Here is a 57,671-nt window from a genome sequence, read left to right on the forward strand (position 1 = left end):
TGAGGGTCCTCTTCGCGGGGACGCCCGCCGTCGCCGTGCCATCCCTGGACGCCCTCGTCAATGCCGGCTTCAACGTGGTCGCGGTCCTGACCCGTCCCGATGCCCCGGTAGGACGCAAACGCGTACTGACGCCGTCGCCGGTGGCACAACGGGCCGGGGAACTGGGCATTGATGTCATCCGTGCCGCCCGGGTCGACGCCGACGCCGTCGCCGCCATCGCCGCAGTGCAGCCGGACGTCGCGGCCATCGTTGCCTACGGCGGACTGGTTCCACCTGCGGCCCTGGGCATACCGGCGCACGGCTGGGTCAATCTGCATTTCTCCCTGCTGCCGGCCTGGAGAGGCGCGGCACCGGTCCAGCGGTCCGTCATTGCCGGAGACGATGTCACAGGTGCCGTGACCTTCCAGCTTGAAGAGGGACTCGACACCGGTCCTGTTTTTGGCACCCTCACCGAGGCGGTCAGGCCCCAGGACACGGCAGGAGACCTGCTTGAGCGGCTTTCCCGCAGCGGTGCCGTCCTGCTGGCGCAGACACTGTCCGCCATCGAGGCCGGAAAAGCGTCGCCGCAGCCGCAGGCCGGAGAGGTCTCCCTGGCACCCAAGCTGACCCTGGAGGACGGACACCTTAACTGGTCCCACCCGGCCCTTGCCATCAACAGGCAGGCACGCGGAGTCACCCCTGAGCCCGGCGCCTGGACCCTGCTGGACGGGCAGCGGGTCAAGCTCGAACCTGTCCGGCTCCGGCCGGATATTTCAGGACTTGCCCCTGGCTCAGTGGCATTGCAGGGGAAAGCCGTGTTGGTGGGAACAGGTTCACACGCCGTGGAACTCACCCGGGTCCAGCCCGCTGGGAAAAAGATGATGGCTGCAGCCGACTGGGCACGCGGCATGGCTTCACTGGAGGGTGTGGTGTTCGAATGAGCGTGTCCGGCGGTAATACAGGTGGACGGAACACGGGCGGACCAAACACCGGCGGAGGGGGAAGCGCCGGAGGAGGCGGCCGCGGCAAGGGCGGACCCCGGGATGCCAGCAGAAGGGATGCCAAAGGGCGGGAACGCAACCGCGGGCCGCAGCGGAACTTCACCGGGCAGGCGCCGTCGCAGCGGACCAGGCGCGCCGATCCAGCCCGCCTGGTGGCCTTCGAAGTGCTGCGTGCCGTGGCTGAGGAGGACGCCTACGCCAACCTCGTGCTGCCCGCGCGGATCCGGCACCACCGGCTGGACAAACGCGACGCCGGATTCGCCACGGAACTAAGCTACGGAGCCCTGCGCGGCCAAGGCACCTACGACGCCATCCTGGCGCGGTGCGTGGACCGGCCCCTGGCCCAGCTTGACCCCGCCGTCCTCGACGCCCTCCGTATCGGCGCCCACCAGCTGCTGGCCATGCGGGTCCCCGCGCACGCCGCACTGGACCAGACGGTTGGACTTGCCCGTGCCGTCATCGGGGCGGGACCCTCCGCGCTGATCAATGCCGTCCTCCGCAAGGTCACTGCCCACCCCCTTGAGGAATGGCTGGACCTGCTGGTGGAGGGCGAAACCGACGAGACGAAGATTGCCTCGCTCAGGTACGCCCACCCCGAATGGATTGTCCGGGCAATGCGCCAGTCGCTCGTGGCCCATGGCCGGCCCGCAGCCGAGATCAACGACCTGCTCGAAGCGGACAACGCCGCCCCTGTGGTCAACCTTGTGGCCCTGCCGGGGCTGGGCAGCCTCGACGAAGCGCTGGAAAACGGTGCCACCCCCGGGGAACTGGTGGAAGGCTCCGCGCTCTCCAGCGGCGGTGACCTGGGGCGGCTGGCATCCGTACGCGCCGGTACCCTCCGGGTGCAGGATGTCGGTTCCCAGCTGGTGGCCAGGGCCCTGGCCGCGGTGAACCTCGGCCAGGCGGCCGATGGTGCCGGTGAAGCGTGGCTCGACCTCTGCGCAGGCCCGGGTGGAAAGGCGGCACTCCTTGGTGCCCTTGCGCACCAGCGGGGGGCCACGCTTCTTGCGAACGAGCCCGCCCCGCACCGCGCAAAGCTTGTCAGCCAGGCACTGTCCGCCGTACCGCAGGACAGCTGGCAGGTCCGGACCGGCGACGGCCGGGATGTAGGCGCCGAACAGCCGGGGCAATACTCCCGTGTCCTGGTGGACGTTCCCTGCACCGGCCTGGGGGCACTTCGGCGCAGGCCCGAGTCCCGGTGGCGTCGCTCGCCCAAGGACATTGCAGACCTGGGCCCACTGCAGCGCGAGCTGCTGAACTCTGCCCTGGCCGCGGTTCGGCCCGGGGGAGTGGTGGCCTACGTGACGTGTTCACCGCACCCGGCAGAGACCACAGCTGTTGTGGCCGACGTGCTCCGGAAGCGCGGCGACCTGGAACTCCTCGATGCCGGCGCCGCACTTGACGCAGTCAGCCTCACTGGAAGCCTTGGCGCGGGCCATGAACTGACCGCGCAGCTCTGGCCCCACATCCACCACACCGATGCCATGTTCCTGGCCCTGATACAGAAAAAATCCTGACAGGAGAAGAAACCCTGACAGGCAAAGAAACCTGATCAGGAAGAATTCCCGGCTTCCCGACCTGCGGCTACCAGCCCCGCCCGCTCCCTGCAGCGGGCTGGAACTTCCCTGCGACCAACGCACGTTCATCCGAAAGGCAACCCTGTGACGCAATGCTGCATCAACCCGAGCATCCTCTCCGCCGACTTCGTCAACCTTGAGGCCGAACTGCGGCGGATCAGCAACGCCGACGCCGTGCACGTGGACGTCATGGACAACCACTTCGTCCCCAACCTGACCATCGGGCTGCCGGTGGTGCAGCGGATCCAGGCCGTCAGCCCGGTTCCACTCGACGCCCACCTGATGATTGCCGACGCGGACCGCTGGGCGCCCGGGTTCGCCGACGCAGGCTTGGCATCGGTCACGTTCCACGCCGAGGCATCCATTGCGCCCATCAAGCTGGCGCGGGAACTGCGCAGCAGGGGGGCCAAAGCGGGCATGGCGCTTCGCCCGGCCACCCCCGTGGAGCCGTACCTCGACATGCTGCCGGAACTGGACATGCTGCTCATCATGACAGTGGAACCGGGCTTTGGCGGCCAGGCTTTCCTGGACGTCACGCTCCCCAAAATCCGCCGGGCCCGCGAAGCCGTGGAAGGCTCCGGGCTGGGAGTAGCCATCCAGGTGGACGGCGGGATCACCGAGGAAACCATCACCCGCGCCGCCGAGGCCGGCGCCAACGTCTTTGTGGCGGGCTCTGCCGTCTACGGCGCCGATGACCCCGCCGCAGCCATCGACCTGCTGCGCCACAAGGGCAGCCGGACATTACGCGGGGCGACGGAATAACCGGGTGCCCCTGCCGGTTGTGGCACAATAACAACACACATACGTGCTCCGGGGTCGGTGTAAGTCCGAACCGGCGGTGACAGTCCGCGACCCGCGAGCCGGCTTCCTCCCAGGAGGATTCCGGCGGACGGTTGAACCGGTGGAATTCCGGTACCGACAGTTAAAGTCTGGATGAGAGAAGCACGTACAGCTGTATCAGTGGGCCCGTTGGGTCCGCAACGTTCTGCTGTCGTATCCCCGGAGCCATCGCGGTTCGACAGGGAAGGAACGACACGCATGAACCCCCAGCGATGGCTCTTAACCGCCGAAAATACTGCCGCCTCCAAGGCAGGCACCCCATCCGTCCCGGCCGCCGCATGACGGGCCCGGTGGAACTGAAGCCCGCGGCCGGGGTGGTCACCGCCTTCAGCGCCGACGAAACCCGCGCCATGGAGCACGCCCTGCAGGCAGCCCTGCAGGGTCCGCGCGGAGCGAATCCCCTGGTGGGCGCCGTCGTCGTCGGTCCTGACGGGCGCCAACTTGTCACCGGCTACCACCGCGGCGCCGGCACCGCGCATGCCGAAGCGGACGCAATCGCCCAGGCCGCCGCCGTCGGCCTTGATCTATCCGGCTGCACCATGGTGGTCACGCTGGAGCCCTGCGACCACGTGGGCCGCACCGGGCCGTGCACGCAGGCGATCATCGACGCCGGCATCACGGACGTGGTGTACGCCGTCGACGACCCCCATGACCCGGCGGCCGGTGGCGCAGCAACACTGCGGGCGGCCGGCGTCCGGGTCCGCAGTGGCCTCGGCGCCGACGAATCCCTGGACCTGAACCGCCAGTGGTTTGAGGCAGTCGCCGCCAAGCGCCCGTTCGTCACCCTCCACATCGCCCAGACCCTGGACGCCCGGATAGCAGCCGAAGACGGCACCAGCCAATGGATCTCCAGCCCTGAGTCGCTGGCAGACAACCACGGAATCCGCGGCCGCATCGACGCCATCCTGGTGGGCACCCAGACCGTGCTGGTGGACAACCCCCGCCTGACCGCCCGGGAACCCTCCGGAGACCCCGCACCCAAACAGCCGGTACGGGCTGTCATGGGACTGCGCGGAATTCCGGACGACGCCGCGATCCACGGCGATGACGGCCTGGCTGTCCACCTCCCCACCCGGAACCCCCGCGAAGCGTTGACCCTGCTGTACAAAGCCGGGATCCGGCATGTGATGGTGGAAGGCGGCTCACGGATCCTCAGCTCCTTCCTCTCTGCCGGTCTGGTAGACGAACTCATCGTCTACCTTGCCCCCACCCTGCTGGGATCCGGCACCCCCGCCCTGAACGGGCTGGGCATCACCAGCCTCCCGGACGCCCAGCAATGGGAATGGGACGAGGCCGACGGCGGCGCCGTCCGGACGCTCGGCCGGGACCTCAGGCTTCACCTCAGACCGCAACGGAAAGTTGCACTCGACCACCCACCAACCCGCGGCAGCGCGGAAGAAGCCCAGGGAGGCTACTGATGTTCACCGGAATTATTGCCGAGCAGGGGCAGGTGCTGTCCGTCGAGCGTGACGGTAACACCAGCGCCACCGTGCGGCTGCACGCCCCCGGCTCCACCGAAGGCCTGGCACTTGGCGGCTCCATCGCCGTGAACGGGGTCTGCCTCACGGCAACCGCCATCGACGGCAAGGAGTTCAGCGTGGACGTCATGGGGGAGACCCTGGTCCGGAGCACCATCGGCGAACTCGCAGCCGGCGATTCGGTCAACCTGGAGCGCTGTGTTCCCGCGGGCGGCCGGCTGGACGGACACGTGGTCCAGGGCCACGTGGACGGCGTGGGGGTCCTGCTGGAACGCGAACCCCAGGGCAACTGGGAGCGGCTGCGTTTTGGCGTCCCCGCCAACCTGGCCCGCTACATTGCCGAGAAAGGCTCCATCGCCATCGACGGCGTCTCCCTCACCGTGACGGCCGTCAGCCCGGCTTCGGAGCAGGAACCCTGGTTCGAGGTAGGCCTGATCCCCACCACGCTGGCAGAAACGGGCCTGGGGACCAAAACCACCGGCAGCCGGGTGAACCTGGAGGTCGACGTGCTGGCAAAGTACACCGAGCGGCTGCTGGCCTTCCGCGACGCGGATGCAGCAACCGGTACCGGTGGCGCCGCGGTTGCAGGAGGTGCACGGTGAACGCCGCCGTACGCCTGGAACCCGCCGCATCCGCGGAGGCTGTCACTGTGACCGACGGACGGACGTCCGCGCCTGCCGTGGGACTGGACTCCATTGAGGACGCAGTCCGGGCCATGGCCGCCGGCCGGCCCGTGCTCGTCGTCGACAACGAGGACCGCGAAAACGAAGGCGACATCATCTTCGCCGCCCAGCACGCCACGCCCGCCCTGATGGGCTGGACCATCCGGTACAGCTCCGGCGTCATTTGCGTGCCGCTGACCGGAGACCGCGCGGATGCGCTGGCACTGCCTCCCATGACGGTGATCAACGAGGACGCCAAAGGCACGGCCTACACGGTGTCCTGCGACGCCGCCACCGGCGTCAGCACCGGAATCTCCGCCACGGACCGGGCCCTGACCGCCCGGATTCTGGCCGACCCGCACGCCGGTCCTGCATCCGTGACCCGCCCGGGGCATATTTTCCCGCTCCGCGCGGTTGACGGTGGAGTGCGGGAACGCCAGGGCCACACCGAGGCCGCGGTGGATCTGTGCCGCCTTGCAGGCCTGGAGCCTGTCGGGGTGATCGCGGAAGTGGTGTATGACGACGGTGAAATGATGCGCCTGGACGGGCTCCGTTCGTTCGCAGCTGAACATGGATGCCCCCTGATCTCCATCGAGGACCTGGTGGCGTATCTTGAAGCCGGGGCCGGGGGAACCCAGCGTGAGGATGTCCGGGTAACGCCGGGCGAAGAGAAGGAGAAGCGATGACGGCAGCGGCAGCCAGCGACGACAGCCACCAGAACGGCCACCGGAAACACCACACGGTGTCCGGCGCAGCGCCCCATCCCGTCAGCGGAGGGCCGGTTGTACAGTTGCCCACGGCCTTCGGCGAGTTCGTGGCACAGGCATGGACGGACCTGGTGACGGGTGTGGAACACCTCGCCGTCAGTTCCCCCAACGCTCCCACTGACGGTAAAGCACCACTGGTGCGGCTGCACTCCGAGTGCCTCACCGGCGACGTCTTCGGTTCCTACCGCTGCGACTGCGGCGAACAACTTGCCTTCGCGCTGGAACTGATCCGGGACAACGGCGGCACGCTGCTCTACCTGCGCGGCCAGGAAGGCCGCGGCATTGGCCTGGCCAACAAGATCAAGGCCTACGCCCTGCAGGAGGCCGGCTTCGACACCGTTGAGGCGAACGAGCAGCTGGGCCTCCCCGTTGACGCCCGGTGCTACAAGGCCGCAGCCCAGATCCTGGCCGAAATGGGCCTGCATGAGGTGCGGCTGCTGAGCAACAACCCGGACAAGCAGAACAGGCTGGCCAAGGCGGGCGTAAAGGTCGTGGAAATGGTGCCTACGGAGGTGCCGTCCCGCGAACAGAACATCCGCTACCTGCGCACCAAGAAGGACCGCATGGAACACCGGCTGCTGCTGGACACCGGGGTGGCTCCCGTGCCCGTGCCCGCCCCTGAAACCCCTTTCGACCACGAACAAGACTGAACGGAACAAGAACCCATGAGTGGACACGGCGCCCCCGACATCGACCTCAGCACCCTCAACCCGGCCGAGACGTCGCAGCTGAAACTGGCCATCATCGCAGCAAGCTGGCACACACAGATCATGGACGGGCTCCTGGACGGCGCACTCCGGGCCGCCAAGGACGCCGGCATCGCGGAGCCCACGGTGCTGCGGGTTCCCGGCAGCTTCGAGCTCCCGGTTGCCGCAGCGCGGCTGGCACCGCACTTTGACGCCGTTGTTGCCCTCGGCGTCGTAATCCGCGGCGGAACCCCGCACTTTGACTACGTCTGCCAGGCCGCGACGTCGGGCCTCACCGACGTCAGCGTGTCCACGGGCGTGCCGGTGGGTTTCGGCGTGCTCACCTGCGACAACGAACAGCAGGGGCTGGATCGGGCAGGCCTGCCCGGCTCCAAGGAAGACAAGGGCCATGAGGCCGTGACAGCTGCGCTGGCTACCGCCGTCGTCCTCAAGCAGTACCGGAGCTAGGCGCAGCACCGGACCCGGCGTCAGGTTGTTGCACGGGCGCGGTGTGTGTATTCGCTCACATCGCGCCCGTCATGCAACGGCCCGGGAAGCGCCGCTGCGGCTGCACCAAGTAGGCTGGAGGGCGTGAAGAATTTCGAGACGCTGTTCGCTGAGCTCAGCGAGAAGGCAGCCACCCGCCCGGAAGGCTCCCGCACCGTCGCTGAATTGGAGTCCGGTGTTCACGGCATCGGCAAAAAAGTCGTTGAGGAAGCAGCCGAAGTGTGGATGGCTGCCGAATATGAATCCGATGAAGCCGCGGCCGAGGAAATCTCCCAGCTGCTGTACCACCTGCAGGTTCTGATGCTCGCCAAAGGCCTGACCCTGGAAGACGTCTACAAGCATCTGTAGCCACCGGTCCGGCGCACTGCCGCCGGGCCCGCCGTGGCCTGCACTGCCTGAAAACCCAGACCTTCCACCCCAGAAAGAATTTCCCATGCTGCGAGTAGCCGTCCCCAACAAGGGCTCCCTGTCCGAAGCCGCCTCCGCCATGCTCTCCGAAGCCGGCTACCGCCAGCGCCGCGACACACGCGAACTGGTCATGGTGGACCCTGACAACGAAATCGAGTTCTTCTTCCTCCGCCCCCGCGATATTGCGGTCTATGTCGGCCAGGGAACGCTCGACGTCGGCATCACCGGACGCGACCTGCTCCTGGACGCCGGCGTGGAAGCCGAAGAGCTGCTGCCGCTGGGTTTCGCCGGCTCCACCTTCCGTTTTGCCGGACCCGTCGGCGACTTCAGCAAGGTGGAGGAACTCGAAGGCAAGCGCCTGGCTACCAGCTACGATGGCCTGCTGCGCAACTACCTGGCCGAACGCGGCATCAACGCCAAGGTGGTCCGGCTGGATGGCGCGGTTGAATCCTCGGTCCGCCTGGGCGTTGCCGACGCCATCGCCGACGTCGTGGAAACCGGCAACACCCTCAAGGCCGCCGGCATGGAAATTTTCGGCGACCCCATCCTTAAATCCGAGGCCGTCCTGATCCGCCGCACCGGCAACGGGGGCGCCGCCAACGGCACCGCCAAGGAAATCGACGTCCTCATCCGCCGGCTCCAGGGCGTCCTGGTGGCACGCCAGTACGTGCTGATGGACTACGACATCCGCAAGGAACTCGTGGAGAAGGCGGCCGGCCTGACGCCTGGCCTCGAATCGCCCACGGTCTCGCCGCTGCGCGACTCCGACTGGGTGGCCGTCCGGTCCATGGTTCCCAAGAAGGAAACCAACCGCATCATGGATGAACTGTACGACCTCGGCGCCCGCGCCATCCTGGTCAGCAGCATCCACGCCTGCCGCATCTGAGCCGGCACCGCAGCAACCAACACAGACTCCAGGAGTACCCCATGGCAGTAGCAGTACGCGTCATTCCCTGCCTCGACGTCGACGCCGGACGCGTCGTCAAGGGCGTCAACTTCGAGGGCCTGCGCGATGCCGGCGACCCCGTGGAACTCGCCCACCGCTACGACAACGCCGGCGCCGACGAACTGACCTTCCTTGACGTCACAGCTTCCTCGGGCAACCGCGAGACCACGTTCGACGTTGTCCGCCGCACGGCCGAAGAAGTATTCATCCCGCTGACGGTGGGCGGCGGCGTCCGCGGCGTGGCGGAAGTGGACAAGCTCCTGCGCTACGGCGCCGACAAGGCCTCCATCAACACCGCGGCCGTGGCCCGGCCCGACGTCATCGACGAAATCACCCGGCACTTCGGTTCCCAGGTGCTCGTCCTGTCCGTTGACGCCCGCCGCACCCGCCCGGGGTCCCAGCCCACGCCGTCGGGATTCGAAGTGACCACCCACGGCGGCCGCACCGGCACCGGCATCGACGCCATCGAGTGGGCCAGGGAAGCGGCCGACCGCGGGGTGGGTGAGATCCTGCTGAACTCCATCGACGCCGACGGCACCAAGGACGGGTTCGACCTCGAACTCATCAAGCTGGTCCGGGCTGCCGTCAGGGTCCCGATCATCGCGTCCGGCGGTGCCGGAGAGCCCGCACACTTCCCGCCGGCCGTCGCAGCCGGCGCGGACGCCGTCCTGGCGGCTTCGATTTTCCACTGGGGACCGGACAACATGATGTCCCAGGTCAAGGAAGCGATCCGGGAAGCCGGCTTCGAAGTCCGCTAACCCGACTGACTCGCAGTTGTTGTCGTTATGAACGCTCATAACGACAACAATTGCGACCCAGTTGGGTCAGAGGCCTACTTCGGCTGACTGGAGGAGGGCGACGGCGTCGGGCTGGCCTTCGAAGGTGACCAGCGCGTGGCGTGTCCGGCCGTGGGCGTGCATCAGCAGTTCGCCCGGCTCGCCGACGATCGCCACCGAGACGGGGGCGCGCTTGGCAACATGCCGCGGACCGGACGGACGGACCAGGACAATGCCCAGGTCCACGCCGCGGTAGAGGATGGCGGCACGCTTGACCAGTTCGTCCCACAGTGCGTCAGAGTACGCTTCATCAAGTGCCCTGGGCGCCCACCGGTCCACGGCCCGCCGGACATCCTCGGTGTGCACGAAGTATTCGATCAGGTTGGAACTTTCGTCCAGTGCCTTGATCTTCATCGGCGACAGCGCCGGCGGACCGGCGCGGAAGGTGTTGACCAGCCGGGCGTAGTCCTCGTTGGTGGTCAGCTTGGCTGCCAGCTTGGCGGTTGCCTGGTCCGAGGCCTTGGCCAGGCGCTTGATGATCAAACCGAGCCCGACGGCGGCCTTCCGCTCGCGCAGGTAAAGGTGCGCGGCAAGGTCCCTGGTACGCCAGCCCTTGCACAGTGTGGGCGCATCAGGGCCGGCCGCAAGCAGGGTTTCGGCCAGGACTTCTCGGGACGGTTCGACGAAATGCATCACTTGGAAAACTAGCACGACAGGCGCGGAGTTGGGCAGCAGCGCCGGGGCAGGTGGCGTGCCGTTGTTCACAACAGGAGGACGGGCACGTGAAGGCACTAGACTTGACCCGATGTCTGAGCAGCCAACCCCCGTCCCCACCGCAGGATCCGCCGTGTCCCAGCCTGTGGCATCCGTGCCGCCGTCGTCCGGGGAATCCGTCCCGGCCAGCCCGCTGCCCATGGAGGTAGCCGCGGCACTCAAGCGCGACGCCGCCGGCCTGGTGGCCGCGGTGGTGCAGCAGTACGACACCAACGAAGTCCTCATGCTTGGCTGGATGGACGACGAGGCGCTGCACCGCACCATGACCACCGGCCGGGTGACCTTCTACTCCCGCTCACGGCAGGAGTACTGGCGCAAGGGTGATACCTCTGGGCATGTGCAATGGGTCAAATCCGTGGCCATGGACTGCGACGGCGACGCACTGCTGGTGCGCGTGGACCAGGTGGGCGCGGCCTGCCACACGGGCACCCGCACCTGCTTCGACGGCAGGGACCTCGACGTGGTGGCAGGCCACGCAGGCTAGGCGGACACGCTGCCCGGCCGGGCTTCCTCCACAGCCCCGGCCACTCCAGCAAGCACACCAAGGCGCCCGGCAATGCCGGCCCTTTCGAAGAACAGGCGGACAAGCATAACCATGCAGGACCTTGGAACCATCAGCCCGAGCCTCGAGGAATTCCGGGAACTTGCCGGCCACAGCCGCGTCATTCCCGTCCGGCTCAAGGTCCTTGCCGACGCCGAAACCCCCATCGGGCTGTACCGGAAGCTGGCGCAGGGTCAGCCCGGCACCTTCCTGATGGAATCGGCAGCGGTGGGCGGAGCCTGGTCCCGGTACTCCTTCATCGGCGCCAAGTCCCGTGCCACCCTGACCACCAAGGACGGCCAGGCGCACTGGCTGGGCCAGCCGCCCGCGGGCGTGCCGGTCAGCGGCAGTCCGGTGGACGCCATCCGAGACACCGTGGAGGCGCTGCGCACCGACCGTTTCGAAGGGCTGCCGCCCTTTACCTCCGGGCTGGTGGGCTTCCTCGGCTGGGAAACCGTCCGGCACTGGGAACGGCTGGTCAGCCCGCCCGAGGATGACCTGCAGCTGCCGGAAATGGCCCTGAATCTGGTCACCGCCATGGCCGTGCATGACAACGTGGACGGTACGGTCCTGCTCATCGCCAACGCCATCAACTTCGACAACAGTTCCGAACGCGTTGACGAGGCCTGGCACGACGCCGTGCGCCGGGTCAAGGAACTCCTGGCCAAAATCAGCACCCCGGTGTTGCAGCCGGTCTCCGTCCTGACGCCGGCGGCCCTGGACTTTGCCTCCAGCGTCCAGGAACGCTGGGACGAGGCTGAATACCTTGCGGCGCTGGACCGCGGCAAGGAAGCGATCGTGGACGGCGAGGTCTTCCAGGTGGTGATTTCGCGCCGGTTCGAGATGGAGTGCAAGGCGTCCGCGCTGGACGTCTACAGGGTCCTGCGCAACACCAACCCCAGCCCGTACATGTACATCTTCAGCCTGGCCGACGCCGAGGGCCGCGAGTACTCGATCGTCGGCTCCTCGCCCGAAGCCTTGGTCACGGTCACCGGCGAGGAAGTCATCACCCACCCCATCGCCGGCTCGCGTCCGCGCGGCAAGACGGTCGAGGCGGACAAGGCCCTGGCCGAGGAACTGCTCGCCGACCAAAAGGAACGTGCCGAACACCTGATGCTGGTGGACCTCTCCCGCAACGACCTCTCCAAGGTCTGCGTGGCCGGCACCGTGGACGTCACCCAGTTCATGGAGGTGGAGCGCTTCAGCCACATCATGCACCTGGTGTCCACCGTGGTGGGCCGCTTGGCTCCGCAGGCCAAAGCCTATGACGTGCTGAAGGCCACCTTCCCGGCCGGCACCCTCTCCGGCGCACCCAAGCCCCGTGCCCTGCGGCTGCTGGACGAGCTGGAACCGCACCGCCGCGGCATCTATGGCGGCGTGGTGGGCTACCTCGACTTCGCCGGCGACATGGACATGGCCATCGCCATCAGGTCCGCCCTGATCCGCGAAGGACGCGCCTACGTCCAGGCAGGGGGTGGCATCGTGGCAGACTCCGTGAACCCCACCGAGGCCCTGGAAACGGTCAACAAGGCCGCCGCGCCGTTGCGCGCCGTGCACACGGCCGGATCGCTGCACAACATTTCCGCGGAATCCCTTCCCGACGGGTCGGCTTCCTGATGCCGGACTCCGGCATGGCGGCAGGCCGCCCCGAAGAGGCGGCCAAGGCAGGACAGGCGGATACGGCGGCCAGGGCCGGCAAAGCCGGCAAGGCCCGGGCCGTGCCGGTCTGGGCGCGCAAGTCCACCCTGGTCATGCTGATTACCCTCCTGGCGCTGGCCGCCTTCGGCACCACCACCCAGACCTGGATGACCGCCACCTTGGACCCCAACCAGGTGGGACAGGCCGGAGCCGCCCAAAGCACCATCCAGGTGCAGGGCAGCAAGGCCGCCACCACGGTGACGGCCCTGGCCCTGGTGGCCCTGGCAGGCGGGCTCGCAGCGGCCATCGCCGGCAGGATCGCCCGGTGGGTGATCACGGCCATCATCGTCCTTGCCTCCGCAGGCGTGGTGACGGCAGCGGCCACCGTCCTGGCCGATCCGCTCGCCGCGGCGCAAGGGTCCATCGCGGCAGCCACCGGCGTCTCCGGCAGCCAGGCGCACGTGGACGTTACCCCGTTCCCGCTGCTCGCCGTCGTCGCGGGGTGCCTTCTCGCCCTGTCAGCCCTGCTGATCCTGCCCGCCTCCCGTTACTGGAAGACGCGCACCAAATATGACGCGGCCGGAGCGGCAGCACCCACGGCCGCCGGCGCCACGGCGGTGGCCGGCCCCGTGGACGAGATCGACAGCTGGGACCGGCTTTCCCGGGGCGAGGACCCCACCTAAGACCGGCGGACGGCGGCGCCGGCAGGGGCGGCAGGCTCTGCGGTACGCGGGCGGCAGCCAAAAAATGGCAGAATGTAAGCAGTATCCATCCTGAGGAGATTTCCATGAGCAAAGCACCTGCGTCCGTTTCCAAGTCAGGCACCCGCACCGTTGCCCCCGGCGCCATTGACCACAGCCAGGAACTGGGCCACGGCAACAGCCCGGCCGCGTGGACCTGCGTCATCGTCATGCTCGTCGGCGCGCTCATCGCAGCCATCGCCTTCGTCATCGCCAGCACCCCCATCTTCATCGGCGGCGCCGTTGTCATGGTCGTCGGACTGATCCTCGGATACGTCATGCGCAAGGCAGGCTACGGCGTCGAAGGCAGCAAGCTGAAGAACTCCGGCCACTGATGGCGACTGTTCTCGACGACATCAACGCCGGTGTCAGGGAGGATATGGAGGCCAGGAAACGGCTCGTTTCCCTGGCTGAGCTGAAGGACCTGACCCAGGCCGCGGCACCTGCCCGTGACGCGTGGGTAGCCCTCGGCGGCACCTCCCCAACCCGGGAACAGCTGAAAGTCATTGCCGAAATCAAACGCCGCAGCCCCTCCAAGGGCGATCTCGCCAGCATCGGGGATCCGGCGTCGCTCGCCCGGCAGTACGCCGACGGCGGTGCCTCCGTCATCAGCGTCCTCACCGAACAGCGCCGCTTCAACGGGTCCCTGGCCGACCTCGACGCCGTGCGCGCCGCCGTCGACATCCCGCTGCTGCGGAAGGACTTCACGCTCGACGAGTACCAGATCTGGGAGGCCCGTGCGCACGGCGCCGACCTCATCCTGCTCATCGTGGCTGCCCTCTCGGACGCCCAGCTGGCCGAATTCAGCGGCCTCAGCCGGGACCTGGGCATGAACGTGCTCGTGGAGACCCACACGGAAGAGGAAATCGAGCGGGCCGTGGCCGCCAACGCGCGGATCATCGGCGTCAACGTGCGCAACCTCAAAACGCTCGACGTCGACCGTTCCGTCTTTGCCGCACTGGCGGGGCTGATTCCGGCCGAGGCCGTGGTGGTTGCCGAATCCGGCGTCCGCGACGCCGCCGACGTCACGCACTACGCCGGCAGCGGCGCCAACGCCATACTGGTGGGCGAGGCACTGGTAAGCCACGCCACGCCCCGGGAACGCATCGCAGAGTTCACTGCCGCAGGTGCCGCCGCCATCGCCGCCCGCGGCTGACGAAACGCACCAAACCGTCGTCCTGCGGGCCCGTGGCACGCCGGCCCGCAGGACAGCACACCATTCCGGCCGCCACCGCCGGAACAGCAACTTTTTGACCAACCACCACCGAACAGGACAGGACTGATGGCTGACGCACCCTCAGGAAACGCTGACAACAACACCGCGGAAGCATTCCTGCAGGGCGGATCCCTCCGCCACGCCCCGGGGCCGTACTTCGGAAACTACGGCGGGCGATGGATGCCCGAGTCCCTCATCGCCGCCCTGGACGAACTTGAAGAGACCTTCAACAAGGCCAAGGACGATCCCGACTTCCGTGCGCAGATCGCTGACCTGAACAAGAACTACTCCGGCAGGCCGTCCCTCCTGACCGAAGCCAAGCGGTTCTCCCAGCACGCCGGGGGAGTGCGCATCTTCCTCAAGCGCGAAGACCTCAACCACACGGGTTCGCACAAGATCAACAACGTCCTTGGCCAGGCGCTGCTCGCCAAGCGCATGGGCAAGACGCGCGTCATCGCCGAGACCGGCGCAGGCCAGCACGGCGTGGCAAGCGCTACCGCTGCCGCCCTGATGGGCCTGGAGTGCGTGGTGTACATGGGCGCCGAGGACTGCCGCCGCCAGGCGCTTAACGTCGCCCGCATGGAACTCCTGGGCGCCAAGGTGATTCCCGTCACCAGCGGATCCCAGACCCTCAAGGACGCCATCAACGAGGCCCTCCGGGACTGGGTGGCCAACGTTGGCAACACCCACTACCTGTTGGGCACCGCTGCCGGAGCCCACCCGTTCCCGGCCATGGTCCGTTACTTCCACGAGGTCATCGGCGAGGAAGCCCGCGCCCAGATCCTGGAGCAGGAGGGCCGCCTCCCGGACGCCGTCTGCGCCTGCATCGGCGGCGGCTCGAACGCCATCGGCATCTTCCACGGGTTCCTGGATGATCCCTCCGTGAAGATCTACGGCTTCGAGGCCGGCGGCGACGGCGTCGAAACCGGCCGGCACGCCGCCACCATCACCCTGGGCAAGCCCGGCGTGCTGCACGGCGCACGCTCCTACCTGATGCAGGACGACGACGGCCAGACGATCGAGTCGCACTCCATCTCCGCCGGCCTGGACTACCCCGGCGTGGGACCCGAGCACTCCTACCTGGCCGACATCGGACGGGTCAGCTACGAGCCCATCACGGACAGCGAAGCCATGGAGGCCTTCCGCCTCCTGTGCCGCACCGAGGGCATCATCCCCGCCATCGAGTCCTCGCACGCGCTGGCCGGAGCCATCAAGGTGGGACAGCGGCTTGCTGCCGAAGACCCGGCGGCCGCGGCCGAAAAGATCGTCATCGTCAACCTGTCCGGACGCGGAGACAAGGACGTGGCCACCGCCGCCGAATGGTTTGACCTGTTGGACAAGAATTCCGCCGAATCCGAGATCGGCAAAGAGGGGGAGCAGCTGTGAGCAGTGCAGAAATGGCCAACCGGGCAAAGATGACCAGCAAGTCGGCAGCAGCCATCGACAGGGCGCGCTCCCAGGGACGCTCCGCCCTCATCGGCTACCTCCCCGCCGGCTACCCCAGTGTGGAGGACACCATCGCCGCAGGCATTGCCCTGGCGGAAAACGGCGCGGACCTGATCGAGATCGGCATTCCCTACTCGGACCCCGTCATGGATGGCCAGGTCATCCAGGCCGCCACCACCGAGGCACTGGCCAAGGGCTTCCACGTCAGCCAGGTGTTCGACGTCGTGGCCGGCATCACCAGCAGGACCGACGCCGCCGTCCTGGTCATGACGTACTGGAACCCGGTGGTCCGGATGGGCGTGGATGAGTTCTCGCGCCGGCTGGCCGAGGCCGGGGGTGCCGGGCTGATCACCCCGGACCTGATTCCGGACGAGGCCGCCGAGTGGATGGAAGCCTCGGACAAGTACGGCCTGGACCGTGTGTTCCTCGTGGCGCCGTCCTCCACCGCGGAGCGCATGCAGCGGACCGTGGATGCCAGCCGTGGATTCGTGTACGCCGTCTCCATCATGGGCGTCACCGGTGCCCGCACCTCCGTCAGCACCGCAGCCAAGGACGTTGTGGCGGCAGCGCACGGCGCCGGCGCCGAGCGCGTCTGCGTCGGGTTGGGTGTGTCCACCGCGGACCAGGTCCGCGAAATCGCCGCCTACGCCGAAGGCGTCATCGTGGGCACCGCCCTGGTGGCGGCCCTCCGCGACGGGGGAGTGGATGCCGTCGCCGCCCTCACCAAGGACCTGAGCACCGGCCTGGCGCCTGAACCGGGCCTGGCGCAGGAAGCCGGGGCCTAGGACATGCAGCCACTCCTTCAGGCAGCCGCGCTGGTACCCACGATGGTGCCGGCCAGCATCCCCAGCCCGGACTGGTCCGGGTTCGACATTCCCCTGCCATGGGGCAGCCTCCGGATCCACGCCTACGCGCTGTGCATCCTCGCGGGGATCGTCGCGGGGCTCTGGCTCACATCCGTCCGTTGGGCCAGGCGCGGCGCCCCTGAAGGCAGCGTCTGGGACATCGTCATCTGGGCCATACCCTTCGGCATCATCGGAGGCCGGCTCTACCACGTGGTGTCATCACCGGACGCTTACTTCGGCCCGGGGTTCGACGGCACCGGAGACCTCTCGCTGATCCCGCAGATCCAGCGCGGCGGGCTGGGAATCTGGGGCGCCGTGGTCCTTGGGGCCCTTGGCGCCTGGATCGGCTGCCGCCGCAGCGGAGTGAAGCTGAGCGCATTCGCCGACGCAGCAGCCCCGGGCCTGCTCCTGGCCCAGGCCATAGGCCGGTGGGGCAACTACTTCAACCAGGAACTTTTCGGCGGTCCCACCACGCTGCCGTGGGGCCTGCAGGTGGACGCCGAGAACCCCAACTTCCCCGCCGGCATGCCCGCGGACACCCTCTTCCACCCCACGTTCCTCTACGAGTCCCTGTGGAACCTGGCCGGCGTCCTGATCCTGCTGGCCCTGGACCGGCGCTTCAACTTCCGCCGGAGCCGGCTTTTCTGGCTGTACGCCATGTACTACACCCTGGGCCGGGTCTGGATCGAGGCAATGCGCATCGACGACGCCGAACAGATCACCATCTTCGGCATCACCACCAGGCTCAACGTGTGGACCAGCATCTTCGTGTTCCTGGCGGCCCTGGTCGCCTTCATCCTGTTGGGCCTCAAAAGCCGGACGGACCCGGACACCGTGTACCTTCCGGGGCACGGAGCGGAGAAAACCGTGGAACCGGGAACCGATTCCGTGGCCAGTCATGAAGTCCGTGATCCGGACGATGTTGTCTCAGATAGTGATTCGCGTGGTAATCTCCCTGATAACCACAGCGGTTCCAGGCATGCTTCCGACCCCACGGAAGAAGCCGCGGCGGCACCGGCGGGCTCAAAGCCCGGAACGGATGCAACGGCTGCCGGACACTCCGGCAGCACAGCCACAGGACCCGCACCGGAGGCCGGCACCGGCAAGTAGGGCGCCGGCCAGGCAGGGCAGCAGAGCCACCGCTCGAAGCGCCCGAAAACCACAATGTCGTGGCATGGGGCACCGTCCGCCCAGCATGGATTTGCTGGCTGATGATGCCTCGGGCAGGGGCCTGCGTAACCGTTAGTTCAGCAGGCTGCGCTGACCTACAATTTCCAGTAATCAACACTTTGTTGTGCCCACCGCAGCGGCGCCGACGAGTGGGGCCAACGGTGTCCCTTCCATACGCACGATCAGGAGGAAGGACGTCTCCCATGACCCAAACTCTTCACACTCCCAGCTGGTCCGAACCGGACCAGCCTGAGACTGCAATGTCGCCGTTCAAGCGCTTCGCAGCCATGCCGGAGGCCGCCGGGCTCTACAACCCGGAACAGGAGAAGGACGCCTGCGGACTCGCGATCATCGCGACCCTGCGCGGCGAACCCGGGTATGACATTGTCGACGCCGCCCTGACCGCCCTGCGCAACCTGGAGCACCGCGGTGCCGTGGGTGCTGACGAGGGCACGGGCGACGGCGCGGGCCTGCTCATGCAGATCCCCGACGAGTTCTTCCGTGCGGTCACCGAGTTCGAGCTGCCCGCACCGGGCCAGTACGTCGCCGGTACCGCGTTCCTGCCTGCCGAGCAGCGCGAGGCCGACGCCGCCAAGGCAGGTATCGAGGGCCTGGCCGCCGATGAGGGCCTGAAGGTCCTCGGCTGGCGTGAAGTGCCGGTGGTCGCCGACCTCGTGGGCGCCATGGCCCGCGCCTGCATGCCCTACTTCTCCCAGCCCTTCCTGGCATCCGCCAACGGCGAGGAACTGGACCGCAACGAGCTCGACTCGCGCGCCTGGCGCATCCGCAAGCGTGCCCAGAACAAGTTCGGCGTGTACTTCCCCTCGCTGTCCTCGCGCACCATCGTCTATAAGGGCATGCTCACCACCGCCCAGCTGGAGCCGTTCTACCCGGACCTTTCGGACAAGCGGTTCAAGACCAAGCTGGCGATCGTGCACTCACGCTTCTCCACGAACACCTTCCCGTCCTGGCCGCTCGCCCAGCCGTTCCGGACCATTGCCCACAACGGTGAGATCAACACCGTCAAGGGCAACCGGAACTGGATGCGCGCCCGCCAGTCCCAGCTCGCCAACCCGTTGCTGGGCGACTCGCCGGAAGAGCTGTACCCCATCTGCACCCCCGGCGCCTCCGACTCCGCCTCGTTCGACGAGGTAGCGGAGCTGCTGTGGCTGTCCGGCCGGCCCATCACGCACTCGATCATGATGATGATCCCCGAGGCCTGGGAAAACCACGCCACCATGGATCCGGCCCGTCGCGCCTTCTACGAGTACCACTCCCTGCTGATGGAACCGTGGGACGGCCCCGCCGCCGTGTCCTTTACCGACGGCAACCTGGTGGGCGCAACCCTTGACCGCAACGGCCTGCGCCCCGGACGCTTCTGGATCACCGAAGACGGCCTGATCGTCTTCGCCTCCGAGGTGGGCGTGATCGACGTCGAACCCTCCAAGGTGGTCAAGAAGGGCCGCGTGTCCCCGGGAAAGATGTTCCTGGTGGACACCGAGGCCGGCCGCATCATCGATGACGAAGAGGTCAAAGCCGAAGTTGCCGCGGCCAACCCGTGGGCGGAGTGGGTCAAGGACAACCTGATCGACCTCAACGACCTGCCCGAGCGTGAGCACGTGGTGCACACTGCCGCGTCCGTGAACATCCGCCAGCGCACCTTCGGCTACACCACCGAGGAACTGAAGATCCTGCTCGGCCCGATGGCCCGCACCGGCGCCGAGCCGCTGGGCGCCATGGGTTCCGACACCCCCGTGGCCGTGCTGTCCAAGCGCCCCCGCCTGCTCTTCGACTACTTCGTGCAGTCCTTCGCGCAGGTCACCAACCCGCCGCTGGACGCCATCCGCGAGGAACTGGTCACGTCCCTGACCTGCGCCATCGGACCCAACGGCAACCTGCTGGACACCAAGCAGGTCCGCCAGCCCCAGGTCCAGCTGCCCTTCCCGGTGATCAACAACGACCAGCTCGCCAAGATCGCCAACATCGAGGACGCCGACGGCAACCGCGTGGCCATGAAGGTCCGCGGCCTGTACCGGCCCGAAGGCGGCGAGAACGCGCTCCGCGCCCGGCTCACCGAGATCTGCGAGCAGGTCTCCGGTGCCATCAACCGCGGCGTGCAGTACATCGTGCTGTCCGATCGTGACTCCAACGCCCAGTGGGCACCCATCCCGTCGCTGCTGCTGGTCAGCGCCGTGCACCACCACCTGCTGCGCAGCGCCAACCGCACCAAGACTGCCCTGGTGGTCGAGGCCGGCGATGTCCGCGAGACGCACCACGTGGCCGTGCTCATTGGTTACGGCGCGTCCGCCGTCAACCCGTACCTGGCGATGGAATCCGTGGAGCAGCTGATCGCTGCCGGCGACGTCACCGGTGTGACCCCGCAGGACGGCGTCTACAACCTGATCAAGGGCCTGGGCAAGGGCGTCCTGAAGATCATGTCCAAGATGGGCATCTCCACCGTGGCGTCCTACACCGGCGCCCAGACCTTCGAAGCCCTTGGCCTGGGCCAGGACCTGGTGGACGAGTTCTTTGCCGGCACGCACTCCCAGCTGGGCGGCGTGGGCCTGGACGTGATCGCGGCCGAAGTGTCCGCACGCCACCAGATGGCCTACCCCGAGGGCGGCATCGAGCAGCCGCACCGCCCCCTGCTGGGCGGCGGCGAGTACCAGTGGCGCCGTGACGGCGAACCGCACCTGTTCAACCCGGAGACCGTGTTCCGGCTGCAGCACGCCACGCGTGAGCGCCGCTACGACATCTTCAAGGCCTACACCAAGGGCGTGGACGACCAGTCCACCAACCTGATGACCCTCCGCGGCCTGCTCAAGTTCAAGAACGACCGGCCGTCCGTGCCCCTTGAGGAAGTGGAGCCGGTCTCCAGCATCGTTAAGCGGTTCTCCACGGGAGCGATGAGCTACGGCTCCATCTCGCAGGAGGCCCACGAGACGCTGGCCATCGCCATGAACCAGCTGGGCGGCAAGTCCAACACCGGTGAAGGCGGCGAGGACGTGGATCGCCTGCTCGATCCCAAGCGCCGCTCTGCGGTCAAGCAGATCGCGTCCGGCCGTTTCGGCGTGACCAGCCTCTACCTGACCAACGCGGACGACATCCAGATCAAGATGGCCCAGGGTGCCAAGCCCGGCGAAGGCGGCCAGCTGATGGCGCAGAAGGTCTACCCCTGGGTGGCCCGGACACGGCACTCAACCCCCGGCGTGGGGCTGATCTCCCCGCCTCCGCACCACGACATCTACTCGATCGAGGACCTCGCGCAGCTCATCTACGATGCCAAGCGCGCCAACCCCTCGGCGAGGGTCCACGTGAAGCTGGTCTCGGAAGTCGGGATCGGCACCGTGGCGTCCGGCGTGACCAAGGCCAAGGCCGACGTCGTACTCGTTTCCGGGCACGACGGCGGTACCGGCGCCTCACCGCTGAACTCGCTCAAGCACGCCGGTGTCCCGTGGGAGCTCGGCCTGGCCGAAACCCAGCAGACGCTGATGCTCAACGGACTGCGCGACCGCGTGGTGGTGCAGGTGGATGGCCAGCTCAAGACCGGCCGCGACGTTGTGATCGCCGCGCTGCTGGGCGGCGAGGAGTTCGGCTTCGCCACCGCTCCGCTGGTGGTGGAAGGCTGCATCATGATGCGCGTCTGCCACCTGGACACCTGCCCCGTGGGTGTGGCCACGCAGAACCCCGAGCTGCGCGCCCGCTTCAGCGGCAAGCCGGAGTTCGTGGTCAACTTCTTCGAGTTCCTTGCCGAGGAAGTCCGCGAGATCCTGGCGGAGCTTGGCTTCCGCAGCCTCGAGGAGGCCATTGGCCACGCAGAGGTCCTGGACGCCCGCGAGGCGATCGACCACTGGAAGGCCGACGGCCTGGACCTGGACCCGATCCTGCACGGCCTGGAGTTCGACGACGACGCGCCGCTGCGCAACATGACCGGCCAGAACCATGAGCTGGACAAGCACTTCGACCAGCGGCTGATCACCATGGCCACGGAAGCGCTGACGGACCGCAGCCCGGTGAAGATCACCGTTGACGTCATCAACACCGACCGTTCGGTGGGCACCATGCTGGGCCACGTGGTCACCAAGACCTTCGGCACGGATGTGCTGGCCACGGACACGATCGACATCACGCTGAACGGCACCGCCGGCCAGTCGTTGGGTGCCTTCCTGCCTGCCGGCATCACCCTGCGGCTCTACGGCGACTCCAACGACTACGTGGGCAAGGGCCTCTCCGGCGGCCGGATCGTCGTCCGCCCGGACCGTACCAACGTGTTCAAGGCGGAGACCAACGTCATCGCCGGCAACGTCATCGGCTACGGCGCCACCAGCGGCGAGATGTTCCTGCGCGGCCAGGTGGGCGAACGCTTCCTGGTCCGCAACTCCGGTGCCACCGCCGTCGTCGAAGGCATTGGCGACCATGGCTGCGAGTACATGACCGGCGGCCAGACGCTGATCATCGGGCGCACCGGCCGCAACTTCGGTGCCGGCATGTCCGGCGGAACCGCCTACGTCCTGGACCTGGACACTGCCAAGGTCAACAAGGACGCCCTGCAGTCCGGCGAACTCCAGCTCCGCGAGCTGGACGCCGAAGACCGCGACATCGTCCACGGCCTGCTGGTCAAGCATGTGGAAGAAACTGACTCCCAGCTGGCGGCGCGTCTCCTCGAGAACTTCGATGACACCGCTGCCCGCATTACCAAGGTGCTGCCGCGCGACTACGCGGCTGTGCTGCAAACCCGTCTCGACGCCATCGAAGAGGGCCTTGACCCCGACGGCGAAGAAGTATGGTCTCGAATCCTGGAGGTGACCGGTGGCTGATCCACGCGGATTTCTGAAAGTACGCCAGCGTGAAACCCAGCCACGCCGTCCTGTTCCCGTCCGCATCATGGACTGGAAAGAGGTCTATGAGGCGCAGGAAAAAGGCACGCTGAAGGCCCAGGCCGGACGCTGCATGGACTGCGGCGTCCCGTTCTGCCACCAGGGCTGCCCGCTGGGCAACCTCATTCCCGAGTGGAACGACCTCATGTGGCGGGACAAGGGTGAGGAAGCGATCGAGCGCCTGCACGCCACGAACAACTTCCCCGAGTTCACCGGACGGCTCTGCCCGGCGCCGTGCGAGGCGTCCTGCGTGCTGGGAATCAACCAGCCCGCGGTCACCATCAAGCAGGTGGAAGTCTCGATCATCGACGAGGCCTGGGACAACGGCTGGGTCAACCCGCTGCCGCCCGCACGCCTGACCGGCAAGACCGTTGCGGTGGTTGGCTCCGGCCCGGCAGGACTCGCCGTCGCCCAGCAGCTCACCCGCGTGGGCCACACGGTTGCCGTCTATGAGCGGGACGACAAGATCGGCGGCCTGCTCCGCTACGGCATCCCCGACTTCAAGATGGAAAAGGAGCAGGTGGACCGCCGCGTCGAGCAGATGAAGGCCGAGGGCACCCGCTTCCGTACCGGCGTCTCCGTGGGGACCGACGTCACCTGGGAGCAGCTGCGCAGGCGCTACGACGCCGTCGTGGTCTGCACCGGCGCCACCGTTCCGCGTGACCTGCCCATCCCGGGCCGCGACCTGGACGGCATCCACTTCGCCATGGACTACCTGGTGCCGGCCAACCGTGCAGTCGCCGGGGAAACCATCGAGAACCAGATCAACGCCCACGGCAAGCATGTTGTCATCCTGGGTGGCGGCGACACCGGTGCTGACTGCCTGGGGACCGCGCACCGGCACGGCGCCGCCTCGGTGACCACCCTGGCGATTGGCAAGCAGCCGCCGTCGGAGCGTGCCAGCCACCAGCCGTGGCCGACGTTCCCCACCCTGTTCGAGGTGGCCAGCGCGCACGAGGAAGGCGGCGAACGCACCTACCTCGCGTCCACGGTCGAGTTCGTTGGCGAGAACGGCAAGCTGACCGGCGTGAAGGTGGCGGAGACCGAGTTCGTTGACGGCAAGCGCCTCCCCAAGGCCGGCACCGAGCGGATCATCCCGGCGGACCTGGTGTTCCTGTCCCTCGGCTTCACCGGTGCCGAGCCTGCCGGCATCACCGAACAGGTGCACGCCGAATTCGACGGCCGCGGCAACGTGGCCCGCGACGGCTACTACATGACCAACACCGAGGGCGTGTTTGTTGCCGGTGACGCCGGCCGCGGGCAGTCCCTGATCGTGTGGGCCATCGCCGAGGGACGTGCCGCCGCTGCCGCCGTTGACAAGTACCTGATGGGAAGCACGATCCTTCCCGCTCCCGTAGCACCGACGGACCGGGCCATCGCCGTCCTCTAGCCGCCGTCCTCTGGCCGCAGTCCCGCAGGATGCATCGAGGGTTCACCTCGCAGACAACTTAACCAATGCAAGAGACCAATAGGGTAGGTATATGAGACGCGCAAAAATTGTGGCTACGTTTGGCCCGGCAATTGCCAGCTACGAAAACACCCTCGCGGTGCTGGAAGCCGGCGTTGACGTCGCCCGCATGAACATGAGCCACGGCGACTACTCCGTGCATGACAACACCTACGAGAACGTCCGCAAGGCAGCATCCGACCTTGGCAAGGCCGTGGCCATCATGGCCGACCTGCAGGGCCCCAAGATCCGCCTGGGCCGTTTCGTCGACGGTCCGCACGCCCTGGCCGTGGGTGACGTCTTCACCATCACCACCGAAGACGTTCCCGGTACCCGGGAGATCTGCTCCACCACGCTGAAGAGCCTCACCGAGGACGTCAAGGTGGGCGATGCCCTGCTGATCGACGACGGCAAGGTGGCCCTGCGTGCCACGGCGGTGGACGACGTCAAGGTGGTCACCGAGGTGACCGTTGGCGGCATGGTGTCCAACAACAAGGGCATCAACCTTCCCGGCGTGGCCGTGAACGTGCCCGCGCTGAGCGAGAAGGACGAGGACGATCTCCGCTGGGCGCTGCGCCGCGGCGTTGACCTGGTGGCGCTGTCGTTCGTGCGTGACGCTACGGACATCGCCCGCGTCCACGAGATCATGGACGAGGAAGGCCGCCGCGTACCGGTCATCGCCAAGATCGAAAAGCCGCAGGCCGTTGAGCAGCTGCCCGAGATCATCGACGCCTTCGACGCCATCATGGTGGCCCGTGGCGACCTGGGCGTGGAGCTTCCGCTGGAGGAAGTGCCGATCGTGCAGAAGCGCGCCATTGAACTGGCACGCCGCTGGGCCAAGCCGGTCATCGTGGCCACCCAGGTCCTTGAGTCCATGATCGACAACCCGCGCCCCACCCGTGCAGAGGCTTCCGACTGCGCCAACGCCGTCCTGGACGGTGCTGACGCTGTCATGCTGTCCGGTGAGACCAGCGTGGGCAAGTACCCGATCGAGACGGTCAAGACCATGGCCCGGATCATCGAATCCACCGAGGTCCACGGCCTGGAGCGCGTCCCCCCGCTGGGGACCAAGCCCAGGACCCGTGGTGGCGCCATCACCCGTGCCGCCGTCGAAATCGCCGACCAGCTGGACGCCAAGTACATCTGTGCGTTCACCCAGTCCGGTGACTCGGCCCGCCGGCTCTCCCGTCTGCGGCCCATCAAGCCGGTCTTCGCGTTCACCCCGGTGGAGCAGGTCTGGAACCAGATGGCGCTGACCTGGGGCATCCAGCCGGTGCTTGTCCAGATGGTTGACCACACCGACGCCATGACGGCCCAGGTGGACCGCAGCCTTGAGGAAATGGGACTTGTGGAAGACGGTGACCTGGTGGTCATCGCCGCCGGTTCGCCTCCCGGAAAGGCGGGTTCCACCAACTCGCTGAAGGTGCACAAGGTGGGCGACCTCGCCGACTCCACGCGCGCCGGAGACGTCGCCAGCAACAAGGAAAAGCTCGGCCCGTGGCCGGAAAAGAAGAAGAAGGCCCAGGCCTAGTCTTCAGACACAGCAAAGGACCCCTGCCGGTTGGCAGGGGTCCTTTGCTGTGGTGCTGTGCGCGTTAGGGTACTTTACGCGAAGGGCCGGGCCGCCGTCGGAAACTCTTCGGGCCCGGCCGGCGCGTTAGTTGACCTGGTTGATGATGGTCTCTGCAACCTCGCGCATGCTAAGGCGGCGGTCCATCGAGGTCTTCTGGATCCAGCGGAAGGCTTCGGGTTCGGTCAGGCCCATCTTGGTGGTCAGCAGGCTCTTGGCGCGTTCCACGAGCTTGCGGGTGGCGAACTGCTCCTGCAGGTCGGACACCTCGCTCTCGAGGGCCTTGATTTCCTCGTGCCGGGAGAGTGCGATCTCCAGCGCCGGGATGAGGTCCGCGGGGGTGAAGGGCTTGACGACGTAGGCCATGGCGCCGGCGTCGCGGGCACGCTCCACCAGTTCCTTCTGGCTGAAGGCGGTCAGCAGCACCACGGGGGCGATGCGGGCCTTGACGATTTTTTCGGCCGCAGAAATGCCGTCCATGACGGGCATCTTGACGTCCATGAGGACCAGGTCCGGCTTGAGTTCCTCGGCGAGCTGGACGGCCTTCTCGCCATTGTCTGCCTCACCCACGACGTCGTAACCTTCGCCGCGCAGGATCTCGATGATGTCGAGGCGGATGAGGGTTTCATCCTCTGCCACAATGACGCGGCGCGCCGGCTGGGACGTGGGCTTGGACTCCGTCTGTTCAGTCACGGGATCTCCTTGAAAAGGTACGGCGGGACATCACTATCTTAGGTGCCACCGCTGCTGTACTTGGTTTGCAGGGTTCGTTTGCGGCGACGGCGGCGCGATTCTGGAATTCAGCCTATCTGCATGTAGAGTAATTCCGCGTACGTGAAGCGATCGCGTTGCTCACAGTCAGCTGTGAGCGTACTTTGGCTCCGCGTAATCCGCGCCCGAGTGGCGGAATTGGCAGACGCGCCGCACTCAAAATGCGGTATCGAAAGGTGTGTGGGTTCGAGTCCCACCTCGGGCACAGTATTTTCGCAGGTCAAAGGCTTTTTGTCCTTCTAGTGTTGACAAAGCTTGACCTAGATGAGGTTTGAGGTGTAGCGGGATCGGCATGTCAGGTCTCTGACGGTCGTTATCTAGGCTGCGGTCCTAATTTCGGATCGAGCGGCCTTCTAGTCAATCACCGCATGAACTTCTGGGCGCCGTAGCTGCGGCGAGGTCGCCACGTAGGGTCGCCGTCTTCTTCTCACCAGGAGCGCGATGCATCTTGTTAAGGGGCCAGGATAAACTTGGCTACGGGCCTATGGCATTACAGCCGCAAGGGTCGACGCCTTCCTGCGGCTTCGCGGCCGGCACTCCGCGACGATGCCCAACGCGCTTGTCATGGACATTCTGGAGCTCAGCAACTCAAAGGTCCGCCAAACGCTCAAAGACGAATACCTTCTCGATGCGCTCCTCCATACGTGGAACTCCCTGGCGGATGTCTACGGCAGGGCCGCTACCCCGGCCAACCGCGAAGTGGCCAGACTCCAGCTGATGGTTGAAGCCGGCCACGCGCTCATCATGGCAGAAGGTACGGGATACCCCGGAGAAGAGACATTGCTGAGGAGGTACTGGCTGGAGACCGAGATGTTGGACCTTTCCCGGATTCACAAAGGCACAGCTGATTTCAAAGATGTTGGCAGTGACCTCGAGTACATCAAGCGGCAGAGAAAGGAGCTTCCACAGCGGCCAACTCCTGTGCAGCTCCCACAGCAGCAGCAACCTACAAGCCGACTTCAGCGCACAGGAAGACGCCAAACGGTTCGGCAAACCCGCGCCCTGGCGCCTTCACGCCTGCCCAGGACCCGGATCGACTCCCGCCCCTGCCGACCAGCGGCCGCCATTGGCGTAAGCCCTCTGCAGATCTGAACGATGGACTGTATGGAAACTGGCGCGACCGTTGGGACAACACGTTGCCCGAACGGTAAAGCAGGCGACTATAACACCCGCCGCTTACGGTCACTGAAGGCGGCGTCCGCGATCGACGCGTCACGCAAGTGATTCTCAGGCAGTAGATGTACGTAGGTCGAGGTTGTGGTGGTTGTGCTTGATGACCTAGCTGTTCCGTAGCTTGCGTAGACGTGTGCATTCGCTTTGCGTCCTGAATCTTCGTCGTAGTCTTCACGCCACGATGCAGCCTGGGTTTCCGGTGTCAATGGCCTCCCTTCCGGTCGTATGGCGAGCCGTACTATGCTGGCTTTCCATACAGCGGACGCGGCTGGTGGCGTTAGGCCGGATCTCTAGGGTGTGACTCCGAAAGGGAGGACATGGCTTCTTTCAAAGAACGTATGGCAGCTGCCAAGGATTCGATTGTCAATACCTACAAGGAGGCGGCTGCTGAGGATAAAGCCAAGCGAGAGGAGAAGACAGCCGAGGAGAAAGCCAAGCGAGAGGCGAAGGCAGCCGAGGAAAAAGCCAAACGAGCGACACTTATCTTGGAGTTGACCAGCGTCAAGGGCTTCTTGAGGCTGTACCCCGACTTCATAGAATGGAAGCTAGGCATAGGAGTTGCTGACGACGTGCAAAGGATTCTGTACAGCGAAGTTAACTCTGTAAGCATGCATGGCTCGATCGCCCCACCGGGCGGCGTTACCGCAACTTTCTTGTCCGGTGGGATGAACCTTTTGGCACCGAAACTGAAGTCGATCACGCTGAATGTCGGCGGAGCCGCCCACACGTTTGAGTTCAACTTGGAGACCACCGACAAGGTGCGCGAAGCGGTCGACCTCATCTCCCGGAAATCTTTTGAGGCGAAAAAGAAGCCTACGCAGGCCCTTGCAACGAACGCACCGAGCGCCGCCGACGAGATCGCGAAGTTGGCTGCGCTGCGTCGAGACGGCGTACTTACCGACGGAGAGTTCACAAAAGCTAAGGCCACGCTTCTCGGGGGCGATTAGCCGCCCCTCCAGGGGCCCGAAAGTTGCCCTTGGAAGCGGTTTGCGCGGAAGGCAGAGCACATTTCCTGCCTTGCTTGAGGGTATTAATCTCGTCCTTCTTGACTGCGTATTAGCCAGTCCGCAAAAAGTCCGCAAAAAGTCCGCAACAAGGCATATTCGGACCATCACAGCCGACACGAGTATCTCTGAGAATAAGCCGAAGTCCCGCACCACCGGCATCAGCGTCTGGTTGAAAGACCATGCAGACCACCACATGAGCGTGCTCCTCGACCACGCGAACCGTTCTACGAATGCGACATGCAAAAGCACCGCGACCCCAAACACCTCGAACCAAAGAAGGCCTCAGACGGCTGGGTTCCGGCCCTGCGGACTATTCCCACGTAGAAACGGACAGCTACAGGACGAGGGCAGCTCGATAAAATAAGTCGGGGCGGAAATCTGTTATAGATCCCAGCCCCGACTTTCTTTGTTTCGGCCCTAGTGAGCGGCTTCGTACTTCTCTACGACTTCCGCTTGAATACGACCACGAGTATTTACCTGGATGCCGTTCTCAACCGCCCACATCCGTACGGCTTTCGCATCGGGGCCACCATACAAGGACTTGGTCCGAGCTGAAGGCCGGGCGCGGTTGCCAGCTACTTTGCGCCCAGCGTTGACAAAGCGAGTCAGGGTTTCACGTAGTTCGTTGGCGTGACCATCATTAAGGTCAATCTCATATTCACTTCCGTCGAGGGCGAAAGATAAGGTTTCGGTCGCTTCGGAACCATCGATGTCGTCTTCCAGCAGCACGACTGTCTTTTTTGCCATGAGTTAAGGCTAGCAGTCTACTAACTAACTGGATTCCCTGAGGCCAGATGTTGCCCCGAGTCCTTACCGGAAGCCTCGCAAGAAGGTGCTGAATTTCATAGGCGTGTTACAACAACACGTGAAGCCGACGGGAAACGTGCAGTCCGAAGCTGGTGTCAATCTGGGTATCCAAGGCGGGAAATCGGGAGCCCTTGAGGAAGCTCCCTTAGCTGCAGTAGCGTTCGATAACCGATTAGGATTTCTCCCGACTGTGGGTTGTCGCACTGATTCTCAAAATGGCTGCGCAGTGGCGCAACAGGCCCATTTGGGGCGTGAGGGCCTTCGGTCCTCGGGACTCTATCACCGGGACGTTGCGGTTCTTACGGCGCCGCCAGCTGCCCGTCTTCGATTCGAACCGAGAGTTACCGCTGCCGAAGAGCCTCTAATTGCCGGAGTTTAGGGTCGCTCCATGTCACCTCCTTGCAGCCTATTGTCTTCATATTCCAAAAGAACCGTGTTGCGGAGGGCCGTCTTTAAACAGGTGTTATTTGACTTTCAGTGACGCCCTCTATCATTACCGGGTATCCACCGTTGATGTCTGGGGCCGGCACAAAAACGACAACGTAGGACTTACCCCAGTTACCGTTGGTGGATATGATCACACCTTTGTCTCCCCGGCTGACGACAGACTTGCCGTCCACCTTTATTTCAGAATGGGCGACAACCCTGTCCTTCGTTTTGAGTGGCATCCGGAGCTCCTTTGCGCTGCGCTGAGGGATTGTAGATGGAAGGATACCGGGGTGCCGCCACCTTGGGATAGGCCAGCAGCCAGCCACGCAGGCTACTGGACGCGCGCTACGCAACACTAGCCGCGGAACGCGCGGAACAGGATACAGCGGAAGCAGCGCGGGAAGCTAAGCGCGCCGCTATGGAAGACGCCGCGGCAGAATTGGACGTTAGTGCGGATGAACTACGGGAAGCGATAGCCGCGGAACGTGGTCCCCAATGCCACTTCCGGTGGCGGAAATTTCGTCACAAGGACAGGGGACAAGTAGGGGGCACATCCCTATTGAAAAACTTGGCGACATGACCGAGGCTGTTTTCTATTCGATTAGCGGCGCAAGCAATATGGCCCCAATCCCGAGTCGATGTTGCTGGATGGAGACGGTTCTCATGTCTGCTGAGGGTTACGCGGAGCTAGTGAAGGCCACAACAGGATACTTGGGCGCCTACCCACTCGTGGTCCCCATCAGCGTGGGCGACTATCTCCAACTGAACGCCGAAGGTGTACTGGTGCACCTCGGAAACGTATTCAACTGGCCAGGGTGGACTGATGACGTCCTCGTGGACACAACGCCTATTGGTGGTTCCGAGACGTACTTCGCAGGCTGCACGAGGGAAACGTCGGTAGACAGCAGCGCGGGAGTCAAGTCGCCCTTAGGGCTAGGTGCTGAGGCAACTGTCTCTCTTATTTTTGAGAAGGAAAACGGTTTTGTGCTCGCATACGAGGCAGCAACACGACAAAAAGTACGCGAGGTTCCCGACGTTCAACGAAAAATTATTCAACTCGCACGCGACGGGCAGTGGCAAAAGGAATGGTTCCTAGTCACCGAAGTGATTTCCGCCGAGTCGGCGACTCTGGCAGTGTCCACATCGAGCGGTTCTAAGGTCTCCCTGCACGCCAACGCTCAATTACCTAAGGGCCTCTCAGCAATCCAAATCGCGGATCCCAAACTGGGTTGGACCGCGTCGAGTTGGGGAGGCAGCGGTTTCAGTTCGGTTTGTAAAGCGGGTACGCCCCTTTATCACTGTATAAGAGTGAGAAAGGGCTGGTTTAACAGTCTATTGAGCGACACGCTGGGCCCACAAGACATGGAAGACGCTTTTGCCGTCGATGACCCTTTCTTCGACGTGTAACACCTCGGACTGGCGATGAAAACTGACTCAGAAGAAACCGCGCCTCCAACTAAGTCCTGGCTAGTCGTAGGTTTCGACAATGAGCTACCAATTGTCGCAGAAAAACTTTCTCGTCTCGGCGAAGCCCGAGTCCTACGCTCAGAGGACAAGTTACATGCTGCCGACCTGATCAAATCGGAGCACTTCAATGTCGTCATTATCAACGAGGATAACTGGAAGGAAGCACGAGAACTCGTCGTCTTATCCTCCGATTCAGGAGCGGGCGCCGTAATCGTCCAAGGACCCGACCTGGGAGGGCTGGGCCATCTCAGCGCCCTTCTCGCGGGCGCCGATCTTTACGCTCCCTTAGGCGAGAATGAGTGGATCTTTGATCCGAACCTGCCTTCCTCCGAAAGGCCATCTCGCGCTCTGGCAAGAGTGCTAACGGACGCACTAAAAGGCTATGAAGGCGATTTGGGGCCGAAGATACTCGACCATATCCGGGATCTCGCAGTCGGCGCCTCGAATGAACTCGATGTGCAAGGGGCTATCCAAAAGGCCGCCGCGCAAGTAAACGAAGCCTTGAGCGACAAAATCACTGGATTAATTTATCCTCGGATACAACACTTGCTAAAGGCCACTAGCGTAAAACTTAACGCGCCTAAAAATTCAGAAACTGATTTGCCCCTAGCGGTCGACCCAGCAGAGTATCTTTACTGGAACTCGAGATTTCCAGAACACCCCACTGTCCTGCTAAATGAGCCGCATGAGGTTGAGGTAGGAACAGTTTATCCATTTGAGACGGCTGTGGAGCCTTCGACCGAGCCGGGGGACCTGGGAACTGCCATACCTGCTAATGATCTTATCGGCAAGATCGTAACCTTCATTCTAAAGGCTAGCAATGGGCAGTTTCGTGACGTGACGAAGAATGATGAGTGGCACGCAATGATAAGCTCGGACAATATACCGTGTTCCGCTTCGGGCACCGGGCCGTTCCGAGTAGAGTATCGGGCTTTGACGCCGGGAAAAGCGGAAATCGACGCTGTACTCCTCGTGGACAATGGAAGTATTTCAGAGCAACGCATAGACATGCGGGTCGCCGGAACGGAAAACTCCTTGCAGGTCGGCATCCGCGCGCACGGGATTAGCAAACGCTTGCCCAGCCACTCCTTCGCTCAACCACCAGGAGCAGACCTATTTTTATGGCTCATGCCGGATAGTGCCGTCCTCAGCACGAGGACAGACCAAATAAAGAACCCCTATTGGGTCGGCAGTGATTTAAGAACAACTGCAGAAGTCGCTTCGTTGAAGGCATACAAGGAACTGGCAGCTTTATCACAGCGATTTTCCCCAGGTCAAGGTCTGACGTTGATGGGCGGTGACGGCGAAAGTGTATTACTAAGGCTGGCGGTCATTGGAAGCACCTTGTACCGCACGCTATTTCTGAAGTCTGGTCATAGTGAAGCTCCGGCTATGTGGAAAGACGTAGCACGCCGGCTGCGGGAAAGCGGCGATGCAGCCAATCCGTGCCAGCTTCAAATCATCGCACGAGATATTCCGGTCCCCTGGGGGATCCTCTACGACGGTGAACCGCCGGGGTTGAACGACAGCCCTCAATCTGTCCAGCCTGATCGGTTTTGGGGCATACGTTTCGACATTTATAGGCATGCAAATTCCCCATCCGAACTGGGACCGTACAGGGGTGATCGGTGCTTGGTGAAGCCAATTGTTGGAAGGGAGGTTCCACGAGGTGAACTACAACTGGAATTCTTCGAGAACTTCGCCGGCACTCTGAGCGGCAGCCTGGAGTTTAGGGAGCCTGCACTAACGCCCGAGGATCTTCTTTCCTGGGCAGCGGACGGAGACGATAACGATCTCCTGTACTTCTACTGCCATGCTGTACCCGATGAAAGGGCATTGGTTTTCGGGCCCACCGAGCGGGATGAATCCCGTGTTTCCTTAGAAGAGCTGGGTAACAAATGGGGACGGACGCGAAGCCGAAATCCAGTGGTGGTCCTAAATGGATGCTCTTCTGGCCAGGCTGACGCGATCAACGGGCGACCCTTTGTGGAATTTTTCATGGAAAAGTGGGGCGCGCAAGCCTTCATTGGCACAGATTGGCCGATCCAAGCCGCCTTGGCCGATGAAATCGGAAAGCTGCTACTGGAGGACATTTGCGAGGAGCGGATGTCGCTCCGCCAAGCGCTTCGAGCTGTGATCAAGGCGGGTATGGAAAAAGGGAACTACTTCCCTCTGATGTACGCAGTATACGGGCCAAGCAACGTGCGGTTCGGTGCATAGAAGCCACGCGTGAATTCAGCTCCGCACGTTTAGAGAGACTGTCGCCCTGTAAAGATCACGGCCGATGGCCCATCGATCTTGTTTCACTGGGCTGAGTAAATCTCTGTCAGGGTGATTTCTATGACCCTTGATTCAGCGGAGCAGGTATTTCGATTTCGGTCTATCTAGAGGCGCAACAGCTTGGGACTCCCCGACGGCCCACGGAGCCTTGACGCACCTTCACTGCTGATCGCAGCTCGGCCCTCACCATCCTCCGTACAGAAGGATGAGTGGCTGGGCGGGCATCCGGTCAGGTGGAAATCCCCGGGGGTGACAGGTGTAGGACAGCTAACCAGTCCCTGCACAGATCATACGACTCTTTCCCCCAGCGATGCCTGCACTTTCTCGCGGTCAGCTACGCCTTCCAAACTGGTCGCAAGCTCTGGATTGAGGGCGTCGAGGAGGGGACCTGCATTGTGCGCGTTGTGCTCCTGGATGGCACCGGGCACTCTTTTGCCGCTTGGAACGCCGATAAGAAATATGGTGACGCGGGGCCGGGCTTGCGGTCGTTCGTGCCGTGTAGGTGTCGGTGCTTGCAGTTGTTGGTGGGCGTCGTCCTGGTAGGGGACTCCTTGATGGCTTTGAGGGCCTGGAGTGCAACTTGGGGGAAGGGGGACGGGCTCGAAGGCCTTTATCCACACGCACTGTTTTTACTGCGGGTGTGGGAAGATATCGTTTCCGGGGCTGGCGCGTAGCCCCTGGCGGCGCGGACGACCCCGGCCCTTATTTCGGAAGCGTGTGGTGGTTGAGGAGTTTTATGGGCGCAATTGGTGCGTTGACGATGTCAACACTTTTGGCTTCGTACTGAGCCTTACACCGCCTGAATTGACTCGGATTCCGCATTTCTTCGCGGCTTCCCGGTGTTTTCAAGGGCTGGAATGTAGTTCGAGTCCCACCTCGGGCACAGTGTTTTCGCAGGTCAACAGTCTTTTGTCTTTTTACTGTTGACAAAGCTTGACTTTTCGGATTTCGTTGCTTTTTGACACGCGCTCTAACGATCTTTCGATCGCGCAGCATCCTCTGCACCAAGTAGGACTAGATGTCGCTTCCGGACTTGCCCGAGTACCTGGCCGGGTGAGAGCTGGACAAAGCGGCGGCGCATCTGCCGCCCGTTGGGCCGGTCGCGTTCGGGCGACGAGGGCGACCTGCGGCATAGAGGCAAGTTGATGCGGGGTGCTGTTCCTTGACGGCGGGTCTACCACCTCCGGTGGGGGAGCTAGTGCTATCGAGTCCTGAGATGACTGGCCAATTTGCGAGGCAAGGGCGTGGATATCAGCCTGTAGTGCCGATCGGCAAGGATGCTGCGGCGATTGCAAGTTGCGGAACGCTAGCGACAAGCCCTGCGACCGTTGGATAAGCGAACTTATCTTTGAACTTCGACCAAGCCCCTCCATTTTTCGAAACGGTCATCGCCGTTTGAACAGAAGCAGCCAACCTCTCAACCGCTGCTTGGAGTGCAAAATCGCCTTTGATTTCGTACTCCTCGATGCATTGGCGGGCATGGGACGCAAGCATGTAAATGTGATTTCGCAGCTCGGGTGGCAGAGTGTCGTCTGCCCCTAAAGCGGTAATTATCTCGTTGATGGTGTCCAGGTAGGAGGAACGCTGACGTTCGTCGACCTTGGCAACCTGGCTTTCAAGCAAATGGGCAACCAGGTCCAGCGCATCTAGAGTGTCTTGGTCGTGCAGGTTCGGATAGCCCTTGTCTGGTGCAGATAGCCAGTGGTGAGGATAGGCGAAAACCCATTTGGTCCACTTCGCTAGGTTTCGCTGGATCGAGTCACGGCGGGATTCGGGTAAGGACATTCCGATCACTATCTGATCGATTTCTTCGATCAGCACTATGGCTTGTCGATGTCGCTGCATCAGAGCTTCCTCGTTTGGGATGTCCCGGGTTATGTATATCTGCTTGGACGAGTCTTGCACCCACCCAGTGAGGATTTCATGCAAGAGTTCGGCAGGATTTGCCACGGCGGTTCCCCCCAATGGGTGTCATGTTCGATCTTCGCCGCCACGAGGGCTAATTTACCTAGAGACGTTACCGGATCCTTTCTGCGCCTTGCCTGCGGTCAGTAAAAAGTCCGCTGTAGTCTAGGGATCGAGTGAGCCGCCCGGAAGAGGATCTCAGTGGACAACCACTGACAACAGCCCGTCTGCACAAACCCGGATTTCAGCCGGGAGGTGACGGTCAATGTATGTCGGGTGGGCAATGTGCCGGAGAGGGGGCGACCTGACGTTCACCCCCGGGCAGGAAACGCCGCTCGAGGAAGCGTTCAGCTTGCATCGGTTCCGCAATTGGCAATTGGACGTTCTAGAGTGGTTTTTGGTCTGTTTTTGTATGGGGGTGTTTGGAATGGCACGTAGTCGTGGGTTTCTTGCAGAGATTCAACGTCAGCAGCGGTTGGCTCAGCAGCGGGAGAATGCTGTTCAACGGGCTGCGGCGGCTGCCCAGGTAAGGGCGGAAAAGGCGCGTGCTGCGGCGGTTCGGGCGGCGGCAGCAGCGGAACGGGCGTCTGAGGCTGAGCGCAAGCGGCTCGAGAAGGAAGCCAAGGCCGCGCACGTCGAGGCGCAGCTGGCCGTTGCCGAGAAGCTTAACGAGGACCTAGCAAACGAGTACGCGCAGGTCGATGGCCTCCTTGCTTCCACTCTTGAATCAGACGACTGGGTTGACCTGCAGTCGCTGAAGCGGACAGTGCAGCACCCGCCGTTCCCTCATCCCGAACTGGAACGTCCGAATCCGGTCCCTGGACCCATCGAGGTGCCCCCAGCTCCGGTGCTGCGCGAACCCGAGCCTCCGACGGGACTCTTCGGCCGGAAGAAGAAGCTTGAGGCGGCGCGCGAAGAGGCCAAGGCCGAGTATGAGCAGGCCATGCGGGAGTGGACAACGTACAAGGAATCAATCCCGGCGAAGGAGGCCGCGCTCAAGGCGACACACGCTGCCTTCGAGAAGAAGAGGCTCGAGCAGCTCACGGCTGAGATTTCCCGTTATGAGGCGCACTGCAAGGAGCGCGAGAAGGAGGTCGCCGAGCACAATGCTGCCATCGACGACCTTGAGGCCGCCCTCGGCTACGGGGTCCCCGAGGCAGTCGAGGAGTACGTCGGCATCGTCCTGGCGAACTCCCTCTATCCCGACCACTTCCCGGTTCAGCACGGGGCAAAGTTCGATCCGGATACGGCTGAGTTGAAGCTCACTGTCGCCGTGCCAGCCCCAGACCAGGTCCGCACCGTGAAGGCCTATAGGTACGTCAAGGCCAGCGACGAGATCACCGAGACTCCGCTGTCGAAGACGGAAGCGAACAATAGATACGCCTCCGCACTACACCAGGTCGCGATTAGATCACTGCACGAAATCTTCGAGTCCGACCGCCAAGGCCTCATCCAAGCGGTCTCCCTGCAGGTCGGCCCGCAGACGAAGGACCCTGCCACAGGGCGAACCACGTTCATTCCGCTCGTGGCGGTTACTTCACCCCGGGAGACGTTCCTGGAGTTCGACCTCTCTGGTGTGGTCCCTGCTGCCACGCTTCAGCACCTCGGCGCTGCCGTGTCGAAAAACCCATCGGCGCTGTCAGCGGTGGATCCCACCGGCGTACGCCGTTCATGAGCCCGGAGCGCCTGCGGTTCAACCCCGCTCCAGGGTGGCCGCCCGCACGGGCCGGGTGGACGCCCACTGCGGGTTGGAGGCCGCCGAGCTCCTGGCCTGCACCACCGCCGGGCTGGCAGCTCTGGATCCCCGACGGCGAGCAGGCAGCGGCCGAGGAGCCTCAAGGTATGCCGGATCCCGACAGCGCCGAGCCCGCGCAAGAGACAACGGGGGCAGGCGCCCTTGGTTCCGGGGATGAGACGTCAACGGGTAGGCTCAAAGCTCTCGAGGCAGAGAACGCGAGGCTCCGCCGCCTGCTCGAGGACGCCTCCGCGGTCTCTGACCCCGTTGTTCAGCTCGATGACCAGAAGGTGCTACAGGAAGTCGGCATCTACCGGTACCACCACCCTCTTGAGAACGCTGCGGCGTACCTGCCACGCCTCCAAGACGTCGAGTCCCGCGCGGCGGCTCTGATCCGCGACGGCCATGCGATCGAGACGTCGAACATGTTCACTTTCGACAACTCTCTGGCCAAGGGTCGCAAGATGTCCGCCGACCTGGCCAAGCTAATGCTCCGCGCATACAACGCCGAAGCCGACAACAGCATTCGCACGCTGAAGGTCGGCAACGTGCAGACGGCCAAGCGGCGGCTGGAAGCCTCCCGCGTCGCGATCGCCCGATTGGGGGCGATGATGCAGATGCGCATCAGCGATGCCTATCATTCTCTTCGCATTGACGAGATCGAGCTGACTGCTGACTGGCTGATGATGAAGCAGGAGGAGAAGGAGCAGGAGCGGGAAGAGCGGGCGCGGCTCCGCGAGGAACGGCGTGTGGAGAAAGAGCTCGCAGAGGAACGTGCCCGGCTCGACAAGGAACGCGCGCTGCTTGTACAGACGCTCGAGACCCTCACCGCTGCCGGCACCACGAATGAGGACCTCGTCCGGCGGCTCGCCGACATCGACCAGGCGATCGCCGAGAACGACTACCGTGCAGCCAACATCCGTGCGGGCTACGTCTACGTCATCTCCAACCGGGGAGCGTTCGGCAAGGGAGTCGTGAAGATCGGCTTGACCCGCCGGCTCGACCCCACAGACCGTGTCAGCGAGCTCAGCGGAGCCTCCGTTCCCTTCCGCTTCGACATCCACACCATCTACTTCTCGGAAGACGCCGTCACCCTCGAAGCCGATCTACACCGTCACTTCGCAGACCGCGCAGTTAATCAGGCGAACGCCCGGAAGGAGTTCTTCTTCGCCACACCGGCGGAGGTGCGGGACGTCCTAGTAGGCAAGGTTGGGAATCTCCTCGAGTTCACCGAGGAGGCTGAGGCCACCGAATACTTCCAGTCTCTGGGAGCGTGGCCTCCCCAGCGAAGGGCAGCAGACGGCGGATTAGAAACATCGAGCTGACGACGTAGCAGACCGCACCTTATTGTCGGCGACACGGTAATCCATGACGAAGTCCCCTATCTTCAGTAAGCGAGGGCACGAGGGCCGCGAATTCCCGGGGTACAGGTGGAAACAGCTTTTTGATGCGGCCGTAAATGCCAAGAAATGAATGTTCTTCATAACTTCTCCGGACGATGCAGGCTCTGGTGACAAGGGTGGCATATGCGTAATTCGTTGCGATTAGCCACAATGCAGCTGTTTTGCGGTTACCGCGGCGGGCGTACGAATACGTAATTTTGTGATGAGCGCCAAGCGATTTCCTTGGTTATAGCGAAATTTAGATAAAATCCCATCTTTCGTTATAGTGAAGATGAGCCAGCTTGGGAGCTGGTTATTTCGCTTTGATCATAACGGGGATGCTTTGAGAATTTCGCAAGTGCGCATACAAAACTTTCGATCACTGAAGGACGTCTTGATCGATTTTGAGAATGTGACAACGTTCATTGGACCGAACGGCGTAGGAAAATCTACGGTCCTTCGAGCTTTGGATTGGTTTTTTAATGGGTCCAAAAATGGAGCACTGTGTGATGAAGATTGCACCCACGGTGATTCCACCCAGACTATCCGCGTCGAGGTTCAGTTTACTGCTCTGACAGCCGAGGACAGGGCAGAGCTTGGTGCTTACGTCCCGGTTGCATCAGACACTTTCGTAGCTTGGAAGTCTCGGACACCGGATGGCTCTGAATACCTCTCCGCCAACGCCAAGGGATATGAGCTGTTCACGCCTATCAAAGCACCAGGGTTGACGGCAACTGCTAAGAAGGACTTGTTCAAGACTCTTCGATCTGAGCACCCTGAGCTTCAACTACCGGTTGTTTCGACAGGAAGTGCCGTTGATACCGCGATTCGTGAATGGGAGTCCGCGAATGTAGATAAGCTGACCGAGCTTCCGGAAACTTTGCAGACGAATTTCTTCGGCTTCAACAGCGCGGGCAAGATGAGCGGCCTATTTGACTTCGTCCTCATCACAGCTGATCTTCGTGCTTCGGAGGAATCATCGGACGTCAAAACGAGCATCATTGGCAGGATTTTGGAACGTACAATTGATCGAACATCCGCCGACTCTCAAATTGCCTTGATTGTTGAACAAAGTCGTATTGCCCAGCAAAAGATCTACACGACCAGTTTTCGGGAACCTATTGAGAAGATGACTGGCCGTCTTAACTCCGTAGTCTCCACTTACAGTCCGGGTAGGACGCTGAAGGTTACGCCCGCAGAGGTCGAGCTAAAGGCGCCCCGCACAACGTTCAATGTATCGATTCTTGATGGAACGCTGGAGACGCCCGTTGAGCGGCAAGGGCACGGCTTCCAACGCACGCTATTGATTTCGTCGTTGCAGATGCTTGCCGAACATGGGGCCGCATCAGCGAATGGTGTGATTTTTTTGGCAATCGAAGAGCCAGAACTGTATCAGCACCCGGTTCAAGCTCAAGCCTTCGCAAGAGTGCTCCGTGACCTTGCCGAAGACGATACCAAAAACATCCAAGTGGCGTATGCCACCCATAGTCCTATGTTCATTGAGGCTCAAAAGTTTTCCCAGGTCCGCCGTCTTACGCGGAGCAGTAGCGGCAACGGTGACGTCAGCGTCCATGCATCCTGTCTCGACATCGTCAAGACTATGCTCACCGGCATCGTCAAGCCCGCTACTGTGGACAGTCAACTTGATGGCACGGTATCCGCTCGACTTCCGCTCGCCATGTTTGCCAATGCAGTCATTTTGGTTGAGGGCACTACAGAAGTTGCAGTCTTTGAAGGCATCGCTGATCGAATACAGGTTGGAAACCTGGCAGTGCGAGGCGCAGCGGTCGTGGAAGTAGGCGGCAAATCGAGTATTCCCCTTGCCCACGCCATACTAACGAGCTTGGGCATACCTGCATACGCGATTTTCGACGGAGATGGCGGGTTTGAAGCTCGCGCCATCAAGAACGGGAAGGACGCGGCGAAAATTCAGGAGGAGCGCGTCGGGCACGTAGCGGCTAACAGGAAACTCCTAAAGTACTTCGGGCTACCCGAAGTTGACTTTCCAGCACAACAGGTCACGGACGGGGTTGCGATCTTGGGCGATCATCTTGAATCGCTTTTCTCCACTGAATGGCCTGAATGGGACGTTGCATGCAAGGAGTTGGAGTCGGAGTCCCATGTCTCGCTCCGAAAGAACCAAGTTGGTTACCGGAAAGCGACAATGCGGGCCGCGGGCACGCCGCCGGAGATCCTCACCAAGGTCATTGACCAAGGGCTGATCCTGGCGGGCACGCTCTAATTTGGAGGTGAGGGGCTTCGCGTCCCCCGCCCTCTGGACCGCCCACAGGTTCTACGCGGGGACCATAAAGAGGGCTTCGACGGGTACGGACTTTGGAACTGTACCGACGGCATCAGCGACGTCCACATCGGTCGAAAGGGAAGTGTTGACAATGTCAACACTTCACCATCGCGCAGCGGGGCTCCGCGTCTGGTCGGTCCGTCTCGTACGGTCGGAGGGAAAAGCATCCTCGCGGGCAAGATGACGTCGAATGGTGACAGTTCAGGTCTGGCTCGAAGTACCCGCAGCGGACGAGGGGACGTCACCGCGGGCAGAGGGCGTGGCCGTTTCACTTTCGTAAGCGATGTGTTTCGGATCCCTTGGATATCGAGGCACAAGAGTTACGAGACTATGCAGTTGTTCGCGAGCAAGTTGGCGCTCCGGTCCTCTTTTTGGCGAACTGAACAGTCCGATCGGACCCGGGTGAGGGTTCTGTTGGTACGAAATAATCGGGAAGAGCAGGGATGCAAAGCCGAGGAGGACGGCAGCCTCCGCCTCGTGCACCCTCAAGCGTGGGAACACGTTGCCAGCGACCCCGGACTAACCCGAGAGGCCGAGGTAGGCCTTGGCTACTTCGACTAGGGCGCTAGCCGCGGTATCCGAGGCAACCGAGCTCGCGACATTGATCGCCCCGGTGCGCACCTTTTCTAGGAATCCAGACACATTGGGTCCCTCAGTTGCTCCATCGGTTTGAATCGCATCCGCAAAAGTCCTCGCATCTTCTGGGCTTAGACCGATTTCCTTGGCAGCGTATTCGACGCTACTCCTGTCTCCTGCTTTGACCGTGCTTCTCAGATGAATGTTGGACCCAGCTCCGATATTCGTACCGTGGCCCGTGATGTTGTTTGTGATGTTGTAGACGACGGAAGCAAGCTGCGGCTCATTCTGCAGTGTCGGTCCGCCGACAGACCCCGCGTTAGGGAATTCGGATTGGAGTTCCAGGGCGAATTCCATAGCTCGATTTCTGACTGTGTCGATGATCCCATGCAGGTACTGACGGGTTAGGACATTGTGAGCGCTGAACAATTCATGGAACTCGATGCGGTAGACACCTGCCGCCTCATAAGCGCCAACCAAATGGGGTGGCCAACTCCGGCCGGGATCGGTTTCGCCGCTGGCGAGGGACTCCAGTTCCGCCAGAGGCTGGCGGAGTTCAACAGAAAACCAGCTCGCGATCTCGGACGGAAGACCTGCCGAAGAAAGATGTGTGTTTATGGTAGATCGCATTGGTCCAGCGAACATGCCCATGACCGCGGTTTCTGTGTGGCGATAAGGAGGAACCGCAACACCGTCGGCGTAGCCGCTCAACTCCGACTTAACCCAATCCACGATGGTCTTGGCGCCAAGCCGGGTGGCCGCTACCTGAACCTTTCGCAGAAGATTGGCCGTCGATACTGAACCGTCGGTGCTTCCGTCCACGATCTCATCAAGAAGGGTCATGCCCTCACTGTATCGGGAGCAAGAGGAGCCACACGGCAGCGCGTCGGCTATGAAGCTTCGATTTCTCGGGCGGGGTAGGCGGTCGGTCGGTGTTCCCCGACGATTCCAGTTGTTGTCGTGCCAGCGCCCTACGGTCGACTCCTGGCAGGGCGACACGTGGGCCGTTGCACGAATTCTCTGTGATGGAGGAGCTGAGACCCTGGCCATGGACATCAAGTCATGGGAAATTTGGAAGTAATCGATATTACTTTGCTGGCAGCAGTGAGCAGCACCCTTCAGGGCAAGGTTACGGCCGGGGCCGCCGTTCCTCCTTCAAAACGCGTACAATTGTGAGCGACCAGGAGGTTAGTTGTGCAACTGCAAAATCCACTGCGGGCCATCTGCCCTGCGCTTGAAGCCGACGTCCTCGTTGCACTTGCCGAGGGACGCCCTAGTACCCCGGGTGCTCTCGTACGGGAACGAGGCATTCACGCTTCGATATCTGGCGTGCGACGCTGCCTTGAACGGCTGGAGGAGAGCGGTGTCGTTGAAGCCGATCGCAGTGGCAACCGAGTCCAGTACTCATTGAACACCGAACACATGCTTGCCGCCTTGGTGATTGAGGCGTCGAAGGCGTTGGAGCGATTCACTTTGTTTCTGGCCGACCAAATCTCCCACTGGATCGAGCAGCCGTTGCAGGTGACTCTGTTTGGTTCTGCGGCTCGCCGAGAGATGCGGAACGACTCTGACATCGACCTCCTCTTCGTCGTCCCGGACGGAGCCAGCGATCAACTGTATGAGGCGATCAGTGACTTGGCCATCGACGCCTACCGCCTCACCGGTAACGATGTTCGTCCCATGGTCTACGAGGTGTCCGAAGTCCAGCACGCGCCGGTCTTCGATTCTATTGACCGTGAGGGCATGCACATCTTCGGGGACAGGCATTGGCTGTCACGCCAGCTGGACACGTTGACGGCGGCCTGATGACAGCCCGCACCGACGCTTATGCGCGTCTCGAAGATGCACGCGTGTTCCTGGAAGCAGCGGAGACCATCGATACGCTAAATGATGCAGACTCTTACGCGGATGTGATTGCTACGCTCGCTGTCCATGCGGGGATTGCCGCTTCGGATGCTTTCTGCCTATTGGTGCTGGGCCAGCACTCCAAGTCGGAAAACCACGCTGACGCTGTCAACGTACTTAAGAAGGCTGGAGGGGACAGCGCCAACTTGAGCCGACTGCTGGGGGAGAAGACGAAAGCCGGATACAACGTCAAGAGCCTGACGCGAGCCAAGGCTACCAAATGCATTGAGTGGGCTACGAAGCTGCTGTCCGCGGCTGAGGAGAAGAACGAGCAGCTGTAAGCCTGCAGCTGGATCGTGTCACGACCACAGCAGAATCCAACTCGATTCTGAGATCGTGGCAATGCATTCCAAGAATGACTCGGTTCCCGTATTGGTGGCTTGGATGCTGCGTGCTCAGGAGTGCCCTAATGCACTTGGATACTGCCAGATTGGCGCGAGCCAAAATCCGGTTGTGTCATCAAACCAGTCTGCGGGACCAGCTGATGATATCGGGGACCTCGAGGCTCATTGCCACTTCCTCCTTTATAAGCTATCAATCTGCAACTTTTCCGGCGGAACAAGCCTGGTTCCTCATGTGACATGAGATCGAGAAATGCTTTAGAAGACAGGGCCCCTGTAGCTGGGTCGCCGGCCGTTCCGGTCATCTGAACTCCGGGGTCTTAGCCCATGAGATGTCTGAACGGAGGGTGGACTGTCATGAGCGATCTCGAGGCAACCGGTGTGCTGCGACCCCGTCTCCAGAACCGACTGTCGCGCCGTCAGTGCGGAAGGCTCCCGGAGCAGAACACGGAGCTGCCGCGCTCCCCCGGTCTGGGGAGCGCGGCGGCCGCTTGGACTTACACAAAATCTGTCAGAAGGGCGGTGTTGACAATGTCAACATTTTTGGCCTGGGACGGCGCCGTTACATCGACCGGACTGGCTCGGATTGCTTACCTTTTCAAGAGTTCCCAGTGTTTACAAGGCCTCGAATATAGTTCGAGTCCCACCTCGGGCACAGTGTTTCTGCAGGTCAGAGGCTATTTGGCTTTTTTACTGTTGACAAAGCTTGACTTTTTCGATGGTCGGGTGCCCGGCTAGGTGTCGATGAGCAATCTAGTATGTGTTGGTCGGCCCGCAAGCAGGGATTCGAAATCCCGTCGATCTGTTATGAGCCGAGAGTGAAACGGGCTGAAGGCGGATGGAGTCGAACTGTAGATCATTCCATTGGCCCTGCGATGAAGGCTGTCACTGCCGAGATCGCGGGACGCATCGATGGCAACGCAGTCAGCGATGTCCGGTAACCGCCTGGCTTAGCGGCAGCCTTGAGAGGTCCGGGCCATCAAACCCCGGACCTTTCACTTTGACTGCTGCCAGTCCCCGATCAGCCTGACATGGATGGCATCGTCAATAAAGCGTTAGAAAAGCCCTGCCCACCGGCCTGGATCACCGCCGACTGCCGGTCCTGTACAGATGCGCCGCAACCCCTGAACCTCCGGGAACGACAACGGCTCGATCACTGGATCGGCACGAACTTGCAGGTCCGCTGGACCGATCGGCCCCATTCCGCCTCTACCACGATGTCCTGGTCCGGGCCTTGAACCCGCAGCTCACACCCTAGGCCCCCGTCCCGTGTAGGCGGCAGCCACCCCCCCCAGGTGCACGGCAGTAGGGATGGTGAACCTGACACGGGCCCAGATCGTCCGTCCGGTCAGTATCTCCTCGTCAACCCTCCATGTCGAAGTCGAGGTCCAGATCTTCGGGAGAGCGCAGCTCCCGCCACGTTGAGGTCACGCGGGCGGCCGGGAGGGCGGCGGCGATTGGCATCCGATCCGTGGCGACCAGCTGATCGAGGGTGAGCCCGGTAAGCGCTGCAATGGGTTCGAGCCGGTCGCGCGACTGACCAACTCAATGCACGGGTAGCAACTATGAGCAGGGCCCGCGCGGAAATGTGGCCCGCTTTACCCGCCTGCCCAATGACTGAAGTTGCCTCCCCCGACGGCGCGTTCATCGTCGTCTTTGCCGCACCGCCGACAGCGCCAGTAGAGACGACCGTCGTCGGCGTGCTCAACATGCCAATCGTGGCGAATATTCAGCTTGCACATCAGGATCTGCAGCATGGCCCTCTCCGATCCGCGAACCCGACACTGTCAATGATGGCCTTCCCGGCGGCTCGGCGAAATGGCCGCGGGGCGGCAACCCGACGGGATCAAACTGACCCGTATGCGCGGTGCGGCGGCAGGCTCTAGTAATCGGTTAGTGGGACCACGAATGGAGCCAAGGGGAACCCGACTGCGTCCCATCCTCGTTCCTGAACGTTCTCCGACTGACGGGGCATCTCATCCCCAGCGGTGGGGGCGGCCCCGGGCGCAGGCAGTTCTCTGGCCAGGACGGTTGCCGCCGAGGGGTGCATGGCCCGAGTCTAGGATCGCGACTGCCGGCTGCCCGGCCGAAACTCCGGGGCGGCCGGTGGGGAAGTTTGCAGCCGCGAGGATCGGCGCGGTCCGTTTCATTGAGCGCGCCCTTCCCGTGCTGCCTATCATTGGTGGAAGACACTTCCAGGCTGGCTCTCCTTCGATTGTTTCGATTCTTGGACGATTCGGCCGGCTGGTCCGGGAGCAACTCCACGCAGTCTTCATCGCCGGAATTCGCACCAGAGAGGGTAATGGTCGGAGATCCGCCGCGGACTCGACCAACAATCAGAACCGCGGGTGGATTTTTGCCCAGATTCAGGTGGCCTGGAGAAGGGTGGCGACCCACACTAGCTGCTCGAAGCAAGCATTCAGCGGGTTCTCATGAGCCGGAACTTCCAGAGTTCGCGCGATTCCACCGGAATCTGGCTCCAAGCAGTGTCCGGCGAGACTTCCTGCCTGGGCTGCGAAGCGGGGACGAACACGGAGCCGTCGCTGGGGGCGCAATGTCGGGAGCTTGAGAAATGCCCAGCAATCCGGCGCAAAAAAGACCAGTCAGAATGTATCTTCGGGAACGCATGCCTAGACGGTTGGCGTCTTCCTGGGTCGACATGGAAGCCTGCGATTCAATTCAAAGATCATGGCCCTTGACGGCCAAGTTACGCACCGGCGGCGCGTCGCATAAGGGTTGCGGATTCCCTTTCAATCCCCTATTTCAGTATCGTCGCCAGCGGCCCAGGGGAGATGTTCAAGGGGGTGGCAATGGTACTTCCGTGGCACGAAGAAGGCGCGCCCTTCCCCTAAAACCGTCACTCCTTGAAGGCGTCCGTGACCTTTTCACCGACCTGCTTCAGATCAGCTTTGGCCTGGTTCCGCCTGGCCCTCGGCCTTCAGGACGCTGCTGGCAGCCTCCTGCCCCTGCCGCCGGCTTTCTCGCAGCGTCGTCAATCTTGTCGCCCGGTCCCGTGGTGCCTTCAGTCCGACGTCATCAAGGTCGACCGCACGTTTATTGATGAGTTCGTGCAGGGCCCGCACCCGCGTGAGACGGCCGTGATGAGCCTGGTCCGGGAGGTGGGCGCCTCGTGGTGGCCGAAGGCATTGAAGCCGAGACTGAGCTGACCGCAGGCATCGCCGCGGACGTGACTGCGGGGGCCTCGGGTTTTCGAGGGGGATACCATCGGTGCATCCGCTGGATTGGTCTCCCTGGGTGATCCAACCGACGGCGGTTTCGACGGTTGAGCCATAGCCGCTGCGCACCATGGCGCCATGAGTCTTCGGGCGGCAGCGAGATCGGTGCGGGGCGCCGTAGTAGCGGGATAGGCATACTGGCCGTATTGCCAGGCCAGCGGACCCGGGGCAACATATACCTCAGCAACTGAGGCAGCGGGCATGCAGGCATGACCGATGACAGGCCGGGGCGAAGATGACTGAGGAGCACCAGGATCACCTGCTGACGCAGTCTCTGCTGCTTGATGAAATCGGGCAGTCTGTGATCGGGATGGACGGCAGCTGGCGAGTCACGTACTGGAACCGTGCCTCCGAGCGCTTATACGGCTTTGCAGCCTCCGAGGTCCTGGGACTGACGCCTCTCGAGCTGGGGATCGTGGGCAACCTCAAGACTCATGGCCCCGGGCCCACAGGCGAAGAGATCGCCGAGCAGATCGCCAGACGCAAGGATTGGTCGGGAGAGTTTTGGGTGCGGGACCGGGCCGGCAGGGAATTCCCGGTCCATGGGACGATCAGCCCGATCAGGGGCCAACACACGGTACCGGTGGATATTGTGGCGATTTCAAAAGACATCACCGACCGGAAGCACCAGGAAGCGATCCTGCGCCGGCTCTCGGCGATGGTGGAGTCCTCCGGCGATGCGATTATCAGCGCTGGCATGGACGGAAAAATCAGCAGTTGGAACGCTGGCGCCGTCAGGATGCTTGGCTGGAGTGCAGGGGAAGCCGTTGGCCAAAACCCCGCGCTCTTTACAACCCGGGCACCTGAGGACGTGGCCGGGCGGATCGCCGAACGGATCCGAAGCGGCGCCTTCGTCCCCGGCTTGGAAGCGCGGTGGCGACGCAAGGACGGGTCGGTTATTGATGTTGAACTGACGGTGTCACCGGTCTACGGGCAGGATGGGACACTGGCCGGAGCGTCCGGAATCGCCAGGGACATTACCGAGATCAAGCGGTTGCGCACCGAGGCTGATGCGGAACGGCGTAGGTTGTTGGCGGCACAAGAGATGGCACACGTGGGAAGCCTTGAGTACTCGGCCGATCTGGGTACCATATGGCACTCCAAGGAGCTTGGCCGGATTGTGGGCCTGGGGCCGGGGGAGCCGTTATCGTGGGAACGGATGATGGAGCAGACCCACCCGGAGGACCGTGACCTGATGCACCGGGTATGGCAAGGTTTGCGGGCAGGGGCAGGTTTCGCGGATGTTGAATACCGGCTCCTGCGGCCTGATGGCAGGCAGCGGTGGCTGCATTCGAGGATCCGCAGCGTCAATGGTCCCGACGGGACACCACTCCAATTCCTTGACACGGTGCTGGACATTACCGAGCGGAAAAACGCGGAGCAGATCCTGGAATGGCAGGCCCGGCATGACGCCCTGACAGGATTACCCAACAGGTACTGGATCACAGAGGTGCTTCAGGGTTTCCTTGACCGAGGTTGCCACCCGGCCGTCATGTTTGTCGACATTGACCGGTTCAAGCTGGTCAACGACGGTATTGGCCACAGCGGTGGAGACAGTATCCTGATGCTCGTCGGTGAGCGCCTTAAGAAGGCGGTGCGGGACGGTGACACGGTGGCCCGCTTCGGGGGCGATGAATTCATCATCGTTTGCGAGAACATGGGCATGCGCGCCGCTCAGGTGCTAGCAGGCCGGATCCGTGAATGCATCCGGGCCCCGTTCGAGGTCGACGAGCGGCAGATCTTCCTGAACGTCAGCGTGGGCATCGCTCTTGCCGGGCCCGATGACACGGCCCAGTCCATGTTGGGCGGAGCGGACACTGCCATGTACCGGGCGAAATCTGCCGGTGGAGACGCCTCGGCGATCTATCACTCCCGTATGACTCGACGGGCCAGCGGACGTTTGAACCTGGAATCGGACCTGCGATTGGCCCTGGATCGGGGGGAACTGCGCCTGGACTACCAACCAATCATCGACCTGGATTCGGGCGCGCCTTTGGGTTTCGAGGCACTTCTGCGGTGGGAGCACCCGGACCACGGTCTCATATCCCCGGAAGCGTTCATCCCTATCGCCGAGGAGACTGGCCTCATCATTCCGATCGGCACCTGGGTCTTGCACGAAGCACTGCGCCAAGGGCAGGTCTGGCGAAATCAGACTAACGGCGCAGCGAACCTCACGATGGCCGTTAATATCTCCGGGCGCCAGCTGGTGGCCAAGAATTTCCCGGACATCGTCGAAGCCGCGATCCGGGAGACCGGCATCGACCCTGGAGCAGTTCACCTGGAAATCACCGAAACGGTGCTCATGGATGAACCGGACCTGCCCAGGGAAACCCTGCAGCACCTCGCACGCCTGGGAGTTTGTCTCTCCATCGATGACTTCGGCACAGGCTACTCGTCCCTTAGCTACTTGAAGTGGTTGACAGCGAAAACGTTGAAGATCGACCGCACGTTCATCGAGGAACTTGGAGAAGACCCCCGGGCCGGAACAGTCATCGAACTGGTCCTTGGCATGGCGAAAAGCCTCAGACTTGACGTCATCGCCGAAGGCGTCGAAACGCCCACCCAACTCGATGAACTGAGGCGCCTGGGCGTAACCCGGGCGCAGGGTTTCCTGTGGAGCAAACCCATCCTCTCCGAACAGGTTCCCGCCTGGCTGGACGCCTGGTCTCGGGAACCCTTCCAAGAGCAGCCGCGGTGACCGCTACAGTGCAAGTATTCTCCCATTCTTATGATGCCGGGAAGTCTGGGCCGTTTCTCCCGGTCCACAACAAGTCACCCGGCGGAGACACCCGGTGGCTTGTCAGTTGGCTGGTCTGCAGAGCCGGTCCAGGGTCTCGTTGAGGGTTGACTCGATCTGGCCGTGGAGCAGGTCACGCTTGTTCTCGGTGGAAGCGTCCTCGAACCCCGCAGGCATTGGTGGAGTTGTGACGGTCATCGCCGCCTGGTAACGCCCGTCACCGCTGCTGACTGCTACCGTCAGGTAGTCATCGAACATGCCTAGGCCCTCGTGTCGGGACTCTTTCGAGCATCCGTCGGCGTGTTCCCACAGACCCAGCCCGTACGGGCTAAAACCGGGGCTTGTCTTCATCTCGCGCAGGGACGCCACGGAGACGGCCCGTCCCTGAAAGAGTCCGGCCATGAGGAGGTTCAGGTCTTCCATGGTCGAAACTGCGCCGCCGGCCGGGTTGGGGTCGGCGAGCGTGATGTCTGTGGTGTCGATTCGTTCACCGCGCAGGGTTACGTAGCCGTGCAGAAGTCCGGGCTCGTGCGGGTCGACCCGAGCCAGGCTGGTGTTCCTCAAACCAAGCGGGTCGAAGACCTCCTCTTGCATGATCTGCACGTAGGGCTTGTGCCGCAGCGTCTGGAGGAGGATGCCGAGCGCGAAATAGTTTGTGTTCGAGTACTTAAAGGACCCGACACTGGCCGCGGTCCAAGGGAGGGTTCCCGCTAGCTGCAGGCTCTCGTCCATGGTGAGCGGCCGGGGGAACAGGGTACGGAAGTCGACATCCTTGGGCAACGCATCGTTGACGTCCGGCATCCCGGAGGTGTGGCTGAGCAGTTGCCTTACGGTAATGGGGCCGGGGGGCTTGAGCGATGACGTGAACCCGGGAATGACGTCATTGACTGCATCGTCGAGTCCGATGAGGTGGTCGTCGACGAGCTTGAGCACAGCGATGGCAGTCATTGTCTTGGTGACGCTCGCAACCGCCGCCCGGTCCGTGGGCTGGGCCGGGGTCCTGGTCACAAGGTCACGCACGCCGTATGCCTTGGACCACGCGCCGTCCGGCCAGCGAATTTGGACGACGGCGGCCACTGCGCCCTCGTCGAGGAACAGTTGGACCTGATTTTCCAGCGAAGCAAAGGGACTGGACGAGCTTGACGACGGTGCGGGCGCATCGTTGGAATAAGTACAGCCGGACAGCGTGAGGATAACGGCGAGGCCAGCTCGTCTCCACAAACGATCCTTCGTACGCCGATTCACGTCATTGGGGCGTTGGTGCGTCCACATGGAAGCCTGCGATTCAAATCTATGGTCGCTGCCACAGGGCTGAATTTACACCGCCGCATAACGCCACGTAAGGGTTACAGCTACCTATATCCTGCCTCTTTTTGCCGCCGTGGGTTTACTTGGTGGTCGGCCGCGTTCACGAGGGAATCGTCGTGCTCAGGGACTCCATGTCGGCGGCCGGGATTGTCAGGGTTGCGGTCGTGCCCGTTCCGGGATTGCTGGAAAGGGTGATGTAGCCCCGGTGCTTTTCAACGATGGATTTGGTGATTGCCAGCCCCAGGCCGGCACCGGGAATGGTCGAGGAATGTGCATTCGCGGCGCGGAAGAAGCGGGTGAAAGCCTGGTCCATCTCTTCCTCGTTCATGCCGACACCGGTGTCGGTTACCTCGCAGCGGAGCTCGTGCCCTGTGGCATCGACCGTGACTGGTCGGAGACCTTCTCACCGTCACTGCCGGAGCCTTGACCATAGAGCCCCGTCACGCGGACCTGGTCGAAGTTGTCCGTCAAAGCGTCGAGGCCGCCGAGCCTAAACCATCGCCGCAAAATGCCAGTCCGGTTCAACGTCCAGCGGGAGCCGCCGCCGGGAGGCTCACAAACCGTGCGTGCGAAGTTCGAAGCCGTTTGGTATCGACACGGTGGCGTCACTGGCCCCCGGGTTGCCCGGAACCGTGATGATCGCGTGGCCGTTGCCGGCGGCCACGACCCACAGGCGGATTCGGCTCCCGGCCGCAGGTGACAAACCCGGGCAAATCCTGGGCGCGGTAACGGATCAGGCACTCCCGCGCCGCCCCCTCGCTGCTCTTGACCTGCACAAGAAGGCTGGCCGGCAGCGTGTCCGCTGTCCACCCTTTCACGTCGGCAGTGATCTCGCGCCAGGTCTTCTTACCCGCTGTCATGCGTGCGTTCCGGTAGGAGCGGATGAAGGCAACCATGACGACCAGGGCTGGCAAGACCACTACAACGCTGGCGAACGCGATCACTGCTGTCACCATCCGGATCCCACTTCACGTCCGGCGATGAGAACCCCGGACAGTTCCTTCGGGTCGTAGACGAGGTCAACGTCGGAGCCCGGCGCGGGAAGATATGAGCCAGGGTCTGGATCAACGACTTTGGTCGTGTGTGGTGTCCCATCGAGAATGAACCGCAGGGTGACCTGGCACGACGTGCTCCTGCCGGAGCGGACGCCGACCGAGTCAATGACCATGGCCGGCGTATGTAAGTACGGCCCCCATAAGGGACGCGTCTCGAACCCCAGCGCCAAGACGGCGGCGCCCGCAACAAGAGGAACACCAGACTGGAGATGACGGCACCTTTGAGCCGGCTCTTTCTGACGGCGCCCAACTGCCACACCGGAGCGTCTCCGTTGGAAGCGCGGACGGAGGGAACCTGAATTTCCTTGGTCAGTTGCACCAGTTCCGTCTGCACGTTTGTCCCCGTCCCGTCGTTAGGAGCAATCTATCCCTGCCTCATAGGCTGACCTTTCCGGCTCGCGCGCTCCTCCATTCCAATTTCGTCCGTGTCGCAATTGCTTTGAAATCGTCGCGCTCAAGATATTGCGCACCAGTCATCCGAATCACCCGGCCCAGGTATGGGTTTCTCTGCGCTACGTCCATGTGAGCCCGTGGCAGCGTCGTGTATCCAGCCTCGACTTCCCGGTTCTCCTTCATGGTTGATACCTGGGCGAAGTAAATTACACATCCGCCTGTCAGGCATACGAGCAGGCCTGCCAAGGTCATAGCCCATTGAGGGTGCGGTGGGGAGTTGATAATCGGCACCAACATAAGGGGCGGAATACCCGCACCCAAAGAGACCTTCCGAAGGACGATATAGAGCTCGTAGGCCGAGAGGCCATCAAGAAGACTCCCCTCCACGCACTACCCCCTGAATCTGCTGGTGAATCGCAGCGCAAGGCTACGCTCCACCCAGAAGTTTAGGAAGCATTCCCCGGCGCACCAGATTAAATTCGGGTGCTCGTTAGCGGGTCTTCGCCTGTGCAGGCCTCTACCTTCCCACTTGGCGGACGACAAAGTTCCCGCTCTCCGGGAATCCCGGCTCCAATAAGTCAGGGGGCCTTAGACGCAATACGGGGCGTGTCACGGACTACAGGTAAAAGCACCTCTGCCATCAACCCCAAAAATTCCCGTATTCCGAGGCCAGAAAGGTCTCACCCACCGTGTATGATTTGACTGTTTTGAGACTTCACAAGAGTCCGTGAGATGAGACAGACGGGAGCGCTGTTTGAATCTTCGCTATGCGCGTGTCGGTAGCACGAACCCGAAAGCCCAGACTTCAGCTGGAGGCGCCACTGGAAGCCGGCGTTGAGGAGAACCGCATTCTCATCGCCGCGATGTCCGCCTGGTCGCGGCAAAGATTCGGCCGCAGATGGCAAAGCTCCTTGACGACCCCCGCGAGGTCGACGAAATCTTGGCCTGGCGCAGTACGAGCGCGAGCAGATGCGCTCGTGAAGAAGTTTGGCACCGACGTGCCGGCGGACGCGCTAGCTCATCGTAGGTGGCACTCCCAGTACGCGACGAAGAAGTGTTGCCGGCTCGGGACTGAAATAGTCCCGTTCGGCAGGAATCGAGAATTCGGGCACTTATTCCCTGGACCTATAAAGGGTCCCGGTTCAAAGTGGAGCCGGGACCCTTTAAGGACGTCCAGTCGCTGTTCAGGCTTCGCTCGTGACGACTGTCGGCCGACCGGCCGGGAAGCTTTTTGATCAGCCGTCCTCGTGGTTGGTTGATCCGGCGGGGATGCCCGGGACGTCGTCGGGTCCGTAGATCGTCTCATCTCCGGGGTAGGGGGTTGCCCAGTTGTGGGCCTGGTACCAGGTCCAGCGGTTGAACAGGTTGGGGTCCGCGTAGTCTTCCTTCGCGCCGTTGCCTGTCAGGTGCTGCTTCGCCGACCAGTCGTCCCACTTTTCGGCAGTGTCTTTCATCGGGGCCGGGACGGTGGCGGCTTCGGCTGCGGCGTCGTTTACCGCGGCGGCAGCGGCTCCGGTCTGGCCCAGGGTGTCGGGCCCGCAGGCGGGTGCTGTTTTGACACCCTCGGTGAGCGGGATCTGGTTCGGGACTGCAGAGTACGGTGTCAGGTCGGGCTTGTTGGTGAAGGCGTCGAACATGGGGGTGGCGGCGGCGACCTTCTGGTTCAGCGGCTGGGCGCCGAGGATCTGCTCGATGGTCCGGACCATATTGATCTGTGAGTAGAAGGTGCTGACGGTCTTGCCGTGGGTCGCGTAGGGGCTGATGACCTGGACCGGGGCGCGGTGGCCGTCGACGTGGTCGGTGCCGTTTTGGCTGTCGTCCTCGGCGATGAAGATGGCGGAGTCCTTCCAGTACTGCGAGTGCGAGATCTCGTCCACGATCTTGCCCACGGCCAGGTCGTTGTCGGCGACCTGGGCTTCGGGGTCGGCTGTCCCGCCGGTGTGGTCGCTGGAGAGCCAGGTCATCTGGAAGTTCTTGGGGCCGTTCTTCTCGAAGTCCTGCTTCCAGGTGGCGTAGCGGTAGATGTCGGGCACTGAGGTGTCGAATGGTGCGGCGTTCGGGTCGGTGATCTCGTTCAGGGACGGGATGGCCGAGCTGGCGTGCATCTGCAGTGCGGGGGTGAAGAGCTGGGCGGGGTCGCCGCCGGCCATGGTGCTGGTGGCGGCGCAGTAGTACTGCTGCCAGGTCGCGCCTGCGGGCTTGCCTTCCTCGGAGTCGAACTCGCCGTAGTTCCTGGCGGTTTTGCCTGCGTCCTTGATGGCGGTCCAGAGGAACCCGGAACGCTGGTGGCCCAGGACGTCGACCTCGGTGTCGTAGGAGCGTTTGTACTCACCGGCGCTGGTCTCGGTGTAGGCCGGGTCGTCGCCCTGCATCATCCAGTTGTGGCCCTCGGCAGAGTTTGTGCCGATGTCGTAGGTGTTGTCGTAGAGGCCGAACTGGCTTGCCAGCGCGTGCTGGTTGGGCGTGACCTTCGCGCCGAACTGGGCAAGCGATGCATCGCCGTTGCCCTGCTTCATGTCGCCGTACACCTGGTCGTAGGTGCGGTTTTCCTTGACGATCAGGAAGACATGTTTGATCGTGGACGGCTCGCCGATCCGCTTCGGCACGGCGACTGCCGGGATCTTGGCGGCCTCGGCGGCCGTCGCTTCCTTGACCGAGCTGCCGTCCCAACCGTTTTGCTCAAAGACCGTTTCGGTGTTCTTCTGGATTTCTTCATCGCTGGGCAGGGTGAATTTGGTGAGGGATGCCGTGGTGGAGTGTGTGCCGTGTCCGGTGGCAGCCGTGGTGTTCGGGCCTTCGTTGATGGTAACCTCGGGGCCGCGCGCGTCGATGCCACGGATGTTGGTGACCACGATCTGGCCGTTGACCACGGTGACGTTGCCCGGGTAGTAGTCCGTGGGCAGGAGGCCGATGTAGCTGGCCGGGTCCTTCGGATCTTCCTTGTTGACCTTGTAGACCGCGATGGCGTTGGCCCGGCCGAGCGAGATGAGCAGGTGGTCGCCCTGCATGGTGATCGCAGTGGGCTCGTAGCCGACCTGGGAGGAAGCCCAAGGCTGGGTGGCGATGGTCTGGAGGACCTTGTTGCTGGCCGTGTCCACGACGGAGACGGTGTCACTGTTGGTGTTCGCCACGTACAGCGTGGCGCCCTCCAGGAACATCGCCGTCGGATGCAGCTGCACGTCGATCGAGGCAACCGGTGCGGCCGCGTTGGCCGTGTCGATGACGCTGAGCGTACCGGTCGTGGAGGTCCCGAGGTTGGTGTCTGCCGGGACGTCCGTGCCATAGGAGTTCATGGTCGGCTCCCCCGGGAGGGCCGGGCGGCCTCCTTCGTTGGAGACGTAGAGCCGGGTGCCAACAAATTTCAGCTGGCGCGGGGCGATACCCGTACCGAAGGTCTGCTTGATCGTGCCGGCGACGGGGTCGATCGCGACGACGGTGTTCTGGCCGTTCACGGCCGCGTAGAGCGTCCCGCCGTCGGGAGAGAACGCCATGCCGGCGGTCAGGGCCTGCTTGTCACCGGCGTTGGGGATGTTAATCTTCGTCCCGGCGCCGAGCGAGCCGTCCGGGTTGAAAGGGTAGCGGACAATCCCGGTCGCGACGGGCTCATAGAGGAACTTGCCGTCGGGCGAAAAAACCGGCCCATCCTGCCCCACGGAACCGTCCGTGATGTGCTGGTAGGCCATGTTCGCGTACCCGGCGTTGGCAGCCGCGGCGGCAAAGGCCGTGGCAGCTTGGGTGCCGGCGGCGGCCACGGGCTTATAGGTCGTGAGGTCGAAGACCTGCAGGTCGACGGACCGGTCAGCGCTGGTCCCGACGAGGTAGCGGCCGTCCGGGCTGACGGTCGAGCCCATGATCTTTCCGAAGGGCGTCATCAGGCGGTCGCCGATGGGCTTGATCTCCTGGTTCGAGGAGATCTGCTCGCCCTTATCATCCTCGGAGCCGACCTGCTGCTGGCCGAAGGGGATGGTGGAGGCGGCTGCGATGCCGGCCCCGCCCAGAACGGCGAGGGTGCAGCTGGCCGCAACGATGGCAAGCGGCTTACGGCCACGTACGAAGGCCGACAGCTTTTGCAGGCTGGAAACGTTGGACTCTTGCTCAGTCGTGGGTGTTCTTGCGGACTCTGTGGGTCTGTTCACGCAAGCGAACCTACGGTCCGTGGATTAATTCCAGGTGACGGTAACTGTTATTCCAGGCAACCATCAGGCACCTTAGTTAACGAAAAGACTCGACAGTCTCGAGTCTTCGTGACATACGAGTACTCGTCGCCGCGGCAGGCTACGTCGTGGAGCAGCAGCTTCAAGGTGCGGCTGCCACCCTGTTTCTGCCCGCCGCCTTTGCGGCGTAGAGGGCCGCGTCGGCCTCACGCAGAACGTTGTCGGCCTCGTCGTGGTAGTCGGCGAAGGCTGCAATGCCTGCGCTGAGTGTCAGGTGGCCGGTGGGGTCTCCGGAATGGGTGATGTTCAGCGTCTGGACCGCTTGGAGTGCCCTTTCCAGCATTTCCTTGGCTCCTTGTGGCGTTTCCCTTGGCAGGACGAGCAGGAATTCCTCGCCGCCGTACCGGTATACGCCGTCGCTGGCGCGCGCGACTGTGGCGAGGGCGGCACCAACGGCCTGCAGGGCGAGGTCGCCTGCCTGGTGCCCGTAGATGTCGTTGTAGCGTTTGAAGTTGTCCACGTCGCACATGGCGAGGCAATAATCTTCGCCGTACCGGAGGCTGCGTGCGTGCAGTTGTTGGAGGTCTTCGGTGAGCTTAAGGCGGTTGCTCAGGCCAGTCAGGGGATCGGTGCGGGCTTGGTGGGAGAGCATCGTCCGATAGTGTGCCAGGTCGGCGTGGAGTGTGGTCACACGCCGTGCCACAAGCAGCCGGGTATGCAGGACGAAGGGGTCCAGCGGCTTGGTGACGTAGTCGTCGGCGCCGGCCTCGAGGCCGGCGAGGACGTCGTCCCGGGATCCTTGCGAGGTAAGGAGCAC

The 57,671-nt window shown here is 63.0% G+C and carries 46 protein-coding genes, 1 tRNA gene and 1 riboswitch (3 of these 48 only partly in view); of the genes, 35 read left to right on the forward strand and 12 right to left on the reverse strand.

Annotation, left to right across the window (positions count from 1 at the left end; all coding sequences use genetic code 11):
• Positions 1–3 carry the 3' end of a peptide deformylase gene (gene def / locus LDO14_RS08760; RefSeq protein ID WP_018770768.1) on the forward strand. It extends 600 nt beyond the left edge of the window, so only the last 3 of its 603 coding nucleotides appear in the window; the start codon falls outside the window, past its left edge; it ends in the stop codon at positions 1–3.
• A protein-coding gene (gene fmt / locus LDO14_RS08765; protein WP_223994835.1) for a methionyl-tRNA formyltransferase crosses the window boundary here: on the forward strand, positions 1–920 show its 3' portion. It extends 1 nt beyond the left edge of the window; only the last 920 of its 921 coding nucleotides appear in the window; its start codon straddles the left edge of the window (only 2 of its three bases are visible, at positions 1–2); it ends in the stop codon at positions 918–920. Before def ends, fmt begins: the two co-directional genes overlap by 4 nt.
• Entirely contained in the window at positions 917–2,497 is a 1,581-nt protein-coding gene (locus tag LDO14_RS08770) for a transcription antitermination factor NusB (RefSeq protein WP_056393659.1), read from the forward strand. The genes fmt and LDO14_RS08770 overlap by 4 nt, the downstream gene beginning before the upstream one ends.
• A 144-nt stretch (positions 2,498–2,641) precedes the next feature.
• A complete protein-coding gene (rpe, locus tag LDO14_RS08775) occupies positions 2,642–3,319 on the forward strand; it encodes a ribulose-phosphate 3-epimerase (protein ID WP_018770771.1) in 678 nt (225 codons plus the stop codon).
• 39 nt (positions 3,320–3,358) lie between these two features.
• Positions 3,359–3,507: riboswitch (FMN riboswitch) on the forward strand.
• 168 nt (positions 3,508–3,675) lie between these two features.
• Positions 3,676–4,815 carry a bifunctional diaminohydroxyphosphoribosylaminopyrimidine deaminase/5-amino-6-(5-phosphoribosylamino)uracil reductase RibD gene (ribD, locus tag LDO14_RS08780; RefSeq protein WP_134164348.1) on the forward strand — a complete coding sequence of 380 codons (1,140 nt, stop codon included), beginning with the start codon at positions 3,676–3,678 and terminating at the stop codon, positions 4,813–4,815.
• Positions 4,815–5,477, forward strand: coding sequence for a riboflavin synthase (locus LDO14_RS08785; RefSeq protein ID WP_134164347.1), 663 nt, complete (start codon positions 4,815–4,817; stop codon positions 5,475–5,477). The genes ribD and LDO14_RS08785 overlap by 1 nt, the downstream gene beginning before the upstream one ends.
• A gap of 47 nt (positions 5,478–5,524) precedes the next feature.
• A complete protein-coding gene (gene ribB / locus LDO14_RS08790; RefSeq protein ID WP_166673073.1) occupies positions 5,525–6,223 on the forward strand; it encodes a 3,4-dihydroxy-2-butanone-4-phosphate synthase in 699 nt (232 codons plus the stop codon).
• The gene (ribA, locus tag LDO14_RS08795) at positions 6,220–6,954 is read left to right on the forward strand and encodes a GTP cyclohydrolase II (protein ID WP_018770775.1); all 735 of its coding nucleotides are present in this window, start codon (positions 6,220–6,222) and stop codon (positions 6,952–6,954) included. The genes ribB and ribA overlap by 4 nt, the downstream gene beginning before the upstream one ends.
• Positions 6,955–6,969: 15 nt before the next feature.
• The gene (gene ribH / locus LDO14_RS08800) at positions 6,970–7,458 is read left to right on the forward strand and encodes a 6,7-dimethyl-8-ribityllumazine synthase (RefSeq protein WP_018770776.1); all 489 of its coding nucleotides are present in this window, start codon (positions 6,970–6,972) and stop codon (positions 7,456–7,458) included.
• A gap of 123 nt (positions 7,459–7,581) precedes the next feature.
• Entirely contained in the window at positions 7,582–7,845 is a 264-nt protein-coding gene (locus LDO14_RS08805; protein WP_009358176.1) for a phosphoribosyl-ATP diphosphatase, read from the forward strand.
• Between the two features lie 85 nt (positions 7,846–7,930).
• Positions 7,931–8,791 (forward strand): ATP phosphoribosyltransferase, encoded by an 861-nt coding sequence (gene hisG, locus LDO14_RS08810; protein WP_018770777.1) that lies wholly within the window; start codon positions 7,931–7,933, stop codon positions 8,789–8,791.
• Between the two features lie 41 nt (positions 8,792–8,832).
• Positions 8,833–9,609: an imidazole glycerol phosphate synthase subunit HisF gene (gene hisF / locus LDO14_RS08815; protein WP_018770778.1), complete on the forward strand. Its 777-nt coding sequence runs from the start codon at positions 8,833–8,835 to the stop codon at positions 9,607–9,609.
• A 66-nt stretch (positions 9,610–9,675) separates the two neighbouring features.
• Here hisF and LDO14_RS08820 read toward each other — a convergent pair whose 3' ends face one another.
• On the reverse strand, positions 9,676–10,320 hold the full coding sequence (locus tag LDO14_RS08820) for a TIGR03085 family metal-binding protein (protein WP_018770779.1): 645 nt from the start codon (positions 10,318–10,320) through the stop codon (positions 9,676–9,678).
• A gap of 112 nt (positions 10,321–10,432) precedes the next feature.
• Between LDO14_RS08820 and hisI the strand changes: the two genes are divergently transcribed.
• From hisI to pyk, 11 genes are all read left to right on the forward strand, one after another.
• Positions 10,433–10,885 (forward strand): phosphoribosyl-AMP cyclohydrolase, encoded by a 453-nt coding sequence (gene hisI / locus LDO14_RS08825; RefSeq protein ID WP_018770780.1) that lies wholly within the window; start codon positions 10,433–10,435, stop codon positions 10,883–10,885.
• A 111-nt stretch (positions 10,886–10,996) separates the two neighbouring features.
• Positions 10,997–12,559 carry an anthranilate synthase component I gene (locus tag LDO14_RS08830; protein WP_223994837.1) on the forward strand — a complete coding sequence of 521 codons (1,563 nt, stop codon included), beginning with the start codon at positions 10,997–10,999 and terminating at the stop codon, positions 12,557–12,559.
• Entirely contained in the window at positions 12,559–13,263 is a 705-nt protein-coding gene (locus LDO14_RS08835; RefSeq protein ID WP_223994839.1) for a Trp biosynthesis-associated membrane protein, read from the forward strand. The genes LDO14_RS08830 and LDO14_RS08835 overlap by 1 nt, the downstream gene beginning before the upstream one ends.
• A gap of 104 nt (positions 13,264–13,367) precedes the next feature.
• Entirely contained in the window at positions 13,368–13,655 is a 288-nt protein-coding gene (locus tag LDO14_RS08840) for an HGxxPAAW family protein (protein WP_018770784.1), read from the forward strand.
• Complete coding sequence (gene trpC / locus LDO14_RS08845; protein ID WP_223994841.1) at positions 13,655–14,476, forward strand: indole-3-glycerol phosphate synthase TrpC; 822 nt, start codon at positions 13,655–13,657, stop codon at positions 14,474–14,476. Before LDO14_RS08840 ends, trpC begins: the two co-directional genes overlap by 1 nt.
• Before the next feature lie 126 nt (positions 14,477–14,602).
• Positions 14,603–15,922 carry a tryptophan synthase subunit beta gene (gene trpB / locus LDO14_RS08850; RefSeq protein ID WP_134164343.1) on the forward strand — a complete coding sequence of 440 codons (1,320 nt, stop codon included), beginning with the start codon at positions 14,603–14,605 and terminating at the stop codon, positions 15,920–15,922.
• A gap of 11 nt (positions 15,923–15,933) precedes the next feature.
• Entirely contained in the window at positions 15,934–16,767 is an 834-nt protein-coding gene (gene trpA, locus LDO14_RS08855; RefSeq protein ID WP_134164449.1) for a tryptophan synthase subunit alpha, read from the forward strand.
• Positions 16,768–16,770: 3 nt separating this feature from the next.
• Positions 16,771–17,937: a prolipoprotein diacylglyceryl transferase gene (lgt, locus tag LDO14_RS08860; protein WP_223994843.1), complete on the forward strand. Its 1,167-nt coding sequence runs from the start codon at positions 16,771–16,773 to the stop codon at positions 17,935–17,937.
• A gap of 263 nt (positions 17,938–18,200) precedes the next feature.
• Positions 18,201–22,814, forward strand: a complete 4,614-nt coding sequence (gltB, locus tag LDO14_RS08865) for a glutamate synthase large subunit (protein ID WP_056393676.1) — start codon at positions 18,201–18,203, stop codon at positions 22,812–22,814.
• Positions 22,807–24,264 carry a glutamate synthase subunit beta gene (locus tag LDO14_RS08870; protein WP_056393678.1) on the forward strand — a complete coding sequence of 486 codons (1,458 nt, stop codon included), beginning with the start codon at positions 22,807–22,809 and terminating at the stop codon, positions 24,262–24,264. The genes gltB and LDO14_RS08870 overlap by 8 nt, the downstream gene beginning before the upstream one ends.
• A gap of 91 nt (positions 24,265–24,355) precedes the next feature.
• The gene (pyk, locus tag LDO14_RS08875; RefSeq protein WP_043425225.1) at positions 24,356–25,852 is read left to right on the forward strand and encodes a pyruvate kinase; all 1,497 of its coding nucleotides are present in this window, start codon (positions 24,356–24,358) and stop codon (positions 25,850–25,852) included.
• Between the two features lie 126 nt (positions 25,853–25,978).
• Here the strand turns inward: pyk and LDO14_RS08880 are convergent, their stop codons facing one another.
• Positions 25,979–26,584, reverse strand: coding sequence for a response regulator (locus LDO14_RS08880; RefSeq protein WP_009358190.1), 606 nt, complete (start codon positions 26,582–26,584; stop codon positions 25,979–25,981).
• A 201-nt stretch (positions 26,585–26,785) separates the two neighbouring features.
• Here LDO14_RS08880 and LDO14_RS08885 point away from each other — a divergent pair.
• From LDO14_RS08885 to LDO14_RS08895, 3 genes are all read left to right on the forward strand, one after another.
• Positions 26,786–26,867 (forward strand) — tRNA-Leu (locus LDO14_RS08885).
• 359 nt (positions 26,868–27,226) lie between these two features.
• Complete coding sequence (locus tag LDO14_RS08890) at positions 27,227–27,754, forward strand: hypothetical protein (protein WP_223994846.1); 528 nt, start codon at positions 27,227–27,229, stop codon at positions 27,752–27,754.
• Positions 27,755–28,152: 398 nt separating this feature from the next.
• The gene (locus tag LDO14_RS08895; RefSeq protein ID WP_223994848.1) at positions 28,153–28,782 is read left to right on the forward strand and encodes a hypothetical protein; all 630 of its coding nucleotides are present in this window, start codon (positions 28,153–28,155) and stop codon (positions 28,780–28,782) included.
• A 477-nt stretch (positions 28,783–29,259) separates the two neighbouring features.
• Here LDO14_RS08895 and LDO14_RS08905 read toward each other — a convergent pair whose 3' ends face one another.
• A complete protein-coding gene (locus tag LDO14_RS08905; RefSeq protein WP_223994850.1) occupies positions 29,260–29,589 on the reverse strand; it encodes an Lsr2 family protein in 330 nt (109 codons plus the stop codon).
• A 512-nt stretch (positions 29,590–30,101) separates the two neighbouring features.
• Complete coding sequence (locus tag LDO14_RS08910; protein WP_223994852.1) at positions 30,102–30,317, reverse strand: hypothetical protein; 216 nt, start codon at positions 30,315–30,317, stop codon at positions 30,102–30,104.
• Between the two features lie 337 nt (positions 30,318–30,654).
• Between LDO14_RS08910 and LDO14_RS08915 the strand changes: the two genes are divergently transcribed.
• Both LDO14_RS08915 and LDO14_RS08920 read left to right on the forward strand, forming a co-directional pair.
• Entirely contained in the window at positions 30,655–31,485 is an 831-nt protein-coding gene (locus tag LDO14_RS08915) for a hypothetical protein (protein ID WP_223994854.1), read from the forward strand.
• A gap of 15 nt (positions 31,486–31,500) precedes the next feature.
• A complete protein-coding gene (locus tag LDO14_RS08920) occupies positions 31,501–33,765 on the forward strand; it encodes a CHAT domain-containing protein (protein ID WP_223994857.1) in 2,265 nt (754 codons plus the stop codon).
• Positions 33,766–35,076: 1,311 nt separating this feature from the next.
• On the opposite strand, the gene LDO14_RS08925 is transcribed toward LDO14_RS08920, so the two are convergent.
• Positions 35,077–35,775, reverse strand: a complete 699-nt coding sequence (locus LDO14_RS08925; RefSeq protein WP_223994859.1) for a hypothetical protein — start codon at positions 35,773–35,775, stop codon at positions 35,077–35,079.
• 220 nt (positions 35,776–35,995) lie between these two features.
• Here LDO14_RS08925 and LDO14_RS08930 point away from each other — a divergent pair, with 220 nt between their 5' ends.
• From LDO14_RS08930 to LDO14_RS08940, 3 genes are all read left to right on the forward strand, one after another.
• On the forward strand, positions 35,996–37,405 hold the full coding sequence (locus tag LDO14_RS08930) for a hypothetical protein (protein WP_223994867.1): 1,410 nt from the start codon (positions 35,996–35,998) through the stop codon (positions 37,403–37,405).
• A 167-nt stretch (positions 37,406–37,572) separates the two neighbouring features.
• Positions 37,573–38,790: a DUF4041 domain-containing protein gene (locus tag LDO14_RS08935; protein ID WP_223994869.1), complete on the forward strand. Its 1,218-nt coding sequence runs from the start codon at positions 37,573–37,575 to the stop codon at positions 38,788–38,790.
• A gap of 415 nt (positions 38,791–39,205) precedes the next feature.
• On the forward strand, positions 39,206–41,089 hold the full coding sequence (locus tag LDO14_RS08940) for an ATP-dependent endonuclease (protein ID WP_263422495.1): 1,884 nt from the start codon (positions 39,206–39,208) through the stop codon (positions 41,087–41,089).
• Between the two features lie 579 nt (positions 41,090–41,668).
• On the opposite strand, the gene LDO14_RS08945 is transcribed toward LDO14_RS08940, so the two are convergent.
• On the reverse strand, positions 41,669–42,568 hold the full coding sequence (locus LDO14_RS08945; RefSeq protein ID WP_223994871.1) for a hypothetical protein: 900 nt from the start codon (positions 42,566–42,568) through the stop codon (positions 41,669–41,671).
• Positions 42,569–42,919: 351 nt separating this feature from the next.
• Between LDO14_RS08945 and LDO14_RS08950 the strand changes: the two genes are divergently transcribed.
• The 4 genes from LDO14_RS08950 to LDO14_RS08965 all read left to right on the forward strand — a co-directional run bounded on the left by LDO14_RS08950 (position 42,920) and on the right by LDO14_RS08965 (position 49,905).
• On the forward strand, positions 42,920–43,531 hold the full coding sequence (locus tag LDO14_RS08950) for a nucleotidyltransferase domain-containing protein (protein WP_223994873.1): 612 nt from the start codon (positions 42,920–42,922) through the stop codon (positions 43,529–43,531).
• Positions 43,531–43,911: a hypothetical protein gene (locus tag LDO14_RS08955; protein ID WP_223994875.1), complete on the forward strand. Its 381-nt coding sequence runs from the start codon at positions 43,531–43,533 to the stop codon at positions 43,909–43,911. The genes LDO14_RS08950 and LDO14_RS08955 overlap by 1 nt, the downstream gene beginning before the upstream one ends.
• A gap of 2,936 nt (positions 43,912–46,847) precedes the next feature.
• The gene (locus LDO14_RS08960; protein ID WP_223994877.1) at positions 46,848–47,138 is read left to right on the forward strand and encodes a hypothetical protein; all 291 of its coding nucleotides are present in this window, start codon (positions 46,848–46,850) and stop codon (positions 47,136–47,138) included.
• A gap of 304 nt (positions 47,139–47,442) precedes the next feature.
• Positions 47,443–49,905: an EAL domain-containing protein gene (locus tag LDO14_RS08965; protein ID WP_223994879.1), complete on the forward strand. Its 2,463-nt coding sequence runs from the start codon at positions 47,443–47,445 to the stop codon at positions 49,903–49,905.
• A gap of 102 nt (positions 49,906–50,007) precedes the next feature.
• Here the strand turns inward: LDO14_RS08965 and LDO14_RS08970 are convergent, their stop codons facing one another.
• The 6 genes from LDO14_RS08970 to LDO14_RS08995 form a co-directional block, all read right to left on the reverse strand.
• Complete coding sequence (locus LDO14_RS08970) at positions 50,008–50,964, reverse strand: serine hydrolase domain-containing protein (protein WP_263422496.1); 957 nt, start codon at positions 50,962–50,964, stop codon at positions 50,008–50,010.
• A 388-nt stretch (positions 50,965–51,352) separates the two neighbouring features.
• Positions 51,353–51,580 carry an ATP-binding protein gene (locus LDO14_RS08975; protein WP_346656252.1) on the reverse strand — a complete coding sequence of 76 codons (228 nt, stop codon included), beginning with the start codon at positions 51,578–51,580 and terminating at the stop codon, positions 51,353–51,355.
• Between the two features lie 277 nt (positions 51,581–51,857).
• On the reverse strand, positions 51,858–52,196 hold the full coding sequence (locus LDO14_RS08980) for a hypothetical protein (RefSeq protein ID WP_223994883.1): 339 nt from the start codon (positions 52,194–52,196) through the stop codon (positions 51,858–51,860).
• A gap of 5 nt (positions 52,197–52,201) precedes the next feature.
• Positions 52,202–52,420: a hypothetical protein gene (locus tag LDO14_RS08985; protein WP_223994885.1), complete on the reverse strand. Its 219-nt coding sequence runs from the start codon at positions 52,418–52,420 to the stop codon at positions 52,202–52,204.
• A 1,515-nt stretch (positions 52,421–53,935) separates the two neighbouring features.
• Positions 53,936–56,836, reverse strand: coding sequence for an alkaline phosphatase family protein (locus LDO14_RS08990; protein WP_223994887.1), 2,901 nt, complete (start codon positions 56,834–56,836; stop codon positions 53,936–53,938).
• Between the two features lie 160 nt (positions 56,837–56,996).
• Positions 56,997–57,671 carry the 3' portion of a diguanylate cyclase gene (locus LDO14_RS08995; RefSeq protein ID WP_346656254.1) on the reverse strand. 228 nt of this gene lie beyond the right edge of the window, so 675 of the gene's 903 nt are visible here — the last part of the coding sequence; its start codon lies beyond the right edge, outside the window; its stop codon occupies positions 56,997–56,999.

This window comes from Arthrobacter sp. NicSoilB11, from assembly GCF_019977375.1.
GTDB lineage: Bacteria > Actinomycetota > Actinomycetes > Actinomycetales > Micrococcaceae > Arthrobacter.

What these genes read in the sequence shown, in the direction of transcription:
- LDO14_RS08895 (WP_223994848.1), top strand. Translation starts at nt 28,153, where the DNA reads ATGGCTTCTTTCAAAGAACGTATGGCAGCTGCCAAGGATTCGATTGTC.
- pyk (WP_043425225.1), top strand. Translation starts at nt 24,356, where the DNA reads ATGAGACGCGCAAAAATTGTGGCTACGTTTGGCCCGGCAATTGCCAGC.
- LDO14_RS08830 (WP_223994837.1), top strand. Translation starts at nt 10,997, where the DNA reads ATGCAGGACCTTGGAACCATCAGCCCGAGCCTCGAGGAATTCCGGGAA.
- LDO14_RS08945 (WP_223994871.1), bottom strand. Translation starts at nt 42,568, where the DNA reads ATGACCCTTCTTGATGAGATCGTGGACGGAAGCACCGACGGTTCAGTA.
- LDO14_RS08835 (WP_223994839.1), top strand. Translation starts at nt 12,559, where the DNA reads ATGCCGGACTCCGGCATGGCGGCAGGCCGCCCCGAAGAGGCGGCCAAG.
- LDO14_RS08905 (WP_223994850.1), bottom strand. Translation starts at nt 29,589, where the DNA reads ATGGCAAAAAAGACAGTCGTGCTGCTGGAAGACGACATCGATGGTTCC.
- trpC (WP_223994841.1), top strand. Translation starts at nt 13,655, where the DNA reads ATGGCGACTGTTCTCGACGACATCAACGCCGGTGTCAGGGAGGATATG.
- LDO14_RS08920 (WP_223994857.1), top strand. Translation starts at nt 31,501, where the DNA reads ATGAAAACTGACTCAGAAGAAACCGCGCCTCCAACTAAGTCCTGGCTA.
- LDO14_RS08910 (WP_223994852.1), bottom strand. Translation starts at nt 30,317, where the DNA reads ATGCCACTCAAAACGAAGGACAGGGTTGTCGCCCATTCTGAAATAAAG.
- hisI (WP_018770780.1), top strand. Translation starts at nt 10,433, where the DNA reads ATGTCTGAGCAGCCAACCCCCGTCCCCACCGCAGGATCCGCCGTGTCC.
- LDO14_RS08915 (WP_223994854.1), top strand. Translation starts at nt 30,655, where the DNA reads ATGACCGAGGCTGTTTTCTATTCGATTAGCGGCGCAAGCAATATGGCC.
- ribH (WP_018770776.1), top strand. Translation starts at nt 6,970, where the DNA reads ATGAGTGGACACGGCGCCCCCGACATCGACCTCAGCACCCTCAACCCG.
- LDO14_RS08785 (WP_134164347.1), top strand. Translation starts at nt 4,815, where the DNA reads ATGTTCACCGGAATTATTGCCGAGCAGGGGCAGGTGCTGTCCGTCGAG.
- LDO14_RS08890 (WP_223994846.1), top strand. Translation starts at nt 27,227, where the DNA reads ATGGACATTCTGGAGCTCAGCAACTCAAAGGTCCGCCAAACGCTCAAA.
- LDO14_RS08820 (WP_018770779.1), bottom strand. Translation starts at nt 10,320, where the DNA reads ATGCATTTCGTCGAACCGTCCCGAGAAGTCCTGGCCGAAACCCTGCTT.
- LDO14_RS08840 (WP_018770784.1), top strand. Translation starts at nt 13,368, where the DNA reads ATGAGCAAAGCACCTGCGTCCGTTTCCAAGTCAGGCACCCGCACCGTT.
- ribA (WP_018770775.1), top strand. Translation starts at nt 6,220, where the DNA reads ATGACGGCAGCGGCAGCCAGCGACGACAGCCACCAGAACGGCCACCGG.
- gltB (WP_056393676.1), top strand. Translation starts at nt 18,201, where the DNA reads ATGACCCAAACTCTTCACACTCCCAGCTGGTCCGAACCGGACCAGCCT.
- ribD (WP_134164348.1), top strand. Translation starts at nt 3,676, where the DNA reads ATGACGGGCCCGGTGGAACTGAAGCCCGCGGCCGGGGTGGTCACCGCC.
- LDO14_RS08985 (WP_223994885.1), bottom strand. Translation starts at nt 52,420, where the DNA reads ATGGTCATTGACTCGGTCGGCGTCCGCTCCGGCAGGAGCACGTCGTGC.
- LDO14_RS08930 (WP_223994867.1), top strand. Translation starts at nt 35,996, where the DNA reads ATGTATGTCGGGTGGGCAATGTGCCGGAGAGGGGGCGACCTGACGTTC.
- LDO14_RS08965 (WP_223994879.1), top strand. Translation starts at nt 47,443, where the DNA reads ATGACTGAGGAGCACCAGGATCACCTGCTGACGCAGTCTCTGCTGCTT.
- lgt (WP_223994843.1), top strand. Translation starts at nt 16,771, where the DNA reads ATGCAGCCACTCCTTCAGGCAGCCGCGCTGGTACCCACGATGGTGCCG.
- hisG (WP_018770777.1), top strand. Translation starts at nt 7,931, where the DNA reads ATGCTGCGAGTAGCCGTCCCCAACAAGGGCTCCCTGTCCGAAGCCGCC.
- LDO14_RS08770 (WP_056393659.1), top strand. Translation starts at nt 917, where the DNA reads ATGAGCGTGTCCGGCGGTAATACAGGTGGACGGAACACGGGCGGACCA.
- LDO14_RS08935 (WP_223994869.1), top strand. Translation starts at nt 37,573, where the DNA reads ATGCCGGATCCCGACAGCGCCGAGCCCGCGCAAGAGACAACGGGGGCA.
- LDO14_RS08955 (WP_223994875.1), top strand. Translation starts at nt 43,531, where the DNA reads ATGACAGCCCGCACCGACGCTTATGCGCGTCTCGAAGATGCACGCGTG.
- hisF (WP_018770778.1), top strand. Translation starts at nt 8,833, where the DNA reads ATGGCAGTAGCAGTACGCGTCATTCCCTGCCTCGACGTCGACGCCGGA.
- LDO14_RS08975 (WP_346656252.1), bottom strand. Translation starts at nt 51,580, where the DNA reads ATGAACGAGGAAGAGATGGACCAGGCTTTCACCCGCTTCTTCCGCGCC.
- trpA (WP_134164449.1), top strand. Translation starts at nt 15,934, where the DNA reads ATGGCCAACCGGGCAAAGATGACCAGCAAGTCGGCAGCAGCCATCGAC.
- trpB (WP_134164343.1), top strand. Translation starts at nt 14,603, where the DNA reads ATGGCTGACGCACCCTCAGGAAACGCTGACAACAACACCGCGGAAGCA.